Origin of the sequence: Sphingopyxis sp. (assembly GCF_019459305.1) — a bacterium.
Lineage (GTDB): Bacteria > Pseudomonadota > Alphaproteobacteria > Sphingomonadales > Sphingomonadaceae > Sphingopyxis.
In genome coordinates this window covers 1-55,426 of the sequence record NZ_JAIBES010000125.1, presented here as the reverse complement: position 1 = coordinate 55,426, position 55,426 = coordinate 1, and the positions used below count along the sequence as shown (strand labels likewise).

The following is a 55,426-nucleotide window of genomic DNA, read 5'->3' as shown; positions in this document are numbered from 1 at the left end:
TCAAGGAAGTCGACGACGGCATCTGGCTCGTCAGCTTCATGCAATATGATCTGGGCTATATCGATCTCGAACAAAGAACGTTACAAACAATCGACAACCCCTTCGGAGCAAGGGTGTCACCCATGTCTTAGGTACAATATGATACCTATGTCTCCGGTTTGTACCCAAACGAATGTGGCGGACAGGGTGGGATTCGAACCCACGGTGAGCTTGCACCCACGGCGGTTTTCAAGACCGCTGCCTTAAACCACTCGGCCACCTGTCCGCACGGTCGCCGCCATAGCGCGATCGGCCGATGCGGCAAGAAAAACCTGCCCGGCTCAGCCCGCCGTGCGAATGACTCGGCTCGTCCCGCCATTACCTAGCCAAGCCGCTCGCATCTGTGCGAGACACACCTTATGGGTGGGAACATCATGCACGCTATCAATTTCAGCATCGGTCGTCTTTTCGCTCTCACCGCCGCCGTCCTGTCGGCCTGGCTGCTAACCGCATCGGCGCCGCTGCATGCGCAGAGCGGCGACGGCGGCTTTGATGCCTATGTGCAGTCGCTGTGGCCCAAGGCACAAGCGCGCGGCGTGTCGCGGCAGGTGTTTGATCGTGTCACCGCTGGGCTGCGCTACAATCAGCGCGTGATTGCGCTCGACCGCGACAATTTAGGCACCCCGCCCACCGCCGACACGCCGATTCCCAACTTCGCGCCCTACAAGGCAAGGCACGTCGATGCCGCACGGATCAACGGCGGGCGCCGCGTCCACGATCGCTTGTTGCCTTTGTTGTCCCGGATCGAGGCGCGCACCGGGGTGCCGACGAGCATCATGATCGCAATCTATGGCCATGAAACCGCCTATGGCCAGGTCACTGGCAGCTTCGACCTGCCCGAAGCGCTGGCGACGCTGGCCTATGAAGGGCGCCGCCGCAGCCTGTTCGAGCCCGAATTCATTGCGACGCTGGAGATGGTCCAGCGCGGAGTGCCGCGTGAGGTGCTGAAAGGCAGCTGGGCCGGCGCCTTCGGCTATCCCCAGTTCCTGCCGTCGGTCTTTCTGGCGGTCGCCGAGGACGGCGACGGCGACGGACGCGCCGACATCTGGTCGAGCGAAGCAGACGCGATTGAATCGATCGGCGCTTATCTCCGCCGTGCCGGCTGGCGTGCCGGACAGCCTTGGGGCGTGGCCGTGACGGTGCCGAGCAGCTTCGATCGCAATCGTTTTGCCAGTCGCCTCACCCCGACCCGTTGCCCCCGCGTTTTCGCACGCCACAGCCGCTGGCGCTCGATGGCCGAATGGCGCGCCGACGGGATTCAGCCGGTCGGCGGACGCTGGCCCGACGGACAGGTTCAGGCGGTGCTGCTCGAACCCGACGGCCCTGGACGGACCGCTTATTTGCTGACCGGTAACTATCGTGCGATATTGGACTATAATTGTTCCAATTTTTACGCATTATCGGTGGGGTTGCTGGCGGATGAAATCGATCGGTAGAAAAACGGGGTTGATAGCCGGTGCGATGCTGCTGCTCGTCGGCTGCGGCAGTTTCGGCGACGAGCGCCCGGGCGGGCCGACCGCCAGCCCAGCCCCGGCGCAATCTGCGAACGGCGTGAGCGACACACCGGTCAAGATTGGCGCCCCCTATACGATCGGCGGTACGACCTACACCCCATCGGACATCGCCGATTACGACGATGTCGGCTATGCGAGCTGGTATGGCGAGGAGCTCGCTGGGCGGCCCACCGCCAATGGCGAGATATTCGATCCCGCCGGGATCAGCGCCGCGCACAAGACGCTTCCACTGCCCAGCTATGTCGAGGTGACCGCGCTTGATACCGGACGCACGATATTGGTGCGTATCAACGACCGCGGCCCGATGGTTGGCGATCGGTTGATCGACCTGTCGCGCGGCGCCGCTGAACAGCTCGGCCTGAGCGCCGCGGTTTCAGCGGTCCGCGTCCGCCGCACCAATCCGCCCCTCGCCGAACGCGCGCAGCTGCGCGCCGGGCAACCGGTCCCCGAACGGATTGCGACGCCGGATTCGCTGCTGTCAATCCTGCGCACCAAGCTGAAAGCCATGCCGGTCCCGAACGCGCTCGCCGGAGCGCCTTAGGTCCAAGCGCAGCCCGCAGCGCCGATTGCATCGGGAAAAGCCAAGCCCGGCGATGACCGCCTTGTCGTTGAAAAAGCAAAACCGACCACGGAACCGGCAGCGACTGCTAAACCCGCAGTCGCCGTTGCAGGGAAATATGTCGTCCAGGTCGGCGCGTTCAGCAGCGAAAGCCGCGCCAATGCCGCTGCAAAATCGGTCGGCGGCACGGTGAGTAAGGCGGGCAACCTCTGGAGGGTGCGAATCGGCCCTTTCGCCAGCGACGCCGACGCGCGCGGTGCACTCGGAACGGCGAAGGCCAAGGGTTTCCGCGACGCGGTGGTCCAGCGCGATCGGTGACGAACGCGTGATAAAACTCTCAAAGATTACAACGCAAAGCGCTGCGGTGTTGGCAGGATTTGCACTAACGCTCGCCGTGCCAGCGGCCGCGGCGGACGACGCACGTCCAAAAAGCACGGCGGCAGCGCATCCGTCCTACACCACGCAGGCCCCGATCGTGATGCTCAAGGATGTCGATTCGGGCGAGGTTCTGTTCTCGCGGGGTGCAGAGAAGCGCTTTGCCCCAGCATCGATGGCGAAGGTAATGACTGCCTATGTCGTATTGGACTTGATCAAGAAGGGCGAGTTGGCGCGCGACAAGCAATTCACCGTCAGCGAAGCGACGTGGAAGAAGTGGAAGGGCAGCAACGGCGGGTCGACGATGTTCCTGCGCCCTGGCGAAAAGGTCTCGGTCGATGAGCTGCTTAAAGGACTGATCACAGTATCGGGCAACGACGCCGCCGCCGCGCTGGCGGTCGGGATTGATGGTGGCGAAGAATTATTTGTCAAAAGAATGAATGCTGTAGCTTCGCAAATTGGTATGAAATCGAGTAATTTCGGGACGCCGAATGGCTGGCCCGACGGTGGGATTACAAAGGTCAGCGCCACCGATCTCATCACGCTTGCCGACCGGCTGATCCGCGATCATCCCGCCGGTTATGCCCGCTATTTTTCGATGCCAAAGCTCCAGCATGGCACGTCGCCCGAGGGTAAGCCGATCATTCAGGCAAACCGTAATCCGATTCTCGGGCGGGTGCTGGGGGCTGATGGGTTAAAGACAGGCTACACGTCCGAAGCGGGCTATTGTTTGCTGGGTTCAGCGAAGCGCGACGGGCGGCGGCTGATCATGGTCGTTGCCGGCCTGCCGAATGACAAGGCGCGCCGCGACGAGGCCGAGCGGCTGATGAGTTGGGGTTTCGGGGTGACGCTGGCGGCGAACAACGGGGGCAAGGGCAAAAAAGCCGCCTCTGGCAGCGGCCGCGCTGCGCCGTGATGACAAAGCCCGGGCTGGCGGCTACGGCCACATGATGCACGCGCGTTTCTTCCGTCTCCAACCTTTCAGGCTTTCGGCATGACGCGCGGGCGGTTTGTCACGCTCGAGGGCGGGGAGGGGGTCGGCAAATCGACGCAGATCCGGGCGCTCGCTGCGGCTATCGAAGTGCGTGGTATCGAGGTCGTGGCAACGCGCGAGCCCGGTGGCAGCACCGGCGCCGAAGCGATCCGGACGCTGTTGATGGAAGGCAGCGATGACCGCTGGGATGCGCGCAGCGAAGCCTTGCTATTCGCGGCGGCGCGCGCTGACCATGTCGCGCGGACGATCCGTCCGGCGCTGGCGCGCGGCGCGTGGGTGCTGTGTGATCGCTTCGTTGATTCGAGCCGCGCCTATCAGGGCGGCGGCGGCGGTCTCACCGATGCAGACATATTGACGCTCCACGGCGTGGGGTCCGAAGGCTTGCTACCCAACCGCACCTTCCTGCTCACCGTCAGCCCCGCCGAAGCCGCGCGCCGTCTCGCCGCCCGCGGCGGTAGCGACCGCATGGGCAGCAAGCCCGCGGACTATCAGGCGCGCCTCGCCGCGCGCTTCATCGAAATGGCCAGGGCCGAGCCCGACCGCTGGCAGATTGTCGACGCCGACGCGCCCGCGGAGCAGGTGACAGCAGCGATACTGGAGGGTCTCGCCGAATGGCTATGATCGGCCACGAGGGGGCCGAGGCAGCTTTGCTCGAAGCCTGGCAGGGGGGCAGGCTGCACCACGCCTGGCTGCTCGCCGGACCGCAGGGGATGGGGAAAGGGGCTTTTGCCGCCCGCGTCGCACGCTTTCTCGTCACTCATGGCCGCGGCGGCGACGGGCAGACTGTCGGACTCGACGATCCAGGCGACAGCACCGCGGAGCGGCTGGTCGAGGCGGGTAACCACCCCGAAATCATCCATCTGACGCGCCAACTCAAGGACAAGAGCAAAGACCTCGCGCGCAACATCACGATCGATCAGGTGCGAGCGATGATCCGCCGCATGCATCTGTCGCTGTCGCTCGGCGAATGGCGCGTCATCATCGTCGACGCGATCGACGATCTGGAAACCGACGCCGCCAATGCGCTGCTTAAAACGCTGGAAGAACCGCCAGCAAAAACGCTGTTCCTGCTCGTGAGCCATTCGCCGGGGCGCTTGCTGCCGACGATTCGGTCGCGATGCAGAGCGCTACGTTTTCAACCGGTTGAACGTGACGTCATGACAACATGGCTGCACGACCTGCGCCCGATGCTCGAGATCGCCGAGGTACGCGCGATCGTCGCGGCGTCGGGCGGCGTCCCGGGCAAAGCACTCGCATTGATCGACAGCGATGTCGCCTCGATGGAGAAAAAACTACTCGCGATTGCCGCGACCGGGGACCCCGAGAACCGGCTGCGCGAGGCGCTGGCGCGCGAGGTTGGCGGCACCAGCAATCGCGCGAGGCTCGAACTCGTCATCGATATCGTGCCCGGGCTGCTCGCCCAGTTGGCGCGCGAGCGCTCGGTCGCGGAGATTGCCCCGATTCTCGCGCAATGGGACCGCGTCCAGAGGACCGTACGCGATGCGATCCGCGGCTCCTATGACGGCACCATGGTCGGATTCGAAATCGGCAACTGCCTCGCCGAACTGGCGCCGCGTTCAGCACAACCGGCACGCTGACGCTTTCCCTCGCGCGCGCCAGCGGCTAAGGCGCGGCCATGTCCGAAAACAGCGCACCTTTCTATATTACCACCGCGATCAGCTATCCCAATGGGCGGCCGCATATCGGCCACGCCTATGAAGCGATCGCGACCGACGTGATGGCGCGGTTCCAGCGCGCGCGCGGCCGCGACGTGCGGCTGATCACCGGCACCGACGAACATGGACTCAAGATGTTCCAGACCGCCCGCGATCAGGGCCGCGAAACGATCGACCTCGCCAATGAAATGTCATCTTATTTCCGCGAGATGTATGCCAAGCTGAATATTAGCTATGACAATTTCATGCGGACGTCGGACGCAGGGCACCATGCGGCCTCGCAGGCGATCTGGAAAGCGATGGAGGCGAATGGCGACCTCTATCTCGACCGCTACGAAGGCTGGTATTCGGTCCGCGACGAAGCCTTTTACGACGAAAGCGAGCTGACCAACGGGGAAGGGGCCGCCCGCCTGTCGCCGCAAGGCACTCCGGTCGAATGGACCGTCGAGGAAAGCTGGTTCTTCCGCCTTTCGAATTATCAGGACCGGCTGCTCGCGCTGTATGAAGAACAGCCCGATTTCATCCGCCCCGAAAGCCGCCGCAACGAGGTGATGCGCTTCGTCGAAGGCGGGCTCAAAGATCTCAGCGTTTCGCGCACCAGTTTCGACTGGGGGGTGCCGGTGCCGGGATCGCCGGGGCATGTAATGTATGTGTGGGTCGACGCGCTCACCACCTATCTCTCGGGGCTGGGCTATCCCGATCTCGATGGCGATTTCGGGAAGTTTTGGCCCGCCAATATCCACATGATCGGCAAGGATATTGTGCGTTTTCATACGGTTTACTGGCCAGCCTTTCTGATGAGCGCCGGTCTGCCGCTGCCCAAACAGGTGTTTGGGCACGGCTTCCTTCTCAACCGCGGCGAGAAGATGTCAAAGTCGTTGGGCAATGTTGTAGATCCGATGGCGCTTGCCGACACCTTCGGGGTCGATCCGCTGCGCTATTATCTGCTGCGCGAGGTCAGCTTCGGGCAGGACGGCACCTTCTCAGCGGAGGCGATCGTGCGCACTGCCAATGCCGATCTGGCGAACAGCTTCGGCAATCTTGCGCAACGCAGCTTGTCGATGATTTTCAAGAATTTGGATGGCATTCTAACAGCCGACTATGCGTCGCACGAAGATGATCGCGCGCTGCTGTCGATCGTTAATGACGCGTGCCGCAACCTACTGCCGCGCGAATTTGAACAGCTTGCGTTCTCGGTCGGGATCGAGGAATGGCTGCGGGCCGTGTTTGCGTGCAACCAGTATGTCGATACGCAAGCCCCGTGGGCGCTGCGCAAGACCGACCCCGACCGGATGCGCGCGGTGCTAATGACCCTATTCCAGGTCGTCCGTACCCTCGCGATCGCGATCCGCCCGGTGGTGCCGACCGCCGCCGACACTTTGCTCGACCAGATGGGCATTGGCGAAGATGCGCGCAATTTCGCAGCGTTGAACGATGGCGATTGGTTTGTGAACCTCGCTGCTAGCGGATTTATCGTTGGCCAGCCAACCCCCCTCTTCCCGCGCCTCGACCTGCCGGAGGGGGAAGGGGAGGCCTAATGCTCGTCGATTCACACTGCCATCTCAATTACAAGGGGCTCGCCGAGCAGCAGGGCGAAGTGCTGGATCGCGCCCGCGCCCGCGGCGTCACCGCGATGCTCAACATTGCGACGCGCGAGAGCGAGTGGGACGATGTGCTGGCGGCGGCTGAGGCCAATCCGGACGTCTGGGCCAGCGTCGGCATCCATCCGCACGACGCCGACCATCACCCCGACGTTGATACCGCGAAACTGGTCGAGCGCGCCGCACATCCGCGGGTTATCGGCATCGGCGAAACCGGGCTGGATTATTATTACGACAAGAGCGACCGCGTGCGACAGCAGGACAGCTTCCGCCGCCACATCCACGCATCGCAGGCGACCGGGCTGCCGATCATCGTCCACACCCGCGATGCCGAGGCCGATACGCTGGCGCTGCTGGGTCAGGAGATGGACAGGGCGACTTTCCCCGGCGTAATCCATTGCTTCACCGCGAGCGACGATTTCGCGCGCAAAGCACTCGACTTGGGCTTGTTCATTTCGATTTCGGGCATTGTGACGTTCAAAAATGCTGCCGATCTGCAGGCGACCGCCAAATGGCTACCACAGGATCGGCTACTCATCGAAACCGACTCCCCTTTCCTCGCCCCCGTCCCGCACCGCGGCAAGACAGGCGAACCGGCGTTTGTGGCCGATACGCTGGCGTTTCTCGCAACCCTGCGCGACGAGGATCCGGAAGCCCTGGGCGCGGCGACGAGCGCGAATTTCTACGGGCTTTTCAATAAGGCGGCGCCATGACGCCATACGCGCCATGAAGGTTCGTATCCTGGGTTGCGGGACGTCGTCGGGCGTGCCGCGGATCGGTAATGACTGGGGGCAATGCGACCCCGACAATCCGCGCAACCTGCGCAGTCGGTCCTCGATCCTGATCTCGCTCGGTGGCTTTCGCCTGCTCGTCGACACCAGTCCCGACATGCGGTTGCAATTGCTCGATGCCGAGGTTGGCACAGTCGATGGCATCATCTGGACCCACGAGCATGCGGACCATTGCCACGGATTGGACGATTTGCGCCAGATCATGCATCTGCGCGGCTCTCTGGTGCCGGCCTATGCGCGCAACCATGTGCTCGACACACTCAAATGGCGCTTCACCTATGCCTTTGCCGGAAACGCCGGTTATCCGGCGTTGGTCGATCCGATCGACTTGCTGGACCATCAATCGATCGGGCCGATCGAGGTTTCGGCGATCGAAATGCCGCACGGGCCGATCAAGGCCAGCGGGCTGATCTTCTGCGATGGTGTGCATAAGATCGGCTATGCTACGGATTTTTCAAAGTTTACCGACGAGATGGTCGACTTTTTCCAAGGCGTTGACCTTTTTGTGATCGATGCGCTGCGCCGCTATCCGCACCCGACGCATCCGCACCTCGCGATGACGCTCGCTGCGCTCGAAAAATGCGGCAGTCCGCGCGCGGTTATCACGCATATGGACAATACGATGGATTATGACGACCTTGCGGGTGAATTGCCGCCGGGTGTCGAGCCGGGCTATGACGGTTTGGAGGTGCAGCTATGAGCGGTGATACGGCGGTGCAGATGATCTGGTTCGTCGGTGCGCTGACGCTGGTCGTCAGCTCCTTGTTGGCGCGGCGGTTGCCGATGGCCGACTGGCTCAAGATGGGGTTGGCGTGGGCGGCGATTTTTGGTCTGGTGTTTCTGGTCATCCGAACGTGGCAGATGGTCACCTGATTGCTTCGCAATCATATGCCGGGGCAAAATCGTATGATTTCAACGGCAGGGGGATTTCCTCAGTCCCATAGAGAATTTAACATAATATATATTATCGGATAAAATCATGGCCCACGCGACGCTCCATCCCCCCATTGATCGCCTGCTGGCGGTGATGGCCAAATTGCGCGACCCTCATGATGGATGCGAGTGGGATCTTGCGCAGAGTTTCACGACGATCGCGCCCTACACGATCGAGGAAGCCTACGAAGTTGCCGAAGCGATCGCGGGCGGCGATCCTGCGGCGATCTGCGACGAACTTGGCGACCTGTTGCTCCAGGTCGTGTTCCACAGCCAGATTGCCGCAGACGCCGGCATCTTCGGCTTTGACGATGTCGCCACCGCGATCAGCGACAAGATGGAACGCCGCCATCCGCATATTTTTGGTGATCACAAGGCTGACGACGTCCGCCAGCAATGGGAACAGATCAAGGCCGATGAACGCGCCGCTGACGGTCTCAAAAGCGCTCTTTCAGGCGTCGCGCTATCCTTGCCTGCCTTGCTGCGTGCCCAAAAGCTCCAGTCGCGCGCTGCGCGCGTCGGGTTCGACTGGCCTGACGAGGCTGGCCCACGCGACAAGATCACCGAAGAACTGGCTGAAGTGGCAACCGCAACTAGCGATGCGGCCCGTCACGAGGAGGTCGGCGACCTGCTGTTCGCGGTCGTTAATTACGCGCGTCACTTGAGAGTCGACGCCGAAAGCGCGCTTCGCGACGCCAACACCAAATTCGGGCGCCGTTTTGCCGCGATGGAAGATCGCGCAGGCGGCAGTCTGGCGGGTCTGTCGCTCGACGCGCAGGAAGCGCATTGGCTGGCGGTCAAGGCGTCGGAGCGTCGTCCGTAGGCCACAGCCGCTCAAAGCGTGCGCTGTCGGCGGGATCGAGCCGGACGGTCAGTACATGTCCCTCACCCTCGGGTTCATCGGCCAACACCTCACCACGCGCGTGAAGCCACGCCGCCGCTTCGCCGTCCTGATAGTCGAGGTAAATCCGCTGCACCTTGTGCAGCGCGGTCAGTTGCGCCGCCATCAACACGCGCGCGGCTTCGACGCCTTCGCCCGTCACGGCGGATACGACCGCGACGTCAGAACGGCGCGCCGCCATCTCCTCGATCCCAGCGCGCCCATCGGCGTCCGCGGTATCGATCTTGTTCCAGATTTCGATCTGCGGGATCGCCGGCGGCGTATCGCCCTCCCCGTCATCCTGCGGTCCATTGACGCCGAGCGAGCTTAGAATCGCTCGAACATCGTCATATTGCGCGTCGCTGTCGGGATGGACGATGTCACGGACATGGACAATCAGGTCGGCAGTCGTGACCTCTTCCAGCGTGGCACGGAACGCCGCGACTAGTTCGGTGGGCAGATCAGACACAAAACCCACGGTATCGGACAGGATCGCCTTGTCGACCCCCGGCAGCCTTATCTCGCGCATCGTCGGATCGAGCGTGGCAAACAACATATCTTCCGCCATGACGTCACTTCCCGTCAAGCGATTGAAAAACGTCGATTTGCCGGAATTTGTATAACCAACCAGCGCCACCACGGGCCATGGCGCGCGCTGGCGCTTCGACCGTTGGAGCTGGCGAGTGCGCCGTGCATCATCAAGGCTGCGCCGAATCCGGGCCATGCGGTTGCGGATCATCCGTCGATCGGCCTCGATCTGCGTTTCGCCAGGCCCGCCGAGGAAACCGAAGCCGCCGCGCTGGCGTTCGAGGTGGGTCCAGCTGCGCACCAGCCGTCCCGCCTGATAGTCGAGATGCGCAAGTTCCACCTGCAACCGCCCCTCAGCGGTCGCGGCGCGTTCACCAAAGATTTCGAGGATCAGCCCGGTGCGGTCGATGACCTTGGTGCCGAACGAGGTTTCCAGATTGCGCTGTTGGATCGGGCTGAGCGCCGCATCGACGACAACCAGCTGGACGCCGTGCTTTTCGATATCGGGCGTAATGGCTTCGATCTGCCCGACGCCGATCAGCGTGGCAGCGCGCGTCTGGCGCAGCCGCAAGGTGTGGACTGCAACCACGTCGAGCCCGATGGCCACCGCGAGTCCCTTCGCCTCCTCGGCGCGCGCGTCGAGATCTCGCGCCAGCCGCTGGCTATGCCATTCGGGCACGACGAGGAGCGCGGCGGCGCCGCGGGTGACTTCTTCCGGGCTGTCGATAATCGAGGCGATCAGGCGTTGTCCGCTTCTGCGTCCGGCTCGCTATCGGTCAGGTTGATCGGGCCGTTCGGCTGCACCGTCGAAATGGCGTGCTTGTAGACGAGTTGCACCTGCCGCTCGCGCTCGAGCAGCATGCAGAATAGGTCAAAAGCGACGATATCACCCTGCAACATCACGCCGTTGACCAAGAACATCGTCACCGATTCATCGGATTTGCGCACCGCATTCAGGAATACATCCTGCAACGCCTTGCCCTTGCTGGCCGGCGCCTCGCGCAGATTGCCGCCGAGCAGCGACAGGTCGAAGTCGTGCGACGGCATCACCGTCGAGATCGCATGTTTATAAACCAGCTGCGATTGACCATCGCGGCGCAGCAGCAACGAGAAATTGTCAAACCAGGTGATGATGCCCTGAAGCTTCACCCCCTTGACGAGGAACATCGTTACCGGGGTTTTGCTCTTACGCAGCGCGTTGAGAAAAATATCTTGGAGATTCTGGTTCTTATCGGACACATTTGCCTCCTGTTTTTGGCGGTACGACCGCGGGTATGCGCCGGTTTTCCGGCTTTAAGACCTTCTTCTTCCCATCAATATGCGGCAAAGCATGCGTCAGGTCTAGCGCAAAGCCTTTAACCCTCGCCGTCCGAACTCTCGGTGAGCCCCAAAAGTTTCAGTTTTCGGTGCAGGGCCGAGCGTTCCATGCCGATGAAGGTCGCGGTGCGCGAAATATTGCCGGAAAACCGGTTGATCTGGATTCGCAGATATTCGCGCTCGAAATTTTCGCGCGCTTCTTTCAGCGGGATTGCGGTGATCGATTCCGAGTTTGGCAAAATATCGGTACCACCGCGCACGAGTTCGCTCGGCAGCATATCGGCATCGATCCGCGACAGCCGGTCGCTCGGCGCCAATATCATCACGCGCTCGATCACGTTACGCAGCTCGCGGACGTTGCCCGGCCACTCATGCGCCTGCAAGGCCGCCATCGCTTCCGAACTGATTTCGGGCGGAGGCACACGGCGATCGGCGGCGTAGCGGCGGATATAATGGTCGCACAGGCTGGCGATGTCGTCGCGACGCTCGCGCAGCGGGGGAATATGCACCGGCACGACATTAAGCCGGTAATAAAGATCCTCGCGAAACCGGCTTTCGGCAATTTCGGTCGTCAGGTCGCGCGCCGAGCCCGAAATGATCCGCACATCGACGCGGATCATCGTGCGGCCTCCGACACGCGTAAAGCTCTGATCGGTCAGCACGCGAAGGATCTTGCCCTGCGTCGTCAGCGGCATGTCGGCGACCTCATCGAGGAACAAGGTGCCGCCGTGCGCTTGCTCGAGCAGCCCGACGCGGATCGCGCCGTCGTCGGTTTCCGACCCGAACAATTCAGTTTCGACCGTCTCCGGGTCCATGCGCGCCGACGAAATAACGCGAAACGGCGCATTTTGGCGCCCGCTCCATCCGTGCAGCACGCGCGCGGCAACTTCCTTGCCGACCCCTGCGGCACCGGTGATCAGCACCCGACTGCCCGTTCCCGCCACGCGCTTCAGTGTCGCACGGACATTGTTGATCGACGCACTGGTCCCGGTCAGTTCATCTGACGGCCCCGCTTTTTCGCGCAGTTGCTCATATTCGAACTTCAGCCGTTCGCTTTCGGTCGCGCGCGCCACCAGATGGAGCAAGCGCGATGCCTCGAACGGCTTTTCGATGAAATCATAGGCACCGCGCCGGATCGCTGCGACCGCAGTATCGAGCCCGCCGTGGCCTGAGATGACGATGATCGGCAGCGTCGGGTCGAACGCCTTGATAGCCTCGACAAGTCCCAGCCCATCGAGCCGCGATCCCTGCAACCAAACGTCGATCAGCGCGAGCGACGGCCGCCGCTGGCGGATCGCTTCGAGCGCGGAATCGCTGTCGGAGGCAATGCGCGCCTCATAACCTTCGTCTTCCATGACGCCGGCGACGAGGTCGCAAATGTCGCGTTCGTCGTCGACGATCAAAATATCAAGCGCCATGTTCTTCTCTGTCCTGCCGGTTGCGGATCCGCCCCGGAACCGATTCTGCGTACCCCATGCTTGTTTCTTCGCCCTTCCCTGCCAAACCCTGCAGTCGGTCGGGATGGAGCGTCAGCGTCACGCACGTCCCCTGCCCCGCCGGATTGTCCGAAAATTCCAGTTCGCCGTAATGCTGCTCGACGATCTTTTTTACGATCGCGAGGCCCAGCCCGGTGCCGCCCTGCCGCGTCGTCATATAGGGTTCGGCGATGGTGTCGCGCGCCTGTGGCAAGCCGATCCCGTCGTCGGCAACACGGATCAGGATTTCGCCGTGCGGCCCGCCGGCCAGCTCGGCATCGATATGCCCGATAGGCGTTGAATCCGAATTTTTTGCTTTTTCTTCAATCGCTTCCACCGCGTTTTTTACGATATTTGTCATGGCCTGAGACAACAGGCGTCGATCGCAGACGAGCGGCTCGATTTCGTCGGGGGTTTTTATCACAAAGACGATATCGGGCTTGGCAACCTCGAACAGGAATACCGCTTGGCGCAGGATATCGCGGACATCCTCCACCCCAAAGGTCGGTTTGGGCATGCGGGCAAAGCTAGAAAATTCGTCGACCATCCGGCGCAAGTCGTGAACCTGGCGGATCACGGTGTCGGTCAGCTTTTTGAACGTTGCGCTGTCGCCCTCGATCTTGTCACCAAAGCGACGCTGGAGGCGCTCGGCGGCGAGCTGGATCGGGGTCAATGGGTTCTTGATCTCATGCGCGATGCGCCGCGCGACATCGGACCAAGCGGCGCGGCGCTGATCGAGCAATTGCTGCGTAATATCCTCAAAACTGAGGACAAAGCCATCGCCCTGCGCAACAGCTTTAGCGGCCAACGTCGCGGGTTCGGCGTTTACACGCGCGAGTTGGACGATCGCCTCGCGCTCGTCCCCAATCAGCAGCTGGGCGAGTTCGGGCGCGACGTCCGCCAAGGGGCGACCGGTCAGGCAGTCAGCCGACTGGCAGATCAGCCGCTCGGCGGCCGCGTTGGCGAGCTGGATGCGGTGATCGGCGTCTACCGAAATCACTGCCGAGGACACGCCGCTGAGCACCGCTTCAATAAAGCTGCGCCGCGCTTCGAGCTGTTCGTTGACGCTGACGAGCGCGCCGGTCTGCCCCTCCAGCTGCTCAGTCATCCGGTTGAAGGCGCGGGTGAGCACCGAGATTTCGTCATCGCGAACCGGCGGCGTCACGCGCACCGACAGGTCGCCCCCCGCCGCGGTGCGCGTCGCGCCGATCAGTGTCCCGAGCGGGCGGACGATGCGGTCGGCGACGACGATTGCCGCAATCACGGCGAGCGCGAGCAGCAATAGCGATCCCAAATATAGTGCGCCGTTAAATTGTAACTGTAAAAGCTGCGAGCGTTGGAACAGGCCATTATAGTCAGCGAGCACCGTGCTGGCCCGCTCGGACTGCTGGAAACCTGGCACATTCGCATCGCGCGATGCATAAACATAGGCGCCATCTCGCCCAGGAAGTCGCGCTGCTGCTTCCACGCGGTCCGACTGCCGAACGACAACAACATCTTCCCCTGCCGCGAGCCTGCTTCTCATCGTCGGTGTCAATCGACTCTCAGCAACCCGGTTGTCGGGACTGACGGCCGCCGCGGTGCGTGCCAGACCATCTTTCCCGATCTCGATAATCGCTGACTCGTTCAGGCTTCGCACCACAACCTGCTGAAAATAATAGTTCGAAAAATCGGGATCAGAGATCGATACGCGAGTCAGGAGATTGCCAAGATCTTCCGCCATTTTCGCCGTGTTGGCCCCAACTTCGCGCTGGTTCTCCTGATAATAACCCTCCGCCAGATTGGCCGCATTCTCGAACATTCCGCGCGACCGGTCAGAAAACCAGAAATCGACGCCGAACTGGAACAGCAGTGATGCAAAAATCACCACGAGCAACGTCGGCGCGGCCGCAATCAAAGAAAACAATGCTACCAGTCGCACATGCAGGCGGCCGTTGCCGCCCTCCATCGATCGTACCGCCCGGGCGCGCGCGACGCGGCTGCCGATCAGCACGATCAGCGCCATCGCCGGTACCAGATTGGCGACCATGATCGCAGCGACGAGCGCAGGGGTAAGTAGTCGCTCGCTCTGCGCATCGCCCGTGACAAAGACATAGGTCGCGATGCCGACGCTGATGACCAGTGCCAGCGTGTAATATTCGGGGACCGCGAAGCGCCAGAAGCCCGAGCGTACGTCCGGCGCGGCTGGGTCGATATCGTGAGTCAGGGGAGCCGCGTGCGCCATTGTTGCTATGCTACGACAAACCTGTTGCATAGAAAACACACAAACTGCGCTTTGGCCGCTAGAAAGCCTCAAATATGAGTTCGTTTCCTTCGCTCAAGGATGCGTGGGATCGATATCCAGCTGCCCGAGCCGCTTGCGCAACGTGTTGCGATTGATCCCGAGCCGCCGCGCCGCCTCCAGCTGATTGCCGCGCACATCGCGCAGGACGCGGCGAAATAGCGCTGCCTCGACGATCGCTTCGAGCTGGCCGTGGAGTTCGCCCTCAGGCGCGTCACTGGCCATCTGCTCGCGCACCCAATCATCGACCGCGCGCGCGATCAGGTCGGCCGGCGCCGCCGCGCCGCCGCCTTCGCCATTGTAGTGCAGCACCGTTTCCACATCGCGCACGGTCACGACGGTATCGCGCGAAAGCACTGCCAGACGCTGGACGACGTTTCCAAGCTCGCGGACATTCCCGGGCCAATCATAGCGTTCGAGCCACTGCATCGCGGCAGGCGCGAACTGGCGGTCGGGCAGCCCCGAAGCACGCCCCGCATCGACGAAATGGCGCACCAGCGCAGCAATGTCGCTGCGCCGGTCGCGCAGCGGCGGCAGCGTTACCGGAATGACGTTGAGCCGGTAGAAGAGATCCTCGCGGAAACGCCCATCTGCGACCAAGGTTCGCATGTCGCGATGGGTCGCGGCGATCACGCGGACGTCGGCGCGCAGCGCCTGATTGCCGCCAACGGTCGAATATTCGTTGCTTTGCAGCACACGCAGCAACCGGGTCTGCGCTTCCAGCGGCATGTCGCCGATCTCATCAAGGAACAAGGTGCCGCCCGCCGCCTGCTCGAAACGCCCCGCATTGCGGCTGTGCGCGCCGGTGAAGGCGCCTTTTTCATGGCCAAACAGCTCGGCCTCGATCAACTCGCGCGGGATCGCGGCCATGTTGATCGCAACGAAGGGACCAGCCCGGCGCAGCCCCGTTGCATGGATCGCGCGCGCCACAACTTCCTTGCCGGTCCCCGATTCGCCGAGGATCAGCACCGCGAGGTCGTTCGAGGCGAGCCGCGCGATCGTACGATACACCGCCTGCATCGCGGGCGCACGACCGACCAGCCCGTGGCTGTCCGCTTGCGCCGGATCTGTGCCGGTCATTGGCTCGGCGGGGCGCTGCAACGCAGCGCGAACGCTCGCGGTCAGTTCGTCGAGATCGAACGGCTTGGGCAGATAGTCGTAGCTGCCGATCCCCGTCGCGCGCACCGCGGTATCGAGCGTGTTTTGCGCCGACAGCACGATCACCGGCGTTCCGACATCTACACGCAGCGAATCGATACCGTCGCCGTCGGGCAGCACGACATCGGTGATGATCAGGTCGGGGCGATGGTCCTTAAGCCACGCGTTGCGTTCGGCGATGCTGCCGACCGACGCGAAATGACCGCATTCGCCAACGAGCGTCTCGCGGATGATCATCGCGATGGCAGGATCGTCCTCGACCAGCAGGATCGTCTTGTGATTGCTCATGCCCCGCGCCCCTTTTGCGCCACCGGCAGATGCACGCGAAAGCGGGTCCATTCGCCGTCGCGCATATGTTGGACGGTCCCGCCCATGTCGCGCGCCAGCTTGGCAACGAGCGCGAGACCGAGCCCCCGCCCCTCGCGCTTGGTCGTTACGAACGGGTCGAACAGGTCGCCACGAATGTCGGCAGGAACACCGGGACCATTGTCGCTGACGCTGACCTCGATCGGCAGCGCAATCCGCCCCCGTCCGTCGCCATTGTCGATCGAGAGTCCGTGGCGATAAGCGGTCGCCAGCCGCACGACGCCGTCATCCCGCCCGCCAAGCGCCTCGCAGCCGTTGGTCACAAGGTTCAGCAATATCTGCACCATGGCGTCATGGTTGCCTTGCACGAGCGGCAGCGACGGGTCGAAATCTTCGGCAAAGCGCACACCCGGAAACTGGCGCGCGCGGGCGGTTTCCATCGCTTGATGGATCGGTTGATACAGGTTGATCGGCGCACATGCGATCGGCTGGCCGCGGGAGAAATGCTCCATTTGGTCGATCAGCGTCGCGATCCGGTCGACCTCGGCGCAGATCAGCGTCGTGAAGCGTTCACCGCTGGCATCGGTCTTGCGCGCCAAGAGCTGCGCCGCGCCCTTGATCCCCGCAAGCGGGTTCTTGATTTCATGCGCTAGCATCGATGCGGCTCCGCCAGCTGCGCGCCCCGATCGCCCGATCGCGCCGCCCATCAACTCGGCGTCGCTTTGCGCGGGGATCAGCGCGAGGATGCGGTGGCCGTTTTGGCCGTAGGGGACCATCTGCATATCGACGAAGATCGTCTTGCGCCCGCCGACCGAAATCTCGGCCCGGTGCGCGAATAGCGCCGACGTCGCGGCGTCGCTCATCCGCTGGCGATAGCTGCGGTCCATGTCGATGACGTCATAGACGACGCGCCCGATGATTGCCGACCGGCTCATATTGCACATCTGCTCGGCGGCGGCGTTGACGAACAGCACTACGGCGCCCTTGTCGATCAACAGCGTCGGAACAGGGTGCGAATGAATCAGCTCGTCATGGTCGAAGGTCGGGATGCTCGATGTGAGCGCGCTCACGCCGCAGCCTTGCTCAGGAACGGGGCGTAAAAGCGTTCGAGCGCGTCAAGCACGTCGCGGCTGCTCAGGATCTGGTTCACCATGTTGCGAAACTCGGCCGATCCATGCAGCCCCTTGACGTACCAGCCGAGATGCTTGCGCGCCATATTGACCCCGGTAATCTCGCCATAATGGTCGATCATTGCGCGGTAATGCGATGTAATGACCTCATATTGTTCGTCGATGCCGGGATCGGGCCGATTGCCCTCCCCGCGCAGCGCCGCCATCACCTGCCCCAGCAACCACGGGCGGCCATAGGCACCGCGTCCGATCATGACGCCGTCGGCACCGCTCTGCGCGAGCGCCGTGCGCGCGTCGTCGGCGGAGCAAATGTCGCCATTGGCGATCACCGGGATCGACACCGCGTCCTTGACCTTGCGAATGAAACTCCAATCGGCCTCACCGCGATACATTTGGTTGCGGGTACGGCCGTGGACCGTCACTAGTTTGGCGCCCAGATCCTCGGCGATATGCGCTAATTCAGGGGCGTTCAGGCTGTCGTGGCACCAGCCCATGCGCATCTTGACCGTCACCGGCACCGACACGGCCTTGACGCAGGCTGCGATTAGCGCCGCGGCCAGCTTCAGGTCGCGCATCAACGCCGATCCGGCATCGCCGCTGGTCACCTTGCGCACCGGACAGCCCATATTGATGTCGATGATCGCGGCGCCGCGATCTTCGTTGAGCTTCGCCGCTTCGCCCATTTCATAAGGCGTGCAGCCGACGAGCTGCATCGACACCGGCTCCTCCACCGGGTGCCACGCCGCTTTCTGGATCGACTGGCGCGTTTCGCGGATCGCCGCCTGGCTGGCGATCATCTCGGTGACGTTGAGCCCCGAGCCATAGCGGCGCACCAAGGTGCGGAACGGCATGTCGGTGACGCCCGTCATCGGCGCGAGGATCACGGGATCCGCGATGGTAACGTTGCCGATCTGGATGGGCCGCAGCGGCGCCATGGCGGGAGCTTTCGTCTGATTGCCTAAAATTTGAGCAGCCCGTACACGCTAAGCCGCTTTCCCGCAAGCCGTGGCTGCGCTAACCGGCGCGCACGATGACCGAGTCCGCTCCCCCCACCACGCCGCGCGCGATGGTCATATTGCTCGCGGGCGGTCAGGGCAGCCGGGCCGGTTTTGCCGTACCCAAGCAGCTGGCAACGCTGGGCGGCAAGCCGGTGCTGCGCTGGAGCCTCAACGCCTTTGCCGCCCACCCGGCGATTGCTGGCGGGGTGCTGGTGGCCAATGATGACGTCATGGCGGCGCTCGGACCGCTGCCAGATGGTTGGATTTCTGCCAATCCCGGGGCCGAACGGCAGCAATCGGTAACCAACGCGCTGATAGCGCTGGCCGACCGCGACGACGCCGTGCCGGTCCTGGTTCACGACGCCGCGCGGCCGGGGGTGACGATCGAAGTCATCGACCGACTGCTCGCCGCACTGAACGTTGCCAAAGCTGTTATCCCCACCCTGCCCGTCCCCGATACGCTGGTCGTGCAAACTGGGGGTGCCGCGGGCGAGGTCGTCGACCGGACCGCGCTGGCACGTGTCCAGACTCCCCAAGCGTTCCGAATTGGAACATTGCGCCGCGCCCACGCCGGCGCGACCGACGCAACCGCAACCGACGATGCGCAACTCGTCCGCCGCTCGGGCGTGGCGGTGGCATCGGTGCCGGGCGACGCGCGGCTCCACAAACTGACTTATGCCGAAGATATGGCGATCCTGAACGGCTTGCTGGGGATCGAGACAATGACACGCACCACGGTCGGCATGGGCTATGATGTTCACCGCCTCGTTGCCGACAAACCGCTCTGGATCGGCGGCATAGAAATCTCGCATAGTCATGGACTTGAAGGCCACAGCGATGCTGACGTCGGGCTTCATGCGCTGACCGATGCGATCCTCGGCGCGCTGGGCGATGGCGATATCGGCGACCATTTCCCGCCCAGCGACCCGCAATGGCGCGGCGCCGCATCGCATCGCTTCCTGGAATTTGCCGCAAACCGCGTAGTCGAACGCGGCGGTCGGATCGACCATGTGGACCTGACGATCATTGCCGAGGTGCCGAAAATCGGCCCGCACCGCAGCGCGATGCGCGCCCGGATCGCTGAAATCCTTGCGATTCCGCTCGACCGGGTTAGTGTGAAGGCTACAACGACAGAGCGGCTAGGGTTCACCGGTCGCCGCGAGGGGATCGCTGCGCAGGCTGTCGCGACTTTGCAACTTCCGGAGAATTGACCGTGCTGCCTGACGATGAAACGCGGTTTGCCGTGCGCAATACGCTGGCGACCAGCGTGCTCGCCAACAATCGCGCCGCGGGTCGCAAGATCGCGGTCGCCGAAAGCTGCACTGGCGGCATGGTCAGCGCCGCGCTGACCGACATCGCGGGCAGTTCTGACGTGTTCTCGGCGGGGTTCATCACTTATTCGGGCCATGCAAAGCAAAGCCAGCTCGACGTCAGCAGCGAAATCCTTGAAACCTTTGGCGAAGTGTCGCTGGCCACGGCGTGGGCGATGGCCACCGGCGCGCTTGCCAACAGCGACGCCGATATCGCGGTCGCGATCACCGGTATCGCCGGCCCCGGCGGCGGATCGGAGAAAAAGCCAGTCGGGCTGGTCGTGTTCGCACGCGCCTTGCGCGGCCAAAATTCGGACGATTATTTCACCCAACGGGTGCAATTCGAAGGCGGCGATCGCGCCGCGATCCGCCATCACGCCACGCTGTTCGCGCTCGACCTGCTTCAGCCCGAAAGGGACGAACTGCGGCCCTCGGAAGACATCGCCCTCCCCGCACCGTAAAGATCGTCGGCGCGCGTTTCGAACGCCGCGATCATCTTGCGCAGCGCCTTGTCGAACATCTGTCCGGCAAGCGCTTCAAACATCCGGCTGCGGAAGGCGAAGTCGACCATGAAATCGACGCAGCAGCCGCCGCCTTCTACCGGCGCAAATTGCCATTCATTGCTCAGGTGGCGCATCGGGCCGTCGATATAGCTGACGGTCACGGCGCGCGGGCGGTCCTTGTGAACTCGGCAGGAAAAGCTTTCGCGCAGCCCTTTGAAGCCGACGATCATGTCGGCGACCGCTTCATGTTCGCTATCGCTGCGGATCCGCAGCGCGATGACCCAAGGCAGGAATTCGGGATAACGCTCGATGTCCGTGACGAGCGCGAACATCTGCTCGTCACTATAGGGCAGGACGCGGGTTTCGTGGTGCCTTGGCAAGTGCGGGGTCAGCCGGCGTTGGCGCGCGCCAACTGCGCCTCGCGCGCCGCGCGCATCCGTTCGAAATCGTCGCCAGCGTGATAGCTCGAGCGCGTCAGCGGCGACGAAGCGACTTGCAAGAAACCTTTGGCGCGCGCGATTTGCGCATAGGCGTCGAACGCCTGTGGCGTCACGAAGTCGATCACCTTGGCATGCTTCGGCGTCGGTTGCAGATACTGACCCATCGTCATGAAATCGATGTCGGCGCTGCGCATATCGTCCATCACCTGATGCACTTCCATCCTCTGCTCGCCAAGCCCGAGCATGATCCCCGATTTGGTGAAGATCGACGGATCGCGGCGCTTGACGCTTTCGAGCAGGCGCAGCGACGCATAATAGCGCGCACCGGGGCGGATGGTCGGATAGAGCCGCGGCACCGTTTCGAGATTGTGATTATAGACGTCGGGGCGCGCATCGACGATCGCTGCAATCGCGCTTTCGGGCTTGTTGCGGAAATCGGGAGTCAGGATTTCGATCGTCGTCTGCGGCGTCTCGCGGCGCAGCGCGTTGATCACCTTGACGAACTGGCTCGCGCCGCCGTCGGGCAGGTCATCGCGGTCGACCGAAGTGATGACGATATGGCTGAGCCCCATCTTCGCCGCTGCAATAGCGGTATGTTCGGGCTCGAGCAGGTCGACCGCGCGCGGCATGCCGGTCTTCACGTTGCAAAAGGCGCAGGCGCGGGTGCAGGTGTCGCCGAGGATCATCACCGTCGCGTGCTTCTTGGTCCAGCATTCGCCGATGTTCGGACACGCCGCCTCTTCGCACACGGTGTTGAGGTTCAATTCGCGCATCAGCTTGCGCGTTTCGGCATAGCCGGGGCTGGTTGGCGCCTTGACGCGAATCCAGTCGGGCTTGCGGGTGCGCTGGCTGGGCGTCGAAGCGGGCTGTGCGGGAGCGTTCATTTCGCCCACATAGTCGCGCACGCGCCTCTTCTCAACCTCCCTAGCTATGCTAAGGCGCGTGCATGACTCACTTTGCAGAAATGATCGACGGTTATCGTCGTTTCCGTAACGGCGGCTGGCAAGAACAGCGCGAGCGTTGGGAGGGACTGGCCGAGGGCCAGGCGCCCAAGGTGATGGTGATCGCCTGCTCCGACAGCCGCGTCGAACCGTCGCAGATTTTCGACACAAACCCCGGCGAAATCTTTGTCGTCCGCAACGTCGCGGCGCTGGTGCCCCCGTTCGAAACGACCCCGGGCCGCCACGGCGTGTCGGCGGCGCTCGAATTCGCGGTCCAGTTCCTGCGGGTCGAGGAAATCGTCGTGATGGGGCATGGCCTGTGCGGCGGCTGTCACGCCGCCCTGCACCGCTCGATGGCCGGCGCCGAGCCAGGTCGCGGCGGCTTTATCGCCGATTGGATCGCGATGCTAGACGACGCCAGCGAACAAGTGCGGCGCGATCATGCTGACATCGACAACCGCGACGCTGGTCGCGCGATGGAAATGGCGGCCGTGCGCGTCAGCATCGACAATCTGCGCACCTTTCCGTGCATCCAGGAAAAGGAGCGGCGCGGAACGCTGCGGCTGCGCGGCGCCTTTTTCGCAATCAGCGACGGCGTGCTGCACCTATTGGACGAAGCGATGGGAGAGTTTGAACCCGCCGCCTGAACAGGAGACGCGATATGAGCAAGAATGCGATGTGGCTGACCCTGATTTTTGTGGCGGCGGTGGTAGGCGCATTTTTGGGGCCGTCGTTGGCCAGCATCCTGTCGCCGGGAACCTTGCTCATCCTGGCAGTGCTGCTGATCGGCGGTATCGTTATCTTTTGTTTCTGGGCGCTTTCGAGCAACAAAAGCGGCGCCAAGGCCGATACGGCGGCGATCGCCGACGCGCGCACGATGCAGGCGCCGGCGGGCAAGGCACGCATCTATGTGACGCGCCGCGGCTTCGTCGCCGCGCTGCAAGGCATGAACGTGACGCTCGACGGCAAGGGACAAGGCCAGATCAAGTCGGGCCAGATGCTGATGGCCGATGTTGAACCGGGGCAACATCGCCTGCATATTGCAGCCGCCAAGGCCAAGCTGGCGCATCCTGCCGAATTTGACATCGATGTCGGCGCGGGCGGGATCGTCGTGATCGGCGCGATGATCGAAATGGGCGCCTTGAAAGGCAGCATCAAGATGGAACGCCTCGACGCTGCCAAGGCGCGCGAAGATGTTCACGCCACCAAATTGTTATTGTGGGAAGTGCCGCCGGCCTGATTCGTGGCAGGTCAGAGTTTGGCGGTAACGAACCCCGTAGCGGGCCAATCGGTGTCGCCGATCCGCGCCACCTCCAGCTTGGCGAACTCGACCGGCGGCATGCCAGGCCCGACATAGCTGCCGACCTCGGTCCTTTTGCCGTCGGCGATTGTCGCCACATATTTGATCGTCGCCCCGTTCGGGACCCCATGCAGCTTCGCTAGTTTTGCAATCGCGGCCTTTTGTTCGGCGACAACGGCGGGATCGGTCCGCATCTGGGCCTCAACAGGTAGCACGGCGGCTGACAGCAAGGCAGCGGCAACAAGAGCAATTCGCATGATGCTCCTCCCCAATTGTGTTGCTGGCATAACACAGCACGAAGCGAAGGAAAATACGCGTCGACGCGATGGATCAGGGAATCGCGTAGGTCACATTCGCCTGCCCGACCGGCTTGTCAGGATCATCGGTCCATATCCGCACGTCCATCACCGCGAGCCGTTTCCCGAGGCGCAACATATGGGCGTCGGCGAACAGCGGCCCCGGGCGGCATGGGCGAAGAAACTGGTAATTGAGCGCGCTCGTCACCGCCATCGCCACGGGGCCGATATGCGCGAGGACCAGCGCATAGGCCGCCATATCGGCGAAGCCCATCTGCGTCGGGCCGGAGATCAGCCCACCGGGACGCAAAGCGTTTTCTTTCGGGTCCATCCGCGCCTGGATATGCCCGGGTACCGCCGATACGACAGTGCCGCTAGAGCCGAGCACCGAGTGGGGGAAGGCTTCAGCCATGAAAGCGTTGAGCGCGTCCGCATCCAAACGGATCGCGCTCGACGTAATCGGAACCGCCTCCCCCGCCATCAGGTCAACGCGTCAGCTTCTTGTATGATGTCGCATGCGGACGCGTCGCATCGTCGCCGAGGCGGCGGATCTTGTCCTCTTCATAAGATTCGAAATTGCCTTCGAACCATTCGACATGACTGTCGCCCTCGAACGCCAGGATATGCGTCGCGAGGCGATCGAGGAAGAAGCGGTCATGGCTGATGACCACGGCGCAGCCCGCGAAATTTTCGAGCGCTTCTTCGAGCGCCGCCAGCGTTTCAGTGTCGAGATCGTTGGTCGGTTCGTCGAGCAGCAAGACGTTGCCGCCCTGTTTCAGCATCTTTGCCATATGGACGCGGTTGCGTTCACCGCCCGACAGCTGGCCTACCTTTTTCTGCTGGTCGACGCCCTTGAAGTTGAAAGCACCGACATAGGCGCGCGTCTGCATCTCGTGCTTGCCGATGTTCATCATCTCGGCGCCGCCCGAGATTTCCTGCCAGACATTATTGTCGGGCTTTAGGTCATCGCGGCTCTGATCGACGAAGCCGAGGTGGACGGTGTCGCCAATCACGACCTTGCCGCTGTCGGGGGTTTCCTGACCGGTGATCAGCTTGAACAAGGTCGACTTACCTGCACCGTTGGGGCCGATCACCCCGACGATGCCGCCCGGCGGCAGCGAGAAGGACAGGTCTTCAAAGAGCAGCTTGTCGCCGTAGGCCTTCGAGATATTCTCGACCTCGATGACCTTGCCGCCGAGGCGCTGCGGCACCTGGATGACGATCTGCGCTTTGCCGGGGATGCGCTTTTCCTGCGCCTCGACCAGTTGATCAAAGCTCTTAATTCGCGCTTTCGATTTTGCCTGACGCGCCTTGGGACTCTGTCGGATCCACTCAAGCTCGTCCTTGATCGCTTTCTGGCGACCCGCGTCCTCGCGCGATTCCTGCTCGAGGCGCTTGCCCTTCTTTTCCAGATAGGTCGAATAATTGCCCTCATAGACAAAATAGCGACCGCGATCGAGTTCGAGGATCCAGTTCACGACATTGTCGAGGAAATAGCGATCGTGGGTGACGAGGATGACGTTGCCCGGATAATCAACGAGATGCTTTTCGAGCCACGCTACGCTTTCGGCGTCGAGGTGGTTGGTCGGTTCGTCAAGCAGTAGGATCGACGGCTTTTCAAGCAGCAGGCGGGTGAGCGCGATGCGGCGTTTTTCGCCGCCCGACAGGCTCTGGACACCCATATCGCCCGGCGGGCAGCGCAAGGCTTCCATTGCGATCTCTAGCTGGTTGTCGAGCGTCCAGCCGTCGACCGCATCGATCTTTTCCTGCAGCGTCCCCATTTCCTCCATCAGCGCGTCGAAATCGGCGTCGGCGGGCGGGTCAGCCATCAGCGTGCTGATCTCGTTGAAGCGGTCCATCATGTCGGCGACGCCGCGGACGCCGTCCATGACATTTTCCTTAACCGTTTTGGTCGGGTCGAGCTCGGGTTCCTGCGCCAGATAGCCGACGGTGATCCCATCACCCGCCCAGGCTTCGCCGGTGAATTCGGTGTCGATGCCCGCCATGATCTTCATCAGCGTCGATTTACCGGTACCATTCGGGCCGACGATGCCGATCTTGGCATCGGGGTAGAATTGCAGGCTCAGATCCTTAAGCGTCGGCTTTTGCGCGCCGGGATAGGTCTTGTTCAGACCCTTCATCACGAAACTATATTGGGCGGCCATGGAATGCTCCGGATTTGGACTGGGTCGCGCGCGCGACCGAAAGAGAATGAATCGTGGGCCGGTTAGCGAATGGGGGCGAACTTGGCAATCGACGCCTCTCGCTCGCTGCTGCGCCAGTCGGTTCCAATCTGTCAAAGACGATCATCAAAGTCATGTGACGCGACCAAAAGCAAAATTCTGCGATTCTTGTCGATAGCGTATCGACCGATTTGTTGCGCAGGAATGACAGTTTTCCGCCAGCGCGGGACATCTCAATTATTTTTGTTGACGATCCATACGGAACGGCTAAATCCCGCCGCTCGCGGGACGGGAAGTTTCCCCATCGCGGTAAGGCATTTTAGGGAGCCCACACATCATGAAGAAATTTGCTGCTATCGCTGCTGCTGCCAGCATGTTCGCCCTCACCGCTTGCGGTGAAAAGGCTGCTGAAGAAGCCACCACGGAAGCCCCGGCCGCTGAAGCTGTTGCTGAAGAAGGCGCTGACGCCGCTGCTGCTGGCGCCGACGCCGCTGCTGCTGGTGCCGAAGCTGCTGCCGCTGGTGCCGAAGCTGCTGCTCCGGCCGACGCTGCTGCCACCGCTGCTGCTCCGGCTGACGCCGCTGCTGCTCCGGCCGCTCCGGCTGAAGAAGCTAAGTAAGTCACAGCCCTTCGGGGCGTTGACTGAAACGAGAAACGGGCGGTCTTCCTTCGGGAAGGCCGCCTTTTTCTTTGCCTTTTGCACTGGCGGGATAGACTTGCGCCATTCCCCTGTCTAAGGCGCCCCCAGTAGTCGGGGAGTAGCGCAGCCCGGTAGCGCGCCTGCTTTGGGAGCAGGATGTCGCAGGTTCGAATCCTGTCTCCCCGACCACTGTCTTCCCAGATTATCGCAGCCGCGTTTAAGCGGCGGACGTCGCGATCAGCCGCGCATAGAAATCGATCATGCGTCTGAAGCTATCGATCGTCATATGTTCATTGGTGCCATGGATCATCGCAGTTTCCTTGAGCGAGAAATGCATCGGCATGAATCGGTACACATCCTCTGAAATCGGCACCATGCTGCGGCTATCGGTCGCACCCACCACCAGGAAGGGCGCAACGACCGCATCGGGGGCGTCGGTACGCGCCGCGGCAACAACATATTTCCAGCCTTGCGAACTCGTCGATGAAATGCGCGATGGATCGTTCGGCGGTTTGACCCAGCTGAACTCCACCGGTGCGTCGCCCACCGCCGCCTTGGCCCGCGCCATGACGTCAGCCGACGTGTTCCACGGCGCGATGCGATAGTTGATCAGCGCGAACGCCGATTGTGGCAGGACATTCTCCTTCGGGCTTCCCTCCAGCATCGTCGGGGCGATGGTGGTGTGGAACGCCGCCGCCGAGGACGGCGAAGCACCAAGCTGACGTTTCAGCACGGGGGCGAACAGCCATTGGTTGGCCACCGCCATCTTGGTCGTGCCGCCCTTGTGCGCGGCAAGCGATTCGACCATCGCCGCACCCGGTCCGCGCATTTCCATCGGAAAGGGATTTTCGATGATCGCCAGCACCGCGCTCGCCAGCGTCGTCACCGCAGTTTCAGCCGGCGGCATCGAGCTGTGCCCCCCGGAGGCGTTGGCCGTGACCTTCAGCGTCGCATAGCCCTTTTCGGCCACCCCGATCAGGATCGCGGGGCCGTTGATGATCGGGGTGTCGCGCAGGACCACGCTACCCTCGTCAAGGGTAAACAGGGCGCGCACCCCCTCGGATTTCAATTTTGCCGCGGCCGCGGCGGCGCCCGATCCGCCGACCTCTTCGTCATGCCCGGAGACGAGATAAATCCCTCTCTTTGGCTGGAAGCCCTGCCCCGCGAGCGCTTCCAAAGCTTCGAACAAGCCGACAAGCGATCCCTTATCGTCAACGGTGCCGCGGCCCCAGACAGCCTGTTCGGCGATGGTCCCGGCGAAGGGGGGATATTTCCAGTCGCCCTCGGTCCCTTCAGTGACCGGTACGACGTCCTGATGCGCCATGACGATGATGGGTGCCAGCGAAGCGTCGCTGCCCGTCCAGTGATAGATCAGCGTTCGGTTCGGCAGGATGGTGCGCGTCATCGCGCGGTGGGTGGCTGGATAGGTCGCCGCAAGCCAGCCGTGCAAGCGGTCCCATTCGGCGACGTCGTCGTCGGCCGGGTCCTGATGCGAGATGGTGCGGATCTGCGCCGCCGCGCTCAGGTTCGCGACCGCGGTACTGAGATTATAAGGGGGAGCCGCGGCCAACCGGATATCGGTGCCATCGGCGATGTCCGTGGGCTTAAAGCTTGCCGTGCGCAGCGCAACCGTTCCCGCCACGATGGCAATGACAGCCAGCCCGCCCAACAACATCGTCCGCCGCTTTCCCATATCCCTCTCCTGCTTTCGGAGCAGTGGACTGTGATCGGTTTCGATTTGCAAGGAAAATGGTGGGCCCGGCAGGACTCGAACCCGCAACCTAGCCGTTATGAGCGGCCAGCTCTAACCATTGAGCTACAGGCCCCCGTAGGGAAATGCGGCGATAGCGGAGGGCGCGGCGCGTTGGCAAGTGCCAAGGCTCAGGCGGGCGCCTTGCGCTCTGCCATCGTCAGGATCTGGGCCGCCGTGGTCGGCTCGACCCCGCGCTGCGCCAGATGGTTCAGCACCACATCCCACCAACGATAGAAAAGGTCGAGATCGGCCTGCGTGCGCACGTAGGGCGTATTGCCGGGCTGAAGCGACGGCGAATGGAAAGAGAAGTTAAGGACGGGCAGGCGCAGATCGACGGCGAGGTCGATCGCTTTGCAGGCGCGTTCGGCCGGGATCCCTTCAGGCGTCAGCGCGATCCGCTCGACCATGCCAAGCCGCGCTAGCGCCGCGCCGACGTGCGTGCCGTTGCGTGCCAGGCAGTGATAGATATGCCGCCCCGCGCAGCCGAGCAGGCCGCCGAACACGGTCGTCACCGGCATCTCCAGTACAGCCCCTGCCTTCGTACGGATCCACCATGGATGCAGGGAGGCGCTGCGATAGTCGGGGCCGTGACCGGCGCGATAATCGAAGCCCGAACGTACCGACGTATCGCAGCGGAAGCCGAGTTCGACGAGAATCGTAGCGGTATCGGCGCCAAGCCCATAACGCCCGGCGCGATAGACAATCGGCGTCATGGCGAAGCGCGCGCTGATCGCGTCCCGCAGCGCCGTCATCTTTGCGCGTTGCAGATCGGGTGGCAGGTTGCCCGTGTAGCTGTTGCGCGCGCTGACGTCTTCGTCGTGCGGTGGCGTGACCCATGGGTGAAGCTGCGCCCCGATCTCGCAGTCGCCGCGCGTCTGTGCTGCGCCGAGAATTTCAACCGCACGATCGTCAGCGACAATTGGCCAATCGACCAGATAGATCGGCCTCACGTCCGCGCGTTCGAAATAGCCCTGACAGTCGGCGAGCGCGGGGACTGACGCGAGGCCGTAACCGGTACGCGCAAAGGGCGCCGTCCAGTCGAAATCCTCTTCAGTGTCGATCGTGACCCAGAAGCGTGGTCGCTCGTCCGCTGCAAGTTCCACCAGGTCGGATCGCGCCGGATCCGCAAAGAAATTCCCCGCAGGCTGCACCACGCTTCCCTTCGCTCCCGCAGCCACCGTGGCTATTCGCCTTGCTGGGCCTCCAGCCCGGCTTCGGCCCTCGAGTTGGCTGAGCGCAGGTGCAAGGTCAAGGCGTTATGCCCGATGTCGAGCCGTCCACCCGCCGCGCGGGCAAGGCTGTCGACGAGGCGCAATGAAAAGCCGAGACTGAGCACCGCAGCCCCCGGCGCTTCGCCCTCGGGGCTGAAGCCGGGGTCGAGAAGGTCAGATGCGGTGGCGAAACGAATCGTCGCGGGACGAACGATCCGCAGTTGAAGCATGTCGTCGTGCGGCGATTCGGTGACGAGCTGTCCAACAAGAATTGCCCCCGTTTCGGATACATCTATCAGCGCGGTCAGCAAGCGGCCGACCATGCGCCGCGCGTTGGCGTCGTTGGCCAGCCCCAGAAACGGCCCGCCAACGCGCGAGATGCTGAGATCGACGCGCTGTTCGGACAACAAGGAGGCAAGATCGCTTTCAACCTGCGTCACGACCGCGCCCATATCGACGATTTCACCCGGCGACGGATCAATTGCAGAGATGGCGTTACTCCTCGCTGCGGTTTCCAGGTCATCGATGATCGTTTGTACCGATAGCGCGTCGGCAACGATCGTGTCGGCCATAGTGCGATAGCTTTGACTGACCGGGCCGAACATCTGCCCGGCGACGATCTGCGCAAAGCCCGAAATCGCATTGAGCGGGCTGCGCAGTTCGTGGATCAGCTGGCGAATCGAATCGCCCGAATCCGCGGCGACGGGCCGACCATAGGGCGTCTCGCTACGGTTTGGACGGCGCGCACTGCCGCGATAACCGCGAAACTGCCCCGTCGCAGGATCGAACCACGGCAGCGCCGAAATACGCCACTCACCGGCGTCGGCTGGGGTTCCTTCCAGCATCATGCGCGCATTGAGGATTTCTGCCCGCTGGCGAAAAGCGCCTGCGGCGACCCCATCGGTGCCGGGTTCGCCGCCAAACGCCGCCTCCGCGATCGACAGGCCGATCACGGCGCCGCGCGTGACGCCGTCGACCCATTGAATGACGCCGTCGGGTCCGGTCTCGAACAGAAACGCCGATCGCTGTTGGTGCGCCGCCGCAGCCGCAGGCGTGGCAGGCTGGCCACGGGTCGCCTGATATTTGTCGATCCGGCGAACAAGTTCGCTGATCTGGCTGGTGCCGTTTTCAATCGCGGCATCGGGCGCCGCGTGAAACGACACGACGGACGCCGGGGCCGCTTCGGCCGCCACGGCAGGCTGTGGTAAAGCGACAGACGCGCTGCCAAGGCTGGCCAGCGCGCGATATATCCCATGCGGCAGGTCCGTCCGCCCCGCCAGCACTGATCGTGCCATTGCGCTGGTCACGGGTAGCATCGCCAGCCAGTCCGCCTCCGACAGTTGCGCGCTGCGTAGCATGATCGCCGCAACCGCAGGAACGTCATTGGCATAGAGTGCGACCAGCGGCGCAAATCGGCCATGTTTGGCAATCGCCCGCGCGCAATCGCGGCGCACCGCTTCGGGAACACGGGGTCGCAAAACCGCTAGCGCATGCAGACTACGACGAATATCGTCGTCACCCAGTTGATTGCCGCGCTGAGCCAGAATATCGGAAAGCTGGCGCCACGCCGCGATACTGGCGCGTCGCTCCGTAGGCGCCTGACGCAGGATGGTCGCGATCATCGAGTCAGCAGTCACGCGAAGCCAGCCCCACACCTTCTATCGTTGGTTATCGTAAGATTACCGGCTAGCGTGAATCGTTCGGTCATGAAAGTGCCTTCACCGGCCACGTCACATTGTGGGACAATTGCAATCGGCTGAAATAATATTATGGTCATCGCAGTTTTGGAAAGCGGATGTTTCAACGATGGCGAGTCAGAAATTCGATCAGATCGACCTCCAGATATTGGGCGAGCTACAAAAAAATGGCCGAATGACGAATGTGGAACTGGCGCAAATGGTCGGCCTCACCGCTCCGCCCTGCCTGCGCCGCGTGCGCGCGCTGGAGGAATCGGGGGTCATCCGATCCTATCACGCCGACCTCGACGCAGCGAAGCTGGGCTATGGCATTACCGTCTTTGCAATGGTCAGTCTGCGCAGTCAGGCTGAAGCGGATTTGAAAGCGTTCGAAGATTATGTCGGCGGCCTGGCCGAAGTGCGTGAATGCTACATGTTGAACGGAGAGATCGATTTCCTGCTCAAGGTTGTCGCGCGCGACCTGCAGAGCTTCCAGTCATTTCTGACGGCCCATCTAACATCAGCGCCCAATGTGACAAGCGTCAAGACATCGTTGACGATCCGCACCGCCAAGCAGCTTGCGGGAATCCCGGTCGAAACCTGATCACCGCCAAACGGCGGCGAGTTAAAAGGGCGCCCTTCTCAGTTGAAGGGCGCCCTTTTAATACGATTTGGAGGGCAGAGCCTTCAGCCGACGGGAGCGGGTGCCGGGGCCGAAGCAGGGGTCGCGCCCGCCTTGGCGCGAACCGTCCACAGCTGCGCCAAACGCTGACGGTTACCCTGAACCTTGGCAAAGCTGGCGACGGCGGCATCGGTTTGTCCCGCCAGCGCCTGCGCTACGCCCAGACGATATTGAATCACCGGATCGGTAGGATTGGCCGCCAGCGCTGCTTCATAAAGCGGGATTGCCTTGACCGCGTTACCGGCGCCGACCAGCGCATCGGCAGTAGCACGCGCCGCCTTGGGATTGCTTAGCGTGGCGGGCTTGGAGGCATCTGCGGCGACTGCCGCCGCATCGCTCGCCGCGCGCGGCGTCTGCGATTCCAGGATGCCGCCAAAATGCGTATCTGTTTTGGGTATCGCGCCGCTATTCTGGCCATGCTTGATCAGCGCCACGACTTCGCTGGGATAGCCAGCCTCGGTCGCCAAGCCAGCATATTCAAGATATTCGGGACGCTGCGTCATCGAATTGGTGGCGCGCATCAGGCGCAGAATATCAAGGTTCAGTTCCTTGTCGCCGCCCGACTGCTGCAGCAGAATGTACAGCGTGTTGCGCCATGTCGCCGGGGTCGGATAATCCTGCACGCGCATGGTCAACACATCAAGCATCTCGTTGGTCCGGTTGGCTTTTTGGAACGCCTGCGCAGGACGGACGAATAATTCTTCCGACGGCTTGGTACCCGCAGCGCGAGCCGCGGTGATCCCGGCCTGGGCGATCTCCCAGCCCTTGTCGACCTGCCCCGCATTCAGGTAACTGTCCATCAACATTGGCGCGAGCGCAGCTTCGGTTGAGCCGGCAGCCTTTGCGGCCTCGAGCCGCTGGATTGCCTTCTGGTAATTTTTCGCGCCATAGGCGAAGTTGCCCGAGTAGAAATTGTAGACACCGATATTCTCAGCCGGGGTCAGACCCGACTCGATCATCACATCGAGCCCCTGTCCCTGCAGCGCCTGATCCTTGTTCAGAATGCCCAGCTGCAACTGATAGAAGCCGATCAGATACTTGTCATCAGGGGTCGTCGCACTCGACTGGCCCTCGCTCAGTGCCGCCTGCAAGGTCGCGGCGTCTTTCGCGGTCGTGGCATCAGTCATTTTTTTCAGCGCCGGCGCGAACCCTTTGCTCGCGGTCAGGCCCTTGCCCTTGGCTGCTTCTTCCTTCTTCGGCTTTTCTTTTTTCTGCGCGGCGGCCGGGGTGGCGGTCGTCATCAGCGCGCAGCCCAGCACAGCGGCCATGGCCGTTACGGGCATCGAGCGGAAACGGGTGAACATCGAAATCTCTCCTCAGAATCGGCCGGCTAGCCTAAAGAAAACTGGCAACGCAAACAGGGTTCCGGCGCGCGTTCATAACGCGGCTAAACCCGTCGCGTTGCCAAGGCAAGACGGCCCGTTGCGATAATTATTGGAAGCAAGCGGCTGAACGGGGATTGAACCCCGATCGCGGCTCAGGCGAGGTCGTCGATCGCCGCGTTGATCTGGCGCAGCACCAGCGGATCGCCCGGCGCACCCGCCATGGCCTGCTCGGCAAGATCGATCAGCGAAATGATGCCAAAGGTCGCCGAAAGCCCTTTAAGGCGCAGGGCGGCAACCTCCCAATTGGCGTCGCAGCGGGCGCGGCGCATCAGGTCGGCCAGGTCGCGCGCGCTGCCGGTAAAGACCGTTCGCAGGTCCAGCGCAATCGCCGGATCGTCGCCGATCGCGGCGCTCAGGTAACGGTCAAGAGGGCCACTATCGAATGACATTCCACAGGCTTGGCAGGCCGTGGTTAAGTTTCCGTTTCAAGACGGCCATTTGATGCTAAGATGTCCGGATGATGGGGGACAAGAAAATCGTCGGATTGTGGCGGGATTCCGCCAAAATCCAGGAAACCGACAGCGCAGCGCAGGCCGACGCAGCGCTGCCCGAAACGGCGGCTGCACGCAAAGCGGCGCCACCAGTCGACCGCGAATGGCTCGACATGTCGCCGCTGAACACAGCTGAAGATGTCGGCGAATACGCGGACGAAGCGGGGCAAAAGGCCTCAGTATGGGGCGACCGCGTCGCCCCTGCTCTGATCGTCCTGCTGGGTATCGCTTGGACTGGGTTCGCGCTTGTCGTTGCGACGAAAGATTTTGCGCGCAGCCCTGCGCTTGCCGACGCGCCGACGCTGGTCGCGACGATCGCGATGCCGCTGACCTTCCTAGCGGTGCTTTGGATGGCGTTGCTGCGTACTGGTCGTTCGGAGCAGGCCCGCTTTGCCCGAGTCGCGTCTGCGCTGCGCGAAGAGAATCTGGCGCTCAATCAATCGATGCATTCGCTCGGCCTGCATCTGGCTGACGCGCAAAAACAGCTCGGCGAGCAAGCAAGAATCGTCCAGCAGCTCGGGCTCGATACCGTGATGCGGCTGAACGAAAGCAGCGACAAGCTGGCCAGCAACGCGTCGGTGATCGCTAACGCGCACGACCAGCTTGCACGCTCGGGCGATGTTGCGTTGCAGCGGATGGACGGGCTGCTCGCCGGCCTGCCGCGGATCGACGATGTGGCGCAGCGGCTTGCCGTGAATTTCCGCGAAGCCGGCCTCGTCGCGCACCAACAGGGCGCCAGCCTAGAGGCCAAACTTGCCGAGCTCGGCGAGGCAGCCGCCACGACCGCGCAGGCTGGCGAGACGGCCACCGCCAGCATCCTTGAGGCGATTGTTGCGCTGCAGGAACAGAGCAAGGAGACCGAAACCGGTCTGCTCGCGGCCTCAACGCAGGTCAGCAGCGCGCACGATGCGGCGCTCGCCCGGATCACCATCGCCAGCGCCAGCGCGCGCGACGATATGACATCGACCGTCGCCACCGTCACCGCGCAGATGGACGAAAGCTGGCGCGTGTTCCGCGATGGTGTCGACACGGCCGCAGCGCAGATGGACGCCAAGCTCGCCGCCGCGCGCGACGCCGGCGATGCGATGGGCGCGCAGCTGGCGGCCCATGCCGATGCCAGCGACGCGCTCGCGACGCGGATCACCGCGCATGTCGCCAACGTCGCACAGCAGCTGGAGGTGCTCGACGTCAGCGTCAGCGCCAGCACCGGCGTCATCGGCCGTTCGATCGACGACACCAAGGCGCAGCTCGCCGCGTTCATGCAGGAAGTGCAGAGCGGAAATGCTTCTGCGCACGAGCTGATCACCCATGCCGAATCGCTGCTCCTCGCACTCGACGCGGTGACGCGCGAGCTCGACGAGACGCTGCCTCACGCGCTCGACCGCATGACCTCGCACGGCAAGGCGACCCAAACCGCGTTGTCGCAGCTTCGCCCGATGCTGGAGGCGTCCGAACTGGTCGCGCAATCGACGATGTCGCACGTCAACGCGGTGCAGGCGACGCTCAAATCGAACGAAGAACAGATGTCGGGGCACGCGACCAGCCAGCAGGCGCTGGTCGACCGCATCAATGGATCGCTCGCCGACGCCGAAGCCGCGCTGGCGAAGCTGCGCGATGGCGCCGACGACTTTGCCGAACAGGGAGGCGCGCGCATGATCGCGACCCTGGGCGAGGTGCGCGCCACCGCCCATTCGGCCGCTGACGAAGCGCGGCTCACGCTCGAAAAGCTGGTGTCGGGCGCGCGCGAAGCGATGCAGGCGACCGCGACCGAAGCGATCGATGCCGCGTTCAAGACCGAGATCATGGCGCAGCTGACCGCGATCGAAGAAGCCTCGACGCGCGCCGTCACGGCCGCAAACGGCGCCGCCGACCGCCTGATGCGCCAGCTGATCACGATCATGGACACCAGCGCGAGCGTCGAACAGCGCGTCGCCGAAGCCGAACAGGCGATTGCCGCATCCGACCGCGATTCGCTCGCCAAACAGGTCGGGCTGCTGACCGAAGCGCTGAAATCGACCGCGATCGACGTCACCAAGGTCCTGTCGACCGAAGTCAGCGACACCGCATGGGATGCGTATCTAAAGGGCGACCGCGGCGTGTTCGCGCGCCGCGCGGTCAAGCTGATCGAGAATGGCGAGGCCAAGGAAATCCTGCGCCTCTACCAAAATGACGGTGGTTTCCACGCGTCGGTGAACCAGTTCATCCATGATTTCGAAGCGATGCTGCGTCTGTTGATCGGCGCACGCGACGGCTCGGCGATCAGCGTGACCTTGCTGTCGTCGGACATCGGCAAGCTGTATGTGGCGCTGGCGCAGGCGATTGATCGATTGCGAGGCTAAACAGTGTCGGACTGAGTTAGTCGGGCGTGGCGTCTGTGACCGCCCGGCGAACATTATCCCAGACGATGTGGTGTCGGATCAACCCGTTCGGCGATTAATTGCGCTCTGACTTCAACCAGACAACGGGCAATTCCGCCGCAATCTTGTCTTTGGATCGCGAGGTCTCCACGGCAACGAGGTCTAGAACCCCTTCCTCGTCTCTGGCGGCGATCTCTTTAACTAAAGACGATACATCTACTCCAAGTGACCGAGCGAGAAGTCGCGTGGCGCGAACCAGCTGACGAAACTCGAAGTCAGCAAGCCGTGCAGACTCGAATTCCTCTTTCTTTTGCATCGCTTTGCCGAGGTCCCGAACCATGTTGGAACTATGGGAAGGCGCTTACCGCAGATCAAGCGATTGTCCGCTCTCCAGCCCAACACAGATGATACCAGACCAGTACTGAGCCGTCGGGGTCAGGCGCGCCCGCTCAGCACGTTGGGATTAACCCAGCCGTTCACATAAGCGACGTAGTAGATGACGAAGCCGACCGTCGCGACGATAGCCATCTGGAGCAAGATGCGCGCCGGACGGAACACCGCGGGCGCGCCGCGGTCCTGTCCCTTGACCAGCGGAGCATCGTCGTCGCTCGCTGTGCGCCCATGGAAGGGCAGCACAAAAAAGGCGCTGAGCGCTAAAAACAGCGAATAGATCGCGAGTGCCGACGTCCATTTCATTGTTATTGGTCCGTTCAGAGCTGCACGAGCATGACATCGACGACCGGCTTTTTACCGGTCCAGTCGGTCGCGACGCGGCGCACGCTCAACCGGATCGCCTCACGCATTTTTTCCTGCTCCTTGGCGGGGGCCAGTGCCGCTTTCTCCGCTGCTTCGCGCATTTCGTCGACAAAGGCTTTACGCTCATCCTCGACCGGGACGCCGCGATAACTGATCGCGACGTCGGTGAAGCGTTTGCCGGTAAAGATGACTGCGACAGTGATATGCCCGTGCAGCGCCAGTTTGCGGCGTTCGTTGATCGTTTCGCCATCGGCGGGAAGGATGACGTCGCCATCGAGGATCAAGCGTCCGGCGCGAACGCGCTCAAGGATTTTGGCCGGGCCGGGCGCCAGCCGCACCAGATCGCCATTTTCCTGGATCAGCGCATCGGGAACGCCCTTCTCCAACGCAAAACGCGCCTGTTCGTGCATGTGGCGGATCTCGCCATGCACCGGAACAACCAGTTTCGGCCGCAGCCAGCCATAGAGCGCCGCCAGCTCAGGCTGCCCCGGGTGGCCGCTGACATGGATATGCGCCTGTTTTTCGGTGACCGTCAGAATGTCCTTGGCGGCAAGCTGGTTCATGATCCGTCCGATCGCGACTTCGTTGCCCGGGATCTGCTTCGACGAAAAGACGACCGTGTCACCGGGCGCGAGCTTGATCTGGTGGCTGTCCGCCGCCATGCGCGCCAGCGCCGCGCGTGGTTCGCCCTGCCCGCCGGTGGCAATCACCATCACCTTGTCGCGCGGCAGGCGCATCGCCTCGTCGAAATCGACCGTCGGTGGGAAGTCTTTCAGATAGCCGACCGAGCGTGCCACGCCCAAAATGCGGTCGAGCGATCGCCCGGCGACGCACAGGGTCCGCCCGGTGGCCGTAGCGACGCGCCCCAGCGTCTTGAGGCGCGCCGCGTTCGAGGCGAAGGTCGTGACGATGACGCGCCCCTTGGCGTTGCCGACCGCGGTCAGCAGCCCGTCATACAGATCACCCTCGCTGCCCGATGCCTCGGGATTAAACGCATTGGTGGAATCGCCGACGAGGAAATCGACGCCTTCGTCGCCAATTGCGGTCAGCGCCGCGGCGCTCGACGGCTTACCCAGCACCGGATCGGCGTCAAGCTTCCAGTCGCCAGTGTGAAACACGCGGCCATAAGGCGTGTCGATCACCGCCGCGCTCATCTCGAGGATCGAGTGCGCGAGCGGCATCAGGCGGATCCCGAACGGGCCAAGCTGGAAATGCGCGTCGATGTCGACGGTCTTGATCTTGACCTCTTTCTCCAGCCCCTCTTCCGCCAGCTTGTTGGCGATCAGCCCCGCGGTAAAGCGGTTGGCGTAGAGCGGTACTCCAAGGTCGGCAGCGAGATAAGGCAGAGCCCCAATATGATCCTCATGCCCGTGGGTCAGGATGATGCCGAGCAGATCCTTTTTGCGATCCTCGATAAATTCCAGGTCGGGCATGATGATGTCGATACCGGGATAATCATGGGTGCCGAATGTCACGCCAAGGTCGAGCATGATCCATTTGCCGTCGCAGCCATAGAGATTGGCGTTCATGCCAATCTCGCCCGATCCGCCGAGCGCGAGGAAAAGCAGCTCCTTTCCTGGAGTTGTCATATTGTCTGGTTCCGTTGGTTATAGAGGTGCATCAACCCGTTCAGCGTGAGATCGGGTTCGATGCGGTCGAACAGGTGCGCCTGTTCCTGAAACAAAGTGGCGAGGCCGCCCGTCGCGATGACGGTGAGCGGTTTGCCAATTTCGGATTTCATTCGCCCTATCAGGCCTTCCATCATCGATACATAGCCCCAATAGACGCCAATCAGCATCTGGCTTTCGGTGGTGCGGCCGATCACGCTGGGGGTCGCGGGTGCCTCAATCGCGATCCGCGGCAGCTTGGCGGCGGCGGCGACCAGCGCTTCGAGCGACAGATTGACCCCGGGCGCGATAATACCGCCCAGATAGGCGCCGTCGGGGCCGCTATAATCGAGCGTCGTCGCGGTGCCAAAGCTGATGACCAGCTTGTCCTTGCCGGGTTCGACCGCCTGCGCCGCGATCGCATTGACGGCGCGATCGGCGCCGACTGAGCGCGGCTCGTCGACCTTCAATGCGATACCCCAGGTCACCGGCTCGCGCCCGGCGACGAGCGCATCGACGCCGAAATATTTGACCGCGAGCAATTGCAGATTGTGGAGCGCGCGCGGCACGACGGTCGAGATGATCACCGCGTCAACCTGCGCGCGGTCATATCCCTCGATCCGTAGCAACTGGTCTAGCCACACCATATATTCGTCGGCGGTGCGGCGGTCATCGGTAGCAATGCGCCAACGCGCGAGCAACGCGGCGCCTTCGAATAGCGCGAATTTGGCATTGGTGTTGCCGACATCGATCGCGAGTAGCATCTATCTTTCTTCCTCGACCGGGCGACGCAGTTCGACATCGCCAGCATGCACCAGCATGGTCTCCCCGCCCGCGACGCGCAAGCGCAGCGCGCCGTCTTCGGCCAGGCCGTCAAATGTTCCGTCGATGCCCTGTTCGGACACGCGCAGCGGCGTGCCGAGCGGATGCGCCAACGGCAGCCATGTGCGGACGATACTCGCCACCCCCTCTTGCCGCCAGGTCCACAGCGCGTCGATCATCGCGATACCCAGCGCGCCCGCGAAATGATCGCGGTCGAGCACCGCGCCTTGGCATGCCAGCGTCGCGGTCGGCCGATCGGGCAGCTCGGGTGCGGCGACGAGGTTCACCCCGATCCCGATCACCACCGAATTGCCCGTGCGCTCCATCAATATGCCCGCACATTTCGCGCCGCCCACCAGCAGATCGTTCGGCCATTTGAGCTGCGCGTCGATGTGCGGCGCGAGAGCGGCAACGGTCTTGGCCAGCGCGACCCCCGCAACGAGCGCCAGCGTCGCTGCTTGCGGATCGCCCATCGTCAACTGAACGACGGTCGAGCCCATGAAATTGCCCTGCCCGTCGTTCCAGCCGCGCCCTAGGCGTCCGCGCCCCGCGGTCTGGCGATCGGCAATCAGCCAATGCCCCTCGCCGACCTGCTCGCCGCCGGCCAGCCGCGCCAGCAGGTCGGCGTTGGTCGAACCTGTCTGCGCTACCCGCTCGATCGGCGGGATCAGAACAGCACCGCGGCGGCGCTCGCCGAAACGACTGCGAGCATCGGGATGAAGAGATAACCAATGATCGAGAGCCAGAGAGCGCTCGCGGTGATCACCGCATCCTCGACGATGGCGCCGCCACAAGCGGGGATTTCGGTGTCCGATTTATCGTCGAAATACATCGTCTTGATGATCGCGATATAATAAAATGCCCCGATCACAGACGCGACGATACCTGCGATCGCCAGCGGCAGCAGGTTGGCGTTCACCGCGGCCTCGAACACCAGATATTTCGGCCAGAACCCGAACAGCGGCGGGATACCCGCGAGGCTGAACAGAAACACTGCCATTGCTGCCGCCAAGCCCGGGCGGCGCTGCGACAGGCCGGCCAGCGCCGGGATGCTTTCGATGTAATTGCCATCAGCATCGCGCAATTGCAACACGACAAGGAAGGCACCGATCGTCGTCACCACATAGACGAGCAGATAGGTCAGCACGCCTTCGACCCCCGCCTGCGTTCCCGCGGCAAGGCCGATCAGCATGAAGCCGACATTGTTGATCGAAGAGTAAGCGAGCAATCGCTTGATATTCTTCTGCCCAATCGCGCCGACCGCGCCGAGGATGATGGAGGCAAGCGCGAGGAAGATGATGATCTGTTGCCATGCACCGACCGCTGGCCCCATCGCGTCGATGACGACGCGCGTCATCAGCGCCATGGCCGCCACTTTCGGCGCGCTGGCAAAGAAGGTCGTCACCGGGGTCGGCGCTCCCTCGTAAACGTCGGGGGTCCACATGTGGAACGGCACGGCGCTGATCTTGAAACCAAGCCCCGCGAGTACGAACACGATACCGAAGATCAGCCCGACGTTCATCTCACCGCCCATGCGCGCCGCGATGCCGGTGAAGTCGGTGGTGCCGGTAAAGCCGTAGAGCAGCGAGATGCCGTAGAGCAACATGCCTGACGCGAGCGCGCCGAGCACGAAATATTTAAGTCCCGCCTCGGTCGAGCGTTCGTCGGTGCGCATGAAGCTGGCGAGCACATAGGCCGCCAGACTGTTGAGTTCGAGCCCGACATACAGCGTCATCAGATCGCGCGACGACGCCATGATCCCCATGCCGAGAGCGGCAAACAAGATCAGCACCGGATATTCGGCGCGCATGCCGCCGGTGAAGAAGCGCGGCGCGATGAGGATGCAGATAAAGCTGGCCGCATAGATCAGCAGCTTGGCGAAGCCGCCGAAGCCGTCGACCGCCAGCGTACCGGAGAATACCGACGCCTCGACGCCGAACAGCGCCACCACCGCAGCCGCCGCCGCTGCCAGCGTCAGCAGCGCGCTGAGCTGGTAAAGGCCAACCTGTCGGTCACCGAGGAAGGTGCCGAGCATCAATGTGATCAGCCCGCCGATCGTGAGGATCAGTTCGGGCCAGATGAGCGCGAGATCGGCGGTCATTGGACGCCTCCCGCATGGCTCGATCCGTGAGCTGTTTCACCCTGCGCCTTGGCGGGCTGCGGCTTGCCGGCTGCGAGATGCGCATCGCCCGCCGGCTTGGCCGGAGCGAGCCGCGCGACCACCGTCGTCACGTCGCCGCGCATCGGCGCGAGGAAGCTTTCGGGATAAACGCCCATCCACAGTGCCACGGCCGCCAGCGGCGCCAGCACCGCCCATTCGCGGGGATTGAGGTCGGGCATCGCCTTGACATCGTCCTTGGTGAGTTCGCCGAACACGACGCGGCGGTAGAGATAGAGCATGTATGCAGCACCGAGGATGATCCCGGTGGTGCACACGAAGGCGACCCAGCTCGACGCTTCGTAAATGCCCGCAAGGCTCAGGAATTCGCCGACGAAACCGCTGGTTCCCGGCAAGCCTATCGACGCCATCGTGAACAGCATGAAGAAGATCGCATAGGCCGGCATGTTGACCGCGAGCCCGCCATAACGGTCGATCTCGCGCGTGTGCAGCCGGTCGTAGATCACGCCGACGCAGAAGAAGAGCGCGGCCGACACGACGCCGTGGCTGAGCATGATGATCAGCGCGCCTTCCATGCCCTGCTGGTTGAATGCGAACAGGCCCGCGGTGACGATCGCCATATGCGCGACTGACGAATATGCGATCAGCTTTTTCATGTCGCTCTGAACAAGCGCGACGAGGCTGGTATAGACCACAGCGACCATCGACAGGCCGAACACGATCCACATCAGCTGCGCCGACGCGTCGGGGAACATCGGCATCATGAAGCGGATGAAGCCATAGGCGCCGAGCTTGAGCAACACGCCCGCCAGGATCATCGACCCCGCGGTCGGCGCCTGCACGTGCGCGTCGGGTAGCCAGGTGTGGACCGGCCACATCGGCATCTTGACCGCGAGGCTGGCGAAGAAGGCGAGCCACAGCCACGTCTGCATTTCGACCGGGAAGTCGTAGTTGAGCAACGTCGGGATATCGGTCGTCCCCGCTTCGGCGATCATCGCGATCATCGCGATCAGCATCAGCACCGAGCCGAGCAGCGTGTAGAGGAAGAATTTATACGCCGCATATTTGCGATTCGCGCCGCCCCAGATGCCGATGATGAAGTACATCGGGATCAGCCCGGCTTCGAAGAAGATATAGAACAGCAGCAGATCCTGCGCGCAGAACACGCCGATCATGATCGTTTCCATGACGAGGAACATCGCCATGTAGAGTCCGACCCGGCTCTTGATCGCATCCCAGCTGGCCAAGATGCAGAGCGGCATCAGGAACACGCTGAGCATGATCAGCATCAGCGCCATGCCGTCGATGCCGAGAGCCCAGCTGAACCGCCCGAACAGGTCGGCGCGTTCGGTGAACTGCCACTGCGGCCCGCCGATGTCGAACTGTGCCCACATCACACAGCCGAGGACGAAGGCGACCACCGTCGCGCCGAGCGCGATCAGCCGCGCCAGTCTGTCGCCCGCGAACAAACAGGCGATCGCGGCGGCCGCGGGGATCGCCAGCATCAGCGAAAGGATCGGAAAACCGCTCACAGGAACTTCACCATGGCCCAGCTGGCCAGGCCGACAAGCCCGAGCAGCATCACAAACGCATATCCATAAACATAACCCGATTGCAGCCGCACCGCGAGCCGCGAGCCGCCCTGAACGAGCGCCGCCATGCCATCGGGACCGAAACGGTCGATGGTCTGTTCATCGCCACGCTTCCAGAAGAAACGGCCGATCGCGAACGCCGGTTTGACAAAGACGATGTTGTAGAGCTCGTCGAAGTACCATTTGTTGAACAGGAACTGGTGCAGCAGCCCGAACTGCGCGACGAAACGCGCCGGCAGCGTAGTGTTGCGGATATAGCTGTTCCACGCAAGGAACAGCCCGATCGCCATCACCGTAAACGGCGTCCATTTCACCCACAGCGGAACTTCGTGCGCGGCGTGCATCAGATGCTCGTCGAACGCGAGCATGCTGCCGCTCCAGAACGCCAGCCCCTCTTCGGGGTAGATGAACGGATATTTGAATGCGAAGCCCGCAAACACCGCGCCGACCGACAGCAGGATCAGCGGGATCAGCATCGTGATCGGGCTTTCGTGCGGGTGATAGCCTGCGGTGCCTTCATGCGCGTCGGCGGCATGGTCATGGTGCGTGTCATGTCCGGCATGTTCGTCCGACGGGTGATCGTGATGACCATCATGCACTGCGTGCTGGATATGCTCGCTCGCTGCCCAGCGCGGCTTGCCGTGGAAGGTCAGGAAGACCAGGCGCCACGAATAGAAGCTGGTGAGGAAGGCGACAAAAATGCCGACCCAGAAGGCGATCACGCCGCCGCCGCCGCTCGCGAAGGCAGCCTCTAGGATGCCGTCCTTCGAATAGAAGCCCGCAAAGCCGAAGACGCCATAGATGCCGACGCCGGTGATCGCCAACGTGCCGAGCATCATTGCCCAATAGGTGATCGGGATTTCTTTCCGCAGCGCGCCATAATAACGCATGTCCTGCTCATGGTGCATCGCGTGAATGACCGAACCGGCGCCAAGGAACAGCAAAGCCTTGAAGAAGGCGTGCGTGAACAGGTGGAACATCGCGGCGCCATAGGCACCCGCCCCCGCGGCAAAGAACATGTAACCGAGCTGCGAACAGGTCGAATAGGCGATGACGCGCTTGATGTCCCACTGCGTCGTCGCGACGGTCGCAGCAAAGAAGCAGGTTACGGCGCCGACGAACATCACGACGCCCTGTGCAACGTCCGACGTTTCGAACATCGGCGACAGGCGGCAGACCATGAAGACGCCCGCGGTAACCATCGTCGCGGCGTGGATCAGCGCCGACACCGGGGTAGGGCCTTCCATCGCGTCGGGAAGCCAGGTGTGGAGGCCCAGCTGCGCCGACTTGCCCATCGCGCCGATGAACAGCAGCAGGCAGAGGATCGTCATCGTGTCGAGACGCATCCCCATGAAGCTGATCGTCGAGCCCGCCATGCCCGGTGCGGCCGCCAGAATCTCGGGGATCGAAACGGTGCCGAACACGAGGAAGGTACCGAAGATACCGAGCATGAAGCCAAGGTCGCCGACGCGGTTGACGACGAACGCCTTGATCGCCGCGGCATTGGCGCTCGGTTTCTTGTACCAGAAACCGATGAGCAGATAGGAGGCGAGACCAACGCCTTCCCAGCCGAAGAACATCTGAACCAGATTGTTCGCGGTCACGAGCATCAGCATCGCGAAGGTGAAGAGCGAGAGATAGGCGAAGAAGCGCGGCTGGTCCGGGTCTTCCTCCATATAGCCCCAGCTATAAAGATGGACGAGCGCCGACACCGTCGTGATGACGACGAGCATCACCGCGGTCAGTGCATCGACGCGCAGCTCCCAATTGAACTGGAGCGCGCCCGACGACACCCAGTGCAGCACGGTCACGACCTCGGCCTCGCCGCCGCCCATTACGAACGACAGGAAGATCGGCCAGCTGAGCGCGGCGCTGGTGAACAGCGCGCCCGTGGTGATCAGCTTGGCCGCGAACGGACCAATGGCCCGCTGGCCCAGCCCTGCGACAAGTGCCGCGAGCAGCGGCAGGAAAACGATCGCCTGAATCACCGGTTTACCCCTTCATCCGGTTGGCGTCATCGACCGCAATGGTGCCGCGGCCGCGGAAATAAATCACAAGAATGGCAAGCCCGATCGCGGCTTCGCCCGCCGCTACCGTCAGCACGAACATCGCGAACACCTGCCCGACCAAGTCGCCCAGCGCCGCGCTGAACGCGACGAGGTTGATGTTCACCGCGAGCAGGATCAGCTCGATCGCCATCAGGATGACAATGATATTTTTGCGGTTGATGAAGATACCGAGCACGCCGAGCGTGAACAGCACCGCCGAAACGGCAAGATAGTGGCCGACCGAGATCACAATTCCATCCCCTGCCCGACGCCCGGATCGACCAGCCGCGTCGCGTCCTGCGGGCGGCGCTGGTTCTGCGACGAGATATTCTGGATGCGCACCCCGCCGCGCTGGCGATGCGTCAGCACGATCGCGCCGATCATCGCCACCAGCAGCACGATGCCCGCCGCCTCGAACAGGAAGATGTAGCGCGTATAGAGCAGCTCGCCTATCTGCTGGATATTGCTCTTGTCGGTCACCGCCGGTGCGGCACGCGCGGCCAGATCGACCCCGCCCGCGCTCCAGGCGCCCAGCGCGAAGATCAGCTCGGCGACGAGGATGATCGCGACTAGCGCGCCCAGCGGCAGATAGCGCACGAAACCGGCGCGCAGCTCGGCGAAATCGATATTGAGCATCATCACGACGAACAGGAACAGCACCGCGACCGCGCCGACATAAACGATGACGAGCAGCATCGCGATGAACTCGGCCCCCGCGAGCAGCATCAACCCTGCTGCGTTGAAGAAGGCGAGGATCAGCCACATGACGCTGTGGACCGGGTTGCGCGCGAAAATCACCATCGCCGCAGAGGCGATGACGATCGTCGCGAACAGGTAAAAGGCGATAAACGGGATCATGTGCGCGCGCCCTTATCGATAGGGCGCGTCGGCGGCAAGATTTGCCGCGATCGCGCGTTCCCATTTGTCGCCATTGGCGAGCAGCTTGGCCTTGTCATAGAGCAGTTCTTCGCGCGTTTCGGTCGCATATTCAAAGTTCGGCCCCTCGACCACCGCATCGACCGGGCATGCTTCCTGGCAAAAGCCACAATAGATGCATTTGGTCATGTCGATGTCGTAGCGCGTCGTGCGGCGCGAGCCGTCTTCGCGCGGCTCGGCCTCGATCGTGATCGCCTGCGCCGGGCACACCGCTTCGCACAGCTTGCACGCAATGCAGCGCTCCTCGCCGTTCGGATAACGCCGCAGCACATGTTCGCCGCGGAAGCGCGGGCTCAGCGGGTTCTTCTCGAACGGATAGTTGATCGTCGCCTTCGGCTTGAAGAAATATTTGAGCGTGAGGGCGTGCGCCTTCACAAACTCCCACAAGGTGAAGCTTTTGATGAGGTGAGCAATAGACGTCATGAGTACCTCGTCAGCATCAGCCAGCCCGAGATCAGGAAGATCCAGATCAGCGAAATCGGCAGGAAGATTTTCCAGCCAAGGCGCATCAGCTGGTCATAGCGATAGCGCGGCACAGTCGCCTTCACCCAACTGAAGATGAAGAAGAAAAACAAGATCTTGGCGAACAGCCAGACGATCCCGGGAATATCGAACCACGGGATCAGGTCGATGTTGAGCGGCGGCAGCCAGCCGCCCCAGAACAGGATGGCGTTGAGCGTCGCCATCAGCAACACATTGGCATATTCGCCGAGCCAGAACAGCGCGAAGCTCATCGAAGAATATTCGGTCTGATAGCCGGCGACCAACTCGCTCTCGGCCTCAGTCAGATCGAACGGCGCGCGCGCGGTTTCGGCAAGACTGGCGATCAGGAAGATCACCGCGAGCGGAAACAGCAGCAGGTTGAAGCCAAAGGCGTTGACGATGCCGAGGCCATGACCCTGCTGCGCCTTGATGATTTCGTTGAGGTTGAAGCTATCGGCGTAGAGCACGACGCCGACGAGGATGAAGCCGATCGACACTTCATAAGAGATCATCTGCGCCGCGGCGCGCATCGCCGAAAAGAAGGGATACTTCGAGTTCGACGCCCAGCCCGACAGCACCACGCCATAAACGCCGAGTGATGAAATCGCGAGGATGTAGAGCAATCCGACGTTAATGTCGGCGAGCACTGCGCCTGAATTGAACGGGATCACCGCCCATGCCATCAGCGCGACGGTGAAGGTGATGATCGGCGCAATCAGGAACAGCCCGCGGTTTGCCCCCGTCGGGATGATCGTTTCCTGCAGAAACACTTTCAGCCCGTCGGCAAAGCTCTGGAGCAGGCCGAACGGGCCGACGACGTTCGGGCCGCGGCGCAGCGCCATCGCTGCCCAAATTTTGCGGTCGGCATAAATGATCATCGCGACTGCGAGCATCAGCGGCAACGCGATCAGCAGGATGCCCGCGACGGTTGCGACGCCCCATGCCCAGTTCGGGTCCATGCCCCACGAGATAAAGGTCTCGGTCATTTCCGCGTCCCGTCCTGGTTCCGCCAGCCGTTATGCGGCCCAGGCTTCTCGGACTTGCTGCGCGGATTAAAGCCGCGCCAGACGGCAAAGCTCATCCCGGCCAGCATGACGCTGGCGATCGCATGTACCGGGGTCATTCCGCGGCCTCCGCAAAATCGACGCCATGTAGAAGCTCTTCCGAGCAGCGCTGCATCGTCGGTGACGCGCGGCAGATGGCGTTGGTGAGGTAGAAATCCTTGATCGGCGACGGGATCGCGCGCGCCTCGGGCTTGGCGGGCAGCTTGGGTGCTGACCAGCCGTAATTGGCGATACCTTCAACGCCGAGAGTCGGAACCGCAGCGACCATCGCCGCGCGGCACGCATCGAAGGTGTCGAAGCCCAGCGACACGCCGAGAGTATCCGACAAAGCGCGGAAAATGCTCCAGTCCTCCCGCGCGTCTCCCGGTGCAAACACCGCCTTTTCGCTGCGCTGGACGCGGCCTTCGGTGTTAACCGTAGTAAAGTCCTTTTCGGTCCACGCGGCGGCAGGCAGGATGACGTCGGCGGCATGCGCACCCTTGTCGCCATGATGGCCGACATAGACTTTGAATGTCTTTGCGAAAGCCGCAAAATCGACCTCGTCGGCGCCGAGGAAGAACGCAAGTTTCGGCTTTGCCGCGATCACATCCTTTATCCCGCTGGGTAGCCCGTAACCGAGCATCAACGACCCCATGCGCGCGGCCGAGAAATGCACGACGTTGAAGCCGTTCCAGCCCTCTCTCACCGCGTTCACCGCCTTGGCGAGCGCGAGGCCAGCGCCGTGGACGCCGGTCACCGACAGCGCACCGCCGCCGAAGACCAGCATGGGCCGTTCGGCGCCCTTCAGCGCGTCGGTGACATGCTTCGGCAGCTTCGCGACGAGCGACGCATCGTCGCCGAGCCATTCGGTCTTGTAGGTGAGGTCGGTTTCCGGGCCGATCGCAAAGACCTTCGCTCCTTTTTTCCAGACCGCCTTGCGGACGCGTGTGTTAATCAGCGGCGCTTCCCAGCGCAGGTTGGTGCCGACCAGCAGGATCACGTCGGCGTTCTCAGTCTCGGCGATGCCCGTGTTGAAATTGACCGCCGACAGGCTGGTGACGTCATAGTCGAGCCCGGTCTGGCGCCCTTCCAGCAAGGTAGAACCGAGCGCATTGACCAGCGCCTTGGCAGCGAACATCGTCTCGCAATCGGCCATGTCGCCCGCGATGGCGGCTACCGACTTTCCGGCGTTCACCGCCTTGATTGCCTCAAACGCTTCCGCCCACGTCGCTTCAACCAGCTGGCCATCCCTGCGCACATAGGGCCGGTCGAGGCGGCGGCGGGTCAGGCCGTCGACATGGTGGCGCGTCTTGTCGCTCGCCCATTCCTCGTTCACATCGTCGTTGATCCGCGGCAACACGCGCAGCACCTGACGCCCGCGCGCATCGATCCGCACATTGGTGCCGACCGCGTCCATCATGTCGATGCCCAGCGTCTTGGTCAGCTCCCACGGTCGCGCTTCGAACGCATAGGGTTTGCTCGTCAGCGCGCCGACGGGGCATAGATCGACGACATTGCCCGACAGCTCGCTCGCGACTGCGCGCTCCAGATAGGAGGTGATCTGCATATTCTCGCCGCGCCCGATCGCGCCGATGTCTTCGACCCCGGCCACTTCCTCGGCAAAGCGGACACAGCGCGTGCACTGGATACAGCGGGTCATCACCGTCTTGACGATCGGGCCCATGTACTTTTCGGTCACCGCGCGCTTGTTCTCGTCATAGCGCGTCGCGCCGCGGCCATAGGCGATCGACTGGTCCTGCAAGTCGCACTCCCCGCCCTGATCGCAGATCGGGCAGTCGAGCGGGTGGTTGATGAGCAGGAACTCCATCACCCCTTCGCGAGCCTTTTTCACCATCGGGCTGTCGGTCTTGATCACCTGCCCCTCGGCGGTCGGCAGGGCGCACGACGCCTGCGGCTTCGGCGGGCCGGGCGCGACTTCGACGAGACACATGCGGCAATTTCCGGCGATGCTCAGGCGTTCATGATAGCAGAAACGCGGGATTTCCTTCCCCGCCAGTTCGCACGCCTGCAGCACGGTCGCGCCCTGCGGAACGTCGATTTCTACGCCATCTACGGTTACTTTAGGCATTATTCTGCTCCGCCCGTCATCGGGTCGCCGCCGGCGCCTTGATCATCGAACCAACGACCAGGCTTGGAATCGTCAATTTTTCGCCAATTGTTTTTCGCTGAAGGCCGCTGCGACCGCTTACCCCACAGCGCGCGCAGCCCAAGCGCGACCATCGCGACGAAAGCCATAAGCACCACGCTTTTGATTTCCGCGTCGCTCACTCCGCCGCCTCCAACACGCCGCCATTGTCGCGGATGCGACGTTCGATTTCGGGGCGAAAATGCTTGATCAGGCCCTGGATCGGCCATGCCGCGGCGTCGCCGAGCGCGCAGATGGTGTGACCTTCGACTTGCTTGGTCACGTCGTACAGCGTGTCGATCTCACTGATGTCGGCGTCGCCGGTGCGCAGCCGCTCCATCACCCGCCACATCCAGCCGGTGCCTTCGCGGCAGGGCGTGCACTGGCCGCAGCTTTCATGTTTATAGAAATAGCTGATCCGGCTGATCGCCTGAACCACGTCGGTCGATTTATCCATCACAATCGCGGCCGCCGTGCCAAGGCCCGATCCGACGGCTTTGAGCCCATCGAAGTCCATCGGCGCGTCCATGATCTCGGCCGCAGGGACGAGCGGAACCGACGAGCCGCCGGGGATGACGGCGAGCAGATTGTCCCAGCCGCCGCGGATGCCGCCGCAATGCTTGTCGATCAGTTCGCGGAAAGGAATGCTCATCTCTTCCTCGACGACGCACGGCGTGTTGACGTGGCCCGAAATCTGGAAAAGCTTGGTGCCCTTGTTGTTCTCGCGCCCAAAGGACGAGAACCACGGCGCGCCGCGGCGCAGGATCGTCGGGACGACCGCGATGCTTTCGACATTGTTGACCGTCGTCGGGCAGCCATAGAGCCCCGCGCCCGCCGGGAACGGCGGCTTAAGACGCGGTTGACCCTTCTTGCCCTCGAGGCTTTCGATCATCGCGGTTTCTTCGCCGCAGATATAGGCGCCGGCGCCGCGGTGGACGAAGACGTCGAAATCATAGCCCGACTTCGCCGCATTCTTGCCCAGCAGCCCGGCGTCATAGGCCTCCTGCACCGCCGCGAACAATGTCTCGGCCTCGCGGATGAATTCGCCGCGAATATAGATATAGGCGGCACGCGCGCGCATCGCGAAGCCCGCGATCAGCGCGCCTTCGATCAGCTTGTGCGGATCGTGGCGGATAATCTCGCGGTCCTTGCACGAACCCGGTTCGGATTCGTCGGCATTGATGACGAGGAAGCTCGGGCGGTCGGCGCGCGGCTCCTTCGGCATGAAGCTCCATTTGAGCCCGGTCGGAAAGCCCGCGCCGCCGCGGCCGCGCAGCCCCGACGCCTTGATCTCTTCGATGATCGCGTCCTGGCCGCGCTTCATCAAATCCTTGGTCTTGTCCCAGTCGCCGCGCATCTGCGCCGATTTCAGGTTCCACGGCTGGAAGCCGTAGATGTTGGTGAAGATGCGGTCCTTGTCCTGAAGGCTCACGACCCAATACCTCCCGATCGATTCCGGGTGAACAGACCTAAACCACCAAACAAAAAGCCCAATATGGCCCAGACGACCCAATCATCGCCATTGATGAATTTGAAGACGGCGAGCGCTAGAAAGATGATGCCGATGATCGGCACGCCGGCCTTAACGGACTGATTCATCACCATTCCTTCCGATAATCATGGTTCGCCTTGACCATCTCTTTCAAGGTCGTCGGGCCGCCCTCGGGCTCGCTTGTATGGCGTCCCGCAATCTGCGTCCCCGCCTTCGGCGTCTCGCCCGCGGCGAGCGCGTCGAGGATCGCCGCCATGCGGTCGAAATCTAGATCCTCGTAATTATCGTCGTTGATCTGGACCATCGGCGCGTTGGTGCAGGTGCCCATGCACTCGACTTCGGTCAGCGTGAACAGCCCGTCGGGGGTGGTCTTGCCCTTAGTCATCCCGCGGTTCTTGCACGCCGCCATGACATCGTCGGAGCCGCGCAGCAGGCACGGCGTCGTGCCGCAGACCTGGACATGATAGCGGCCGACCGGCGCCAAATTATACATCGTGTAAAAGGACGCGACCTCATAAGCGCGCATGAACGGCATATCGAGCTGCGCCGCGACATATTCGATCACCGGCACGGGCAGCCAGCCCTGCGTCTGCGTCTCGGCGCCGACCTGGCGCTGCGCGAGGTCGAGCAGCGGCATCACCGCCGAGCGCTGGCGCCCCGCGGGGTAGCGCGCGATGACGCCCTTCGCCTTCTCGGCATTTTCCGCCGTCCACGCAAAAACGCCCCAGCGCGCGCGGGTTTCGGCTTCGTCAGGAATTAGGGGTGCGTCAGCCACGGGCCAGACCTCGTTCAATATATCGCCCGACATACATGCCCAGCGTCGCCGCAAAAGCTGTCGAGACGATTTCCTTTATGGGCGCTTCGCCATGAAAGGCCGCGAGATATGCGGCCGTCGCGGACGCGAATCCCGCGAGCACTAGAGTGAGGATTGCAAGTTCACGGAGCATCAGCGGTCACACTCCCCGAACACCACATCGATCGCGCCGATCATCGCGATGATATTTGCAGGATCAGAAATCAGCACAGCGTTCGCCATCAGATTGATTCCAGCTTCGCGCGGGTGCGATGCGACGGCGTATCGCCGGTGTTCGATTCACCCTCGCGGTCGAGGAACAGGATGTGGCATTCTTCGGTCGCAAAAGGGCGATGCTCGACGCCTTTGGGTACCACGACCATCTCACCGGCGCCGAAATGGCGAACCCCGTCGCGAAACTCGATCCCCATCTTGCCCTTTATAATGAGGAACATTTCATCGGTTTCGGGGTGCGCATGCCAAGTGAAATCGCCGCCGATCTTGGCGACGCGGATTTCATTGCCATTATAATGGCCGACAATATGCGGTTTCCAATGATCGTTGAAGCTCGCGAGCTTTTCGGCCAGATTTACAACGGCGGGGATGCTCATCGGTCACACTCCCCGAACACCACGTCGATCGCGCCAATGATCGCGGTCGTATCAGCGAGCATATGGCCCTTTGACATCATGTCCATCGCCTGCAGGTGACTGAACGCCGTCGGGCGGATCTTGCAGCGATACGGCTTGTTGGTGCCGTCGCTGACCAGATAGACGCCGAATTCGCCCTTCGGGCTTTCGGTCGCGACATAAACTTCGCCCGCGGGGACGTGGAAGCCTTCGGTATAAAGCTTGAAGTGATGGATCAGCGATTCCATCGACTGCTTCATCTCGGCGCGCTTCGGCGGCACGACCTTGCGGTCGAGGCTGGCGATCGGGCCGGTCGGCATGTCGCGCAGGCACTGCTTGATAATCTTCGCCGACTGATAGATTTCTTCGACGCGGACCATGAAGCGGTCGTAGCAATCGCCGCGGGTGCCGACAGGAATTTCGAATTCCATCTGCGCATAAGCATCATAAGGCTGCGACTTGCGCAAATCCCACGCGATGCCGCTGCCGCGGATCATAGGGCCGGAGAAACCCCATGCCAGTGCGTCTTCCTTACTCACCGTCGCAATGTCGACGTTGCGCTGTTTGAAGATACGGTTGTCGATGACCAGGCTCATCGCGTCGCCGAAAAGCTTGGGCAGGCGGCCGTCGATCCATTCGCCGATGTCGACGAGCAGCTTTTCCGGAACATCCTGATGGACGCCGCCGGGGCGAAAATAGGCGCTGTGCATCCGCGCGCCCGAGGCGCGTTCGAAGAAGTTCAGGCAATCCTCGCGCAGCTCGAACACCCACAGGTTCGGCGTCATCGCGCCGACGTCCATGACATGGGCGCCTATGTTCAGCATATGGTTGCAGATACGCGTCAGTTCGGCGAACAATACCCGCAGATATTGCGCGCGCGCCGGCACTTCGAGGTCGAGCAGTTTTTCGATCGCCAGCACATAGCTGTGCTCCATCGCCAGCGGCGAGCAATAGTCGAGGCGGTCGAAATAGGGCAACGCCTGCAAATAGGTCTTATATTCGATCAGCTTCTCGGTGCCGCGGTGGAGCAGCCCGACGTGCGGATCGACCCGTTCGATAATCTCGCCATCCAGCTCGAGCACCAGTCGCAGCACGCCGTGCGCGGCGGGATGCTGCGGGCCGAAGTTGATCGTGTAATTGGTGACCGCCTGGTCGCCCGCGGTGTTGGCGGTGTCAACCGGATAGCCTTCGAACATGTCGCCGCCGTGATGGCGGATGGTCGGGGTGTCGGTCATGCGTCACCTCCTGTTTTCGGCTTGCGCGGCGCGCGCGGCTTGGCAGGCGCCTTTTCAGCCTTGGTCGTCGCGGGCGTTTTCGCCTCTTTGGTTGCGACTTTGGATTTCGCGCCGTCGCGGCTCGTTTTCGATGCCGCCTTGTTGACCTTGGCGCCTGCGCCGGTCTGCGCGGGGCTGTCGGTTGTTTTGGGCGTCGGCGGCGGTGAAGCCTTGGCCTTGTCGTCCGACGATTTGACTTCTTTGGCAGTCATCGGAGTCGGCGCACCCTTGCCCGGCGCCTCGCCGGTGCCGCCAGCCTTTTCGTCACCGGGCAGCACATAGTCAGCGCCTTCCCACGGGCTGAGGAAGTCGAAGTTGCGGAAATCCTGCGCCAGCTTCACTGGCTCATAAACAACGCGCTTGTCTTCTTCGCTGTAGCGCAGCTCGATATAGCCGGTCAGCGGAAAGTCCTTGCGCTGCGGATGCCCCTGAAACCCATAGTCGGTCAGGATGCGGCGCAGGTCGGGATTGCCCGCGAACAGCACGCCATACATATCGAACACTTCGCGCTCGAGCCAACCCGCAACGGGCCACACCGGCACGATGCTCGGCACCGGCGTCGCCTCATCGGTCGACACGCGGACACGCAGGCGGTGGTTCCGCGTCACGCTGAGCAGATGATAGACAACCTCGAACCGCTCGGCGCGGTCGGGATAGTCGACCCCGGCGATCTCCATCAGCTGCTGATATTCCAGATTATCCCGCAGCGCGATCATCACCCCGGCAATTGCGGAGCAATCGACGGTGATGCTGTCTTCGTCGGCAGCGAAATTATGCGCGAGCAGATCGGTGCCAAGCAGTTTCTTGAGCTCGACAGAGAGCGTCGCGCGCGGCGCAATCAGGGGAGCGGCGTGGGCCATCAGCGTTCGATCGTCCCGACGCGGCGGATCTTCCGCTGCAATTGCATCACACCATAGAGCAAGGCTTCAGCGGTCGGTGGGCAACCGGGGACATAGATATCCACCGGCACGATGCGGTCACAGCCGCGCACCACCGAATAGCTGTAGTGATAATAGCCGCCACCATTGGCGCAGCTGCCCATCGAAATCACATATTTCGGGTTCGACATCTGGTCGTAAACGCGGCGCAGCGCGGGCGCCATCTTGTTACACAGCGTCCCCGCGACGATCATCACGTCACTCTGACGCGGCGACGCGCGCGGCGCGGCGCCAAAGCGTTCCATGTCGTACCGCGGCATGTTGACGTGGATCATCTCGACCGCGCAGCATGCGAGGCCAAAGGTCATCCACCACAGCGAGCCGGTGCGCGCCCAGTTGAACAGATCCTCGGTCGAGGTGACAAGAAAGCCCTTGTCGCCGACCTCACTGTTGAGGTCGTCGAAATAGGCCATATCGGGGTTCGTCCCCGGAGCAACCGGCATCTGGCCGGGCGGCAGGATGATCGAGCTGCTCATTCCCAGTCCAACGCCCCTTTCTTCCATGCATAGATAAGGCCGATCGCGAGTTCGGCGAGGAATATCATCATCGTGGCCCAACCAGCCCAGCCGATCTCCTCCAGGCTGACCGCCCAGGGAAACAGGAATGCCGCTTCAAGGTCGAAGATGATGAACAGGATCGCGACAAGATAGAAGCGCACGTCGAATTGGCTGCGCGCATCCTCGAACGCCGGGAAACCGCATTCATATTCGGTCAGCTTTGCCGGGTCGGGCTTGTGCGCCCCGGTCAACCGCGCCACGCCCATCGGCAGGAACACGAACGCCGAAGATAACCCGACCGCAATGACCAGGAATATCAGGATCGGCAGATATTGCGTCAGATCGACCATGGGAGCTCGCAGTCTTGTTTTGAGGTGTTCGCCACCCGTTACGCGGGCGCTTTAGGCCAGCCTGCCGCCGGTCGCAAGCGCCGCGGGGGGGGGTTTAATGAGACACAAGAGCCAAAAACAAAAAACCCCACGGGTCACCGCCAAAGACAGTGATAACAAAACACAAGTCTGTGTCTCT

General features: G+C 62.5%; 58 protein-coding genes and 3 tRNA genes. 19 read left to right on the top strand and 42 right to left on the bottom strand.

Annotation, left to right across the window (positions count from 1 at the left end; translation table 11 throughout):
• Positions 1-175 precede the first annotated feature (175 nt).
• Positions 176-265 (bottom strand) — tRNA-Ser (locus tag K0M74_RS14630).
• Between the two features lie 148 nt (positions 266-413).
• On the opposite strand from K0M74_RS14630, the gene K0M74_RS14625 reads away from it, so the two are divergent.
• The 11 genes from K0M74_RS14625 (at position 414) to mazG (ending at position 9,305) form a co-directional block, all read left to right on the top strand.
• Positions 414-1,475: a lytic transglycosylase domain-containing protein gene (locus K0M74_RS14625; RefSeq protein WP_293973897.1), complete on the top strand. Its 1,062-nt coding sequence runs from the start codon at positions 414-416 to the stop codon at positions 1,473-1,475.
• Complete coding sequence (locus K0M74_RS14620; protein WP_293973895.1) at positions 1,459-2,094, top strand: septal ring lytic transglycosylase RlpA family protein; 636 nt, start codon at positions 1,459-1,461, stop codon at positions 2,092-2,094. Before K0M74_RS14625 ends, K0M74_RS14620 begins: the two co-directional genes overlap by 17 nt.
• A gap of 24 nt (positions 2,095-2,118) precedes the next feature.
• Positions 2,119-2,430 carry an SPOR domain-containing protein gene (locus tag K0M74_RS14615; RefSeq protein ID WP_293973911.1) on the top strand — a complete coding sequence of 104 codons (312 nt, stop codon included), beginning with the start codon at positions 2,119-2,121 and terminating at the stop codon, positions 2,428-2,430.
• 46 nt (positions 2,431-2,476) lie between these two features.
• Positions 2,477-3,403 carry a D-alanyl-D-alanine carboxypeptidase family protein gene (locus K0M74_RS14610; RefSeq protein ID WP_293973893.1) on the top strand — a complete coding sequence of 309 codons (927 nt, stop codon included), beginning with the start codon at positions 2,477-2,479 and terminating at the stop codon, positions 3,401-3,403.
• 78 nt (positions 3,404-3,481) lie between these two features.
• On the top strand, positions 3,482-4,102 hold the full coding sequence (gene tmk, locus K0M74_RS14605; RefSeq protein ID WP_293973890.1) for a dTMP kinase: 621 nt from the start codon (positions 3,482-3,484) through the stop codon (positions 4,100-4,102).
• Positions 4,093-5,079, top strand: a complete 987-nt coding sequence (locus K0M74_RS14600) for a DNA polymerase III subunit delta' (protein WP_293973887.1) — start codon at positions 4,093-4,095, stop codon at positions 5,077-5,079. The genes tmk and K0M74_RS14600 overlap by 10 nt, the downstream gene beginning before the upstream one ends.
• 38 nt (positions 5,080-5,117) lie before the next feature.
• A complete protein-coding gene (metG, locus tag K0M74_RS14595; RefSeq protein WP_293973884.1) occupies positions 5,118-6,695 on the top strand; it encodes a methionine--tRNA ligase in 1,578 nt (525 codons plus the stop codon).
• Positions 6,695-7,471, top strand: coding sequence for a TatD family hydrolase (locus K0M74_RS14590; RefSeq protein WP_293973881.1), 777 nt, complete (start codon positions 6,695-6,697; stop codon positions 7,469-7,471). Before metG ends, K0M74_RS14590 begins: the two co-directional genes overlap by 1 nt.
• Positions 7,472-7,484: 13 nt before the next feature.
• Positions 7,485-8,249, top strand: coding sequence for an MBL fold metallo-hydrolase (locus K0M74_RS14585; RefSeq protein ID WP_293973878.1), 765 nt, complete (start codon positions 7,485-7,487; stop codon positions 8,247-8,249).
• Positions 8,246-8,422 carry a hypothetical protein gene (locus tag K0M74_RS14580; RefSeq protein WP_293973875.1) on the top strand — a complete coding sequence of 59 codons (177 nt, stop codon included), beginning with the start codon at positions 8,246-8,248 and terminating at the stop codon, positions 8,420-8,422. The genes K0M74_RS14585 and K0M74_RS14580 overlap by 4 nt, the downstream gene beginning before the upstream one ends.
• Before the next feature lie 106 nt (positions 8,423-8,528).
• Positions 8,529-9,305: a nucleoside triphosphate pyrophosphohydrolase gene (gene mazG, locus K0M74_RS14575; RefSeq protein WP_293973872.1), complete on the top strand. Its 777-nt coding sequence runs from the start codon at positions 8,529-8,531 to the stop codon at positions 9,303-9,305.
• Here mazG and hflX read toward each other — a convergent pair.
• From hflX to dusB, 7 genes are all read right to left on the bottom strand, one after another.
• Positions 9,280-10,620, bottom strand: coding sequence for a GTPase HflX (gene hflX, locus K0M74_RS14570; protein WP_293973908.1), 1,341 nt, complete (start codon positions 10,618-10,620; stop codon positions 9,280-9,282). The genes mazG and hflX overlap by 26 nt on opposite strands.
• Positions 10,621-10,628: 8 nt before the next feature.
• Positions 10,629-11,129 carry an RNA chaperone Hfq gene (hfq, locus tag K0M74_RS14565; protein WP_293973869.1) on the bottom strand — a complete coding sequence of 167 codons (501 nt, stop codon included), beginning with the start codon at positions 11,127-11,129 and terminating at the stop codon, positions 10,629-10,631.
• A 116-nt stretch (positions 11,130-11,245) separates the two neighbouring features.
• Positions 11,246-12,625, bottom strand: coding sequence for a sigma-54 dependent transcriptional regulator (locus K0M74_RS14560; protein ID WP_293973867.1), 1,380 nt, complete (start codon positions 12,623-12,625; stop codon positions 11,246-11,248).
• Positions 12,615-14,906, bottom strand: coding sequence for an ATP-binding protein (locus K0M74_RS14555; RefSeq protein ID WP_293973865.1), 2,292 nt, complete (start codon positions 14,904-14,906; stop codon positions 12,615-12,617). Before K0M74_RS14555 ends, K0M74_RS14560 begins: the two co-directional genes overlap by 11 nt.
• A 93-nt stretch (positions 14,907-14,999) precedes the next feature.
• Positions 15,000-16,409, bottom strand: coding sequence for a sigma-54 dependent transcriptional regulator (locus tag K0M74_RS14550; RefSeq protein ID WP_293973863.1), 1,410 nt, complete (start codon positions 16,407-16,409; stop codon positions 15,000-15,002).
• Positions 16,406-17,497 carry an ATP-binding protein gene (locus tag K0M74_RS14545; RefSeq protein ID WP_293973860.1) on the bottom strand — a complete coding sequence of 364 codons (1,092 nt, stop codon included), beginning with the start codon at positions 17,495-17,497 and terminating at the stop codon, positions 16,406-16,408. The genes K0M74_RS14550 and K0M74_RS14545 overlap by 4 nt, the downstream gene beginning before the upstream one ends.
• Entirely contained in the window at positions 17,494-18,492 is a 999-nt protein-coding gene (gene dusB, locus K0M74_RS14540) for a tRNA dihydrouridine synthase DusB (RefSeq protein ID WP_293973857.1), read from the bottom strand. The genes K0M74_RS14545 and dusB overlap by 4 nt, the downstream gene beginning before the upstream one ends.
• Before the next feature lie 95 nt (positions 18,493-18,587).
• On the opposite strand from dusB, the gene K0M74_RS14535 reads away from it, so the two are divergent.
• A complete protein-coding gene (locus tag K0M74_RS14535) occupies positions 18,588-19,766 on the top strand; it encodes a bifunctional 2-C-methyl-D-erythritol 4-phosphate cytidylyltransferase/2-C-methyl-D-erythritol 2,4-cyclodiphosphate synthase (RefSeq protein WP_293973854.1) in 1,179 nt (392 codons plus the stop codon).
• Between the two features lie 2 nt (positions 19,767-19,768).
• Positions 19,769-20,326 (top strand): CinA family protein, encoded by a 558-nt coding sequence (locus K0M74_RS14530; protein ID WP_293973905.1) that lies wholly within the window; start codon positions 19,769-19,771, stop codon positions 20,324-20,326.
• Here K0M74_RS14530 and K0M74_RS14525 read toward each other — a convergent pair.
• The gene (locus tag K0M74_RS14525) at positions 20,269-20,748 is read right to left on the bottom strand and encodes a type II toxin-antitoxin system RatA family toxin (protein ID WP_293973851.1); all 480 of its coding nucleotides are present in this window, start codon (positions 20,746-20,748) and stop codon (positions 20,269-20,271) included. The genes K0M74_RS14530 and K0M74_RS14525 overlap by 58 nt on opposite strands.
• Positions 20,749-20,756: 8 nt before the next feature.
• Positions 20,757-21,692 carry a lipoyl synthase gene (gene lipA / locus K0M74_RS14520; RefSeq protein WP_293973848.1) on the bottom strand — a complete coding sequence of 312 codons (936 nt, stop codon included), beginning with the start codon at positions 21,690-21,692 and terminating at the stop codon, positions 20,757-20,759.
• A gap of 62 nt (positions 21,693-21,754) precedes the next feature.
• Between lipA and K0M74_RS14515 the strand changes: the two genes are divergently transcribed.
• Complete coding sequence (locus K0M74_RS14515) at positions 21,755-22,396, top strand: carbonic anhydrase (protein WP_293973845.1); 642 nt, start codon at positions 21,755-21,757, stop codon at positions 22,394-22,396.
• A gap of 14 nt (positions 22,397-22,410) precedes the next feature.
• Positions 22,411-22,989: a hypothetical protein gene (locus K0M74_RS14510; protein ID WP_293973842.1), complete on the top strand. Its 579-nt coding sequence runs from the start codon at positions 22,411-22,413 to the stop codon at positions 22,987-22,989.
• A gap of 11 nt (positions 22,990-23,000) precedes the next feature.
• Here K0M74_RS14510 and K0M74_RS14505 read toward each other — a convergent pair whose 3' ends face one another.
• The 3 genes from K0M74_RS14505 to ettA all read right to left on the bottom strand — a co-directional run bounded on the left by K0M74_RS14505 (position 23,001) and on the right by ettA (position 25,510).
• Complete coding sequence (locus K0M74_RS14505; RefSeq protein ID WP_293973839.1) at positions 23,001-23,306, bottom strand: hypothetical protein; 306 nt, start codon at positions 23,304-23,306, stop codon at positions 23,001-23,003.
• Between the two features lie 73 nt (positions 23,307-23,379).
• Positions 23,380-23,826 carry a PaaI family thioesterase gene (locus tag K0M74_RS14500; protein ID WP_293973836.1) on the bottom strand — a complete coding sequence of 149 codons (447 nt, stop codon included), beginning with the start codon at positions 23,824-23,826 and terminating at the stop codon, positions 23,380-23,382.
• Between the two features lie 4 nt (positions 23,827-23,830).
• Positions 23,831-25,510, bottom strand: coding sequence for an energy-dependent translational throttle protein EttA (gene ettA / locus K0M74_RS14495; RefSeq protein WP_293973833.1), 1,680 nt, complete (start codon positions 25,508-25,510; stop codon positions 23,831-23,833).
• 413 nt (positions 25,511-25,923) lie between these two features.
• Between ettA and K0M74_RS14490 the strand changes: the two genes are divergently transcribed.
• Together K0M74_RS14490 and K0M74_RS14485 are read left to right on the top strand one after the other, a co-directional pair.
• The gene (locus tag K0M74_RS14490; RefSeq protein ID WP_293973830.1) at positions 25,924-26,265 is read left to right on the top strand and encodes a hypothetical protein; all 342 of its coding nucleotides are present in this window, start codon (positions 25,924-25,926) and stop codon (positions 26,263-26,265) included.
• 15 nt (positions 26,266-26,280) lie between these two features.
• Positions 26,281-26,357, top strand: a tRNA-Pro gene (locus K0M74_RS14485).
• 28 nt (positions 26,358-26,385) lie between these two features.
• Here the strand turns inward: K0M74_RS14485 and K0M74_RS14480 are convergent.
• The 4 genes from K0M74_RS14480 to K0M74_RS14465 form a co-directional block, all read right to left on the bottom strand.
• Positions 26,386-27,861, bottom strand: coding sequence for a M20 family peptidase (locus tag K0M74_RS14480; RefSeq protein WP_293973828.1), 1,476 nt, complete (start codon positions 27,859-27,861; stop codon positions 26,386-26,388).
• 57 nt (positions 27,862-27,918) lie between these two features.
• Positions 27,919-27,994, bottom strand: a tRNA-Ile gene (locus tag K0M74_RS14475).
• A gap of 55 nt (positions 27,995-28,049) precedes the next feature.
• A complete protein-coding gene (locus tag K0M74_RS14470; protein WP_293973826.1) occupies positions 28,050-29,099 on the bottom strand; it encodes a polysaccharide deacetylase family protein in 1,050 nt (349 codons plus the stop codon).
• Between the two features lie 5 nt (positions 29,100-29,104).
• Positions 29,105-30,769, bottom strand: coding sequence for a histidine kinase dimerization/phospho-acceptor domain-containing protein (locus tag K0M74_RS14465; protein ID WP_293973824.1), 1,665 nt, complete (start codon positions 30,767-30,769; stop codon positions 29,105-29,107).
• Between the two features lie 169 nt (positions 30,770-30,938).
• Between K0M74_RS14465 and K0M74_RS14460 the strand changes: the two genes are divergently transcribed.
• Complete coding sequence (locus K0M74_RS14460; RefSeq protein WP_293973821.1) at positions 30,939-31,412, top strand: Lrp/AsnC family transcriptional regulator; 474 nt, start codon at positions 30,939-30,941, stop codon at positions 31,410-31,412.
• A gap of 83 nt (positions 31,413-31,495) precedes the next feature.
• On the opposite strand, the gene K0M74_RS14455 is transcribed toward K0M74_RS14460, so the two are convergent.
• Entirely contained in the window at positions 31,496-32,794 is a 1,299-nt protein-coding gene (locus K0M74_RS14455; RefSeq protein WP_293973818.1) for a tetratricopeptide repeat protein, read from the bottom strand.
• Between the two features lie 173 nt (positions 32,795-32,967).
• Entirely contained in the window at positions 32,968-33,264 is a 297-nt protein-coding gene (locus K0M74_RS14450) for an Hpt domain-containing protein (protein WP_293973815.1), read from the bottom strand.
• A gap of 68 nt (positions 33,265-33,332) precedes the next feature.
• Here K0M74_RS14450 and K0M74_RS14445 point away from each other — a divergent pair, with 68 nt between their 5' ends.
• On the top strand, positions 33,333-35,705 hold the full coding sequence (locus K0M74_RS14445; protein WP_293973813.1) for a hypothetical protein: 2,373 nt from the start codon (positions 33,333-33,335) through the stop codon (positions 35,703-35,705).
• 94 nt (positions 35,706-35,799) lie between these two features.
• On the opposite strand, the gene K0M74_RS14440 is transcribed toward K0M74_RS14445, so the two are convergent.
• The 23 genes from K0M74_RS14440 to K0M74_RS14330 all read right to left on the bottom strand — a co-directional run bounded on the left by K0M74_RS14440 (position 35,800) and on the right by K0M74_RS14330 (position 55,248).
• Positions 35,800-36,063, bottom strand: coding sequence for a hypothetical protein (locus tag K0M74_RS14440; protein ID WP_293973810.1), 264 nt, complete (start codon positions 36,061-36,063; stop codon positions 35,800-35,802).
• A 95-nt stretch (positions 36,064-36,158) separates the two neighbouring features.
• The gene (locus tag K0M74_RS14435; protein ID WP_293973807.1) at positions 36,159-36,419 is read right to left on the bottom strand and encodes a DUF1467 family protein; all 261 of its coding nucleotides are present in this window, start codon (positions 36,417-36,419) and stop codon (positions 36,159-36,161) included.
• A 14-nt stretch (positions 36,420-36,433) separates the two neighbouring features.
• Positions 36,434-38,068 (bottom strand): ribonuclease J, encoded by a 1,635-nt coding sequence (locus tag K0M74_RS14430; protein WP_293973804.1) that lies wholly within the window; start codon positions 38,066-38,068, stop codon positions 36,434-36,436.
• Complete coding sequence (locus K0M74_RS14425) at positions 38,065-38,850, bottom strand: type III pantothenate kinase (RefSeq protein ID WP_293973800.1); 786 nt, start codon at positions 38,848-38,850, stop codon at positions 38,065-38,067. Before K0M74_RS14425 ends, K0M74_RS14430 begins: the two co-directional genes overlap by 4 nt.
• Positions 38,851-39,567, bottom strand: a complete 717-nt coding sequence (locus K0M74_RS14420; protein ID WP_293973903.1) for a biotin--[acetyl-CoA-carboxylase] ligase — start codon at positions 39,565-39,567, stop codon at positions 38,851-38,853.
• 8 nt (positions 39,568-39,575) lie between these two features.
• A complete protein-coding gene (gene nuoN / locus K0M74_RS14415; RefSeq protein ID WP_293973797.1) occupies positions 39,576-41,009 on the bottom strand; it encodes an NADH-quinone oxidoreductase subunit NuoN in 1,434 nt (477 codons plus the stop codon).
• On the bottom strand, positions 41,006-42,559 hold the full coding sequence (locus K0M74_RS14410) for an NADH-quinone oxidoreductase subunit M (RefSeq protein ID WP_293973794.1): 1,554 nt from the start codon (positions 42,557-42,559) through the stop codon (positions 41,006-41,008). The genes nuoN and K0M74_RS14410 overlap by 4 nt, the downstream gene beginning before the upstream one ends.
• Positions 42,556-44,607 (bottom strand): NADH-quinone oxidoreductase subunit L, encoded by a 2,052-nt coding sequence (gene nuoL / locus K0M74_RS14405; protein ID WP_293973791.1) that lies wholly within the window; start codon positions 44,605-44,607, stop codon positions 42,556-42,558. Before nuoL ends, K0M74_RS14410 begins: the two co-directional genes overlap by 4 nt.
• A 4-nt stretch (positions 44,608-44,611) precedes the next feature.
• On the bottom strand, positions 44,612-44,917 hold the full coding sequence (gene nuoK / locus K0M74_RS14400) for an NADH-quinone oxidoreductase subunit NuoK (protein WP_053554267.1): 306 nt from the start codon (positions 44,915-44,917) through the stop codon (positions 44,612-44,614).
• A complete protein-coding gene (locus K0M74_RS14395) occupies positions 44,914-45,525 on the bottom strand; it encodes an NADH-quinone oxidoreductase subunit J (protein ID WP_293973788.1) in 612 nt (203 codons plus the stop codon). Before K0M74_RS14395 ends, nuoK begins: the two co-directional genes overlap by 4 nt.
• Before the next feature lie 12 nt (positions 45,526-45,537).
• Entirely contained in the window at positions 45,538-46,026 is a 489-nt protein-coding gene (nuoI, locus tag K0M74_RS14390; RefSeq protein ID WP_293973785.1) for an NADH-quinone oxidoreductase subunit NuoI, read from the bottom strand.
• Positions 46,023-47,072 carry an NADH-quinone oxidoreductase subunit NuoH gene (gene nuoH / locus K0M74_RS14385; protein ID WP_293973782.1) on the bottom strand — a complete coding sequence of 350 codons (1,050 nt, stop codon included), beginning with the start codon at positions 47,070-47,072 and terminating at the stop codon, positions 46,023-46,025. The genes nuoI and nuoH overlap by 4 nt, the downstream gene beginning before the upstream one ends.
• Complete coding sequence (locus K0M74_RS14380) at positions 47,069-47,209, bottom strand: hypothetical protein (RefSeq protein WP_293973779.1); 141 nt, start codon at positions 47,207-47,209, stop codon at positions 47,069-47,071. Before K0M74_RS14380 ends, nuoH begins: the two co-directional genes overlap by 4 nt.
• Positions 47,206-49,218 carry an NADH-quinone oxidoreductase subunit NuoG gene (nuoG, locus tag K0M74_RS14375; RefSeq protein WP_293973777.1) on the bottom strand — a complete coding sequence of 671 codons (2,013 nt, stop codon included), beginning with the start codon at positions 49,216-49,218 and terminating at the stop codon, positions 47,206-47,208. The genes K0M74_RS14380 and nuoG overlap by 4 nt, the downstream gene beginning before the upstream one ends.
• On the bottom strand, positions 49,218-49,418 hold the full coding sequence (locus K0M74_RS14370) for a hypothetical protein (RefSeq protein ID WP_293973774.1): 201 nt from the start codon (positions 49,416-49,418) through the stop codon (positions 49,218-49,220). The genes nuoG and K0M74_RS14370 overlap by 1 nt, the downstream gene beginning before the upstream one ends.
• Positions 49,415-50,707, bottom strand: a complete 1,293-nt coding sequence (gene nuoF / locus K0M74_RS14365; RefSeq protein WP_293973771.1) for an NADH-quinone oxidoreductase subunit NuoF — start codon at positions 50,705-50,707, stop codon at positions 49,415-49,417. Before nuoF ends, K0M74_RS14370 begins: the two co-directional genes overlap by 4 nt.
• Entirely contained in the window at positions 50,704-50,874 is a 171-nt protein-coding gene (locus tag K0M74_RS14360; protein ID WP_293973769.1) for a hypothetical protein, read from the bottom strand. The genes nuoF and K0M74_RS14360 overlap by 4 nt, the downstream gene beginning before the upstream one ends.
• A complete protein-coding gene (locus K0M74_RS14355) occupies positions 50,874-51,542 on the bottom strand; it encodes an NAD(P)H-dependent oxidoreductase subunit E (RefSeq protein ID WP_293973766.1) in 669 nt (222 codons plus the stop codon). Before K0M74_RS14355 ends, K0M74_RS14360 begins: the two co-directional genes overlap by 1 nt.
• A 260-nt stretch (positions 51,543-51,802) precedes the next feature.
• Positions 51,803-52,171 (bottom strand): cupin domain-containing protein, encoded by a 369-nt coding sequence (locus K0M74_RS14350; RefSeq protein WP_293973763.1) that lies wholly within the window; start codon positions 52,169-52,171, stop codon positions 51,803-51,805.
• Entirely contained in the window at positions 52,168-53,385 is a 1,218-nt protein-coding gene (locus tag K0M74_RS14345) for an NADH-quinone oxidoreductase subunit D (protein WP_293973900.1), read from the bottom strand. Before K0M74_RS14345 ends, K0M74_RS14350 begins: the two co-directional genes overlap by 4 nt.
• A 35-nt stretch (positions 53,386-53,420) precedes the next feature.
• Positions 53,421-54,323 (bottom strand): NADH-quinone oxidoreductase subunit C, encoded by a 903-nt coding sequence (locus K0M74_RS14340; protein ID WP_293973760.1) that lies wholly within the window; start codon positions 54,321-54,323, stop codon positions 53,421-53,423.
• A complete protein-coding gene (locus K0M74_RS14335) occupies positions 54,323-54,877 on the bottom strand; it encodes an NADH-quinone oxidoreductase subunit B family protein (RefSeq protein WP_293973757.1) in 555 nt (184 codons plus the stop codon). The genes K0M74_RS14340 and K0M74_RS14335 overlap by 1 nt, the downstream gene beginning before the upstream one ends.
• Complete coding sequence (locus K0M74_RS14330) at positions 54,874-55,248, bottom strand: NADH-quinone oxidoreductase subunit A (RefSeq protein WP_293973754.1); 375 nt, start codon at positions 55,246-55,248, stop codon at positions 54,874-54,876. The genes K0M74_RS14335 and K0M74_RS14330 overlap by 4 nt, the downstream gene beginning before the upstream one ends.
• Positions 55,249-55,426 lie beyond the last annotated feature (178 nt).

Coding starts and splice junctions, on each gene's coding strand:
- metG (WP_293973884.1), top strand. CDS start 5,118: ATGTCCGAAAACAGCGCACCTTTCTATATTACCACCGCGATCAGCTAT.
- dusB (WP_293973857.1), bottom strand. CDS start 18,492: ATGGCGCCGCTGCGGCCCATCCAGATCGGCAACGTTACCATCGCGGAT.
- K0M74_RS14500 (WP_293973836.1), bottom strand. CDS start 23,826: ATGGCGGGGGAGGCGGTTCCGATTACGTCGAGCGCGATCCGTTTGGAT.
- K0M74_RS14340 (WP_293973760.1), bottom strand. CDS start 54,323: ATGGCCCACGCCGCTCCCCTGATTGCGCCGCGCGCGACGCTCTCTGTC.
- tmk (WP_293973890.1), top strand. CDS start 3,482: ATGACGCGCGGGCGGTTTGTCACGCTCGAGGGCGGGGAGGGGGTCGGC.
- K0M74_RS14460 (WP_293973821.1), top strand. CDS start 30,939: ATGGCGAGTCAGAAATTCGATCAGATCGACCTCCAGATATTGGGCGAG.
- K0M74_RS14480 (WP_293973828.1), bottom strand. CDS start 27,861: ATGGGAAAGCGGCGGACGATGTTGTTGGGCGGGCTGGCTGTCATTGCC.
- nuoI (WP_293973785.1), bottom strand. CDS start 46,026: ATGACGTCTATTGCTCACCTCATCAAAAGCTTCACCTTGTGGGAGTTT.
- K0M74_RS14430 (WP_293973804.1), bottom strand. CDS start 38,068: ATGACAACTCCAGGAAAGGAGCTGCTTTTCCTCGCGCTCGGCGGATCG.
- K0M74_RS14515 (WP_293973845.1), top strand. CDS start 21,755: ATGACTCACTTTGCAGAAATGATCGACGGTTATCGTCGTTTCCGTAAC.
- K0M74_RS14535 (WP_293973854.1), top strand. CDS start 18,588: ATGACCGAGTCCGCTCCCCCCACCACGCCGCGCGCGATGGTCATATTG.
- nuoG (WP_293973777.1), bottom strand. CDS start 49,218: ATGCCTAAAGTAACCGTAGATGGCGTAGAAATCGACGTTCCGCAGGGC.
- K0M74_RS14550 (WP_293973863.1), bottom strand. CDS start 16,409: ATGAGCAATCACAAGACGATCCTGCTGGTCGAGGACGATCCTGCCATC.
- K0M74_RS14350 (WP_293973763.1), bottom strand. CDS start 52,171: ATGAGCATCCCCGCCGTTGTAAATCTGGCCGAAAAGCTCGCGAGCTTC.
- K0M74_RS14345 (WP_293973900.1), bottom strand. CDS start 53,385: ATGTTCGAAGGCTATCCGGTTGACACCGCCAACACCGCGGGCGACCAG.
- mazG (WP_293973872.1), top strand. CDS start 8,529: ATGGCCCACGCGACGCTCCATCCCCCCATTGATCGCCTGCTGGCGGTG.
- K0M74_RS14505 (WP_293973839.1), bottom strand. CDS start 23,306: ATGCGAATTGCTCTTGTTGCCGCTGCCTTGCTGTCAGCCGCCGTGCTA.
- K0M74_RS14560 (WP_293973867.1), bottom strand. CDS start 12,625: ATGGCGCTTGATATTTTGATCGTCGACGACGAACGCGACATTTGCGAC.
- K0M74_RS14455 (WP_293973818.1), bottom strand. CDS start 32,794: ATGTTCACCCGTTTCCGCTCGATGCCCGTAACGGCCATGGCCGCTGTG.
- K0M74_RS14450 (WP_293973815.1), bottom strand. CDS start 33,264: ATGTCATTCGATAGTGGCCCTCTTGACCGTTACCTGAGCGCCGCGATC.
- nuoN (WP_293973797.1), bottom strand. CDS start 41,009: ATGACCGCCGATCTCGCGCTCATCTGGCCCGAACTGATCCTCACGATC.
- K0M74_RS14555 (WP_293973865.1), bottom strand. CDS start 14,906: ATGGCGCACGCGGCTCCCCTGACTCACGATATCGACCCAGCCGCGCCG.
- K0M74_RS14440 (WP_293973810.1), bottom strand. CDS start 36,063: ATGGTTCGGGACCTCGGCAAAGCGATGCAAAAGAAAGAGGAATTCGAG.
- K0M74_RS14445 (WP_293973813.1), top strand. CDS start 33,333: ATGATGGGGGACAAGAAAATCGTCGGATTGTGGCGGGATTCCGCCAAA.
- ettA (WP_293973833.1), bottom strand. CDS start 25,510: ATGGCCGCCCAATATAGTTTCGTGATGAAGGGTCTGAACAAGACCTAT.
- K0M74_RS14510 (WP_293973842.1), top strand. CDS start 22,411: ATGAGCAAGAATGCGATGTGGCTGACCCTGATTTTTGTGGCGGCGGTG.
- K0M74_RS14425 (WP_293973800.1), bottom strand. CDS start 38,850: ATGCTACTCGCGATCGATGTCGGCAACACCAATGCCAAATTCGCGCTA.
- K0M74_RS14590 (WP_293973881.1), top strand. CDS start 6,695: ATGCTCGTCGATTCACACTGCCATCTCAATTACAAGGGGCTCGCCGAG.
- K0M74_RS14625 (WP_293973897.1), top strand. CDS start 414: ATGCACGCTATCAATTTCAGCATCGGTCGTCTTTTCGCTCTCACCGCC.
- K0M74_RS14330 (WP_293973754.1), bottom strand. CDS start 55,248: ATGGTCGATCTGACGCAATATCTGCCGATCCTGATATTCCTGGTCATT.
- K0M74_RS14580 (WP_293973875.1), top strand. CDS start 8,246: ATGAGCGGTGATACGGCGGTGCAGATGATCTGGTTCGTCGGTGCGCTG.
- nuoH (WP_293973782.1), bottom strand. CDS start 47,072: ATGACCGAGACCTTTATCTCGTGGGGCATGGACCCGAACTGGGCATGG.
- K0M74_RS14360 (WP_293973769.1), bottom strand. CDS start 50,874: ATGAATCAGTCCGTTAAGGCCGGCGTGCCGATCATCGGCATCATCTTT.
- K0M74_RS14435 (WP_293973807.1), bottom strand. CDS start 36,419: ATGAAATGGACGTCGGCACTCGCGATCTATTCGCTGTTTTTAGCGCTC.
- K0M74_RS14620 (WP_293973895.1), top strand. CDS start 1,459: ATGAAATCGATCGGTAGAAAAACGGGGTTGATAGCCGGTGCGATGCTG.
- K0M74_RS14600 (WP_293973887.1), top strand. CDS start 4,093: ATGGCTATGATCGGCCACGAGGGGGCCGAGGCAGCTTTGCTCGAAGCC.
- K0M74_RS14380 (WP_293973779.1), bottom strand. CDS start 47,209: ATGACCCCGGTACATGCGATCGCCAGCGTCATGCTGGCCGGGATGAGC.
- K0M74_RS14585 (WP_293973878.1), top strand. CDS start 7,485: ATGAAGGTTCGTATCCTGGGTTGCGGGACGTCGTCGGGCGTGCCGCGG.
- K0M74_RS14395 (WP_293973788.1), bottom strand. CDS start 45,525: ATGATCCCGTTTATCGCCTTTTACCTGTTCGCGACGATCGTCATCGCC.
- K0M74_RS14335 (WP_293973757.1), bottom strand. CDS start 54,877: ATGAGCAGCTCGATCATCCTGCCGCCCGGCCAGATGCCGGTTGCTCCG.
- lipA (WP_293973848.1), bottom strand. CDS start 21,692: ATGAACGCTCCCGCACAGCCCGCTTCGACGCCCAGCCAGCGCACCCGC.